Genomic DNA, 51,341 nt, shown 5'->3' with positions numbered 1-51,341 from the left:
GGTGCGGTGAGAGCCGCACGCCGGGTTCGGCGAGCGGCACGGAGAAACGGACCGGTGACAACACCGGCACCGCGCTCCGTGCCGACTCAACAGACCGGAATATGTCCCGGCACAGCGCGACGAAGCAGGAAGCCACGGAATCCGCACCGGAACCCGTGCCGCGTAGCGGCACAGCACCGGAGAGGAAGGCCAGAATCCCCGGGCTTCAGCCCGGGGAGCAAGTCAATTGCCGTGCTGGTGCAACCGCCTCCGCCGGACAGTTGGCGGCACGGACTTTCGCCGCTTGTGGCATGGGTGGGTGTGTGGGTTAGTCGACGGCTGGGGGAGTTCTGGATGTCGCTGTGCTGGCCGGGCTGTGCGGCCTTATGTCGGCTGCCGCTGTAGCGTGTCGGTGGCCGAGCCGGTGCGCTGCATCCGATGCCAGCGTAGTCTGCTGCCCAGCAGCGCCGTGACAACCGACTGGACCACCACCAGGTACATCAGTTGCCGATAGACAAAGATCTGCAGGGGCAGGGTCCACAGCGGCTCGAACTTCTCCTTGTCGAGGCGGAGCGCGTAGAGAGCACTGAGTACTTGCACGGCCGTGAAGCCGAGCCACACGGCCCCGGCCTGGGCGGCGCTCTGGAACAGCAGTCCGTACACAGCGAAGACGTCGACGAGCGGAGCGAGCAACGGCAGCAGTGTCTGGAAGAGCGCGAGATAGGTCAGTCCGCGGCGGCCGAACTTGCCCGCCGCCCCGGTCTCGACCAGCGACCTGCGGTGCTTCCACATGGCCTGCAGAGTGCCGTAGCACCAGCGGTAACGCTGCTTCCAGAGCTGGCGGACGGTGGACGGCGCCTCCGTCCAGGCGATCGCCGACTCCTCGTACACCACCCGCCAGCCCGCGCGGCACAGCGCCATCGTCAGATCGGTGTCCTCGGCGAGGGTGTCCTCGCTGACTCCGCCGACGCCCATCAGCGCCTGACGGCGGAAGGCGCCGATCGCTCCCGGCACGGTCGGCATGCATTCGAGTACGTCGAACATCCGGCGGTCGAGGTTGAAGCCGATGACGTACTCAAGGTGCTGCCAACGGCCCAGTATGCCCTGCCGGTTGCCGACCTTCGTGTTGCCGCTGACCGCGCCGACGCGCGGGTCGGCGAGCGGCTGGATCAGATTGCGGATCGCCTCCGGCTCGAAGACCGTGTCACCGTCGATCATCACCACGATGTCAAACTGCGCCCACGAAAGACCGGTGTTGAGGGCGGCCGCCTTACCCGCGTTCGGCTGGCGCACCACCATCACGCGCGGATCCTCCTCCCGGACCGACTCGGCGATTTCGAAGGTACGGTCGCTCGATCCGTCGTCGACCACGATGATCTGTATGTACGGATACGTGGAGGCCAGCAGCGAACGCAGGGTCGCCTCAATGCCTGCCTCCTCGTTGTACGCGGGCACGATCACCGTCACCGGTTCATTGACCGGCGGCAGCCGGTTGCCGCGGCGCCGTTTCCTGCGGCTGCGGCGCACGTGCAGGCGGGCGACCGTGAAGAGCAGCACGAGGCGCCCCAGGGAGATCAGGCCCGCCGCCACCAGCAGCCAGGTCATGGCGTCGGCGAAGCCCCGGGACAGGGCCTGCACCCACATGACGGCGGTCCCCTTCGCCTCGGTGGCCTCCGAGACGGGGTAGTTGACTCCATGCATCCGAAGTGCCGCCCCGACCGTTGTGAACCGCACGCCGCGCGGCGGGGACGCCAAGATTCTCTCCGTGGCATCAATGGCCGCCGGCGAGCCGGTGAACTGGCGGATCTCACCCCCCTTCGGGCTCCGGTCGGCGGCATCGGCGGCGACCAGGATGTAGCCGTCGTCGATCGCGCGCCGCCCGGCCGCCCACTGGTCGGCGCACAAAGACGCGGTGTCCCCGGTGTGCGGCAGCCGCACCAGACGGGTGCCGAGGCCGGCGGCGCCGGCAAGGGTGTTCTGAGTGAGGGCGAGTTCGAGGCGCGCGCGGGTCGCCGAGACCTGCGCGAGGTTGGCGTCGGTGTAGGTGTGCGAGCCGATCTGGTGGCCCTCGTCGTGGATCCTGCGCACGAGGTCCGGATGGGCGGCCACCTGGGTGCCGGAGAGGAAGAACGTCGCCTTGACGTGGTGCTTGTTCAGAACATCGAGCAGAGCGGGGGTCCATGCGGGATCAGGGCCGCCGTCGTAGGTCAGGGCGACCTTCTCGGCGGGGAGGTGCGCGCTGTGCAGCTTTCCATCGCCCTCGCTCATCACGGGGCCGCCCGTGCGTACCGTCGCGGGGGCGGTGGTGCATTGATGGGCGGGGGCGGTGGTGGGCGCTATTTCGTGCCGCCCGTAACCGCTGAACAGCAGCGCGGTGGCGGCGACCGCGAGAGTGAGCAGGAGCAGCAGCCAGTGGGCGCGGGGGTCGCGCCGCAGGGCATGCCGGTTGGTTCTGGCAGGCGGTGGGTTCTGCATGGAGCGGGTCGCCGCAGACGGCCGGGCCGAGCGGTTGGCGCGGGGGGAACGACTGCTGCCGGTGGAACGGAACGTTCCGGTGTTGCGTTGTGGGTGGCTCACCTGGGTCCCTTTGTCGATCCCTGGCCGCGGCCCGGGGGAGTACTGGAGTTCCCCCTGCCCGGCGCGTTCGCAGTAGGGGCGGCTGCGGTCGTGGGCGCCTTGGTGGTGGGTTCCTTGGTCTCGCCACCGGCCCTGGAGGCGCTCACCGATGGGCTCGGGGCCGCTGACTCCTCAGACGGCTTCCCAGACGTGGCGGACGGATCGGCGGTGGGTTCGGCGGTGGGTTCGGCGGTCGAGCCGGGCTGGTCCGTGGCCCTCGTCGAACCGTCCTGCTTCCGGTCCTGCTTCGGGTCCTGCTTCTGGTCCTGCTTCTGGTCGCGGCCCCAGGGCAGCGGGCCGCCAGAGGGCACCGAACTGAAGAATCCGGCGATTACAGCGGCCATGAAGACAACGCAGACCGCCGCGACAGCCAGACCCGCACGGCGGATCAGCCGGCTGCGGCGGCCCGATACATCGACGAAGACCGAGCCGTCGTCGTTTTGGTCCTCGTCGGCGCCGGAGGCGTATCCGTCGTCTCGGTCCATGTGCTCGTGCTCGGTGCCGGAGGCCCCATGGTCGGTCTCGTGGGTGCCGTGGCCCCCCTCGTGGGCGTCGTGGCCGCCCCGGTACGTGTCGTGACTGTCACCGTACGAGCCTTGCGGGTGGGCGTAAGCATCGCCGGGCACCCCATGACCGGAGGCCACCGACTCGTCCCACCCGTGCGCCGCCGCCGGATCCGCGTATCCGTCGTACGCCTGGGCCCCATCGCCGTACGGGTCGCGCATGACCTGCAGGCCGTGCGTGTCGCCACTGTCCTGGTACGCACCGTTCCCGGCGTACATGCCATTGGGGTCGCTCGCGCCAAACGTACGGTTGCTGTGTTGGGGGTCCCAGGACATGGACGCAAAGTGTAGAGACTCGGGGAATCTGCGGTGCAGCGGGGGACGCCGACCATGGACCGGATCTGGGTGCCGCGGCGGGTCAAGGGCGGGCGCGGACCCGTCCGGAGCGGGCGGTGGCGGACAAGGGCTACTCGTCCTGGAAAATCCGGCTCTACCTACGGCAGCGGGCAGGCACGCCTGGCGAGGGCCGAGACGATCCGATGACAGTCGCCGAAGGTGACTTCCGCTAATGCTTCCCCGTCTTCAGTTTCCGTCTCGTTCCCCCAAAGCGGTGTTGGCCTGGCTGCTGCGCCGCAGCAGTGACCAGATGTCCTCGGCGTGTCCTTCGGGTATCTCAGGCCGGCAGCCGCTTCACCACGGCGTCCCCGTCCCCGGCCGTCTGTGCGTAGAAGGCCCTCAGTTCCTGATGTGTCGCCGCGAAACGCCCCGCGTCTTGGCCTCGGCGCAGACGCCATCGTCACGCGGCAGCAGTGCCTCGCGGGCACACGCCCACAACGCGTCGAAGTCGGCTCTGGCCAAGAACCTGGCCACCCGGCGGGCCTGGCCTGCCGTCAGCACCAGGAGCGGCGGCTTGTGCGGGCCGGGAGGGAACACTGGCTGGCCGCTGAGGATGACCTGCGTCCGGGACCGGTCATCGTTCACCATGCGGCACTGCGCCGACGTAGATGCGCTCCTGATCCAGGTAGCGCTTGTCCAGCGCCTCCTCACGGTGTCGTCCGACCCGCCGGACGGCCTCCGAGTCGTCATCGAACAGTCTCTCCAACCAGGTTGCGCTGTTACGCAGTGCCGGGGACGGTACCGCTCGCAGACGAAAGGCAGGCACTCATGCCAGGAGGAGCGTGTGGGGGTTTGCAAAACGTCACGCGGCCCGGCGGACTGCGTCGCGGGAAGTGCTGCCCTCGATGGTGGTGCCGCGAGGTGGTGGCCCCGCGTCCGGGTACCGGTAGCCCGCAGCATGAGCCGCTGACTTCTCGCCCACCGCCCGCCGTCCTTCCGAAAGGTGTGTGGGGCGGCCGGAACCCCTGTGCAGTAGATAGATGGGGGTTCCGGCCGCCCCGTCCCTCTCCGCACCGCTGCCGGGGGGAGTCAGGAGCAGCGCGGAGAGGCGTCCGGAGAGCGTGGCTTCTTCCGGTGCCGGCATCCGGCCGAGCCCGAGCAGTGCCGGCACCACGCGGGCGCCCGGCAGTGCGCGAGTCCTCCCGCCCGCACCAGCCACAGCCGAGCGCTCCCGCGTCCTGCTGCTGGAGGCGGCCGACCTCGGCCTGCGCGGACCCGGCACTCGTCCAGCGCACCGCCGGTCCGAAACGTCACCCGGCGTTACCAGTCGGTCGCCGCCACGTGCCGTGACCTCCCAGATCCGGCCCGGTCGTGTTCCCCATGCGGGCAGGGCTCCCGGATCGGCGGCGCCGGCCCTGGCACCTTCTGGCGACCTTCAGCAGGCGCGCGCCGACGACGACCTGACGCTGGTCATCATGAGCTGTGCGCTACGACGTGAGCGTGTCGGGACGGCGCGGTACCTGCGATCGACCGGTGCGAGCGAGGACAGCCTTGGGCCAGGGACGGCAACCCCGCCGCGTACTCGTGTACGACGGGGAAGTGGGCGCAGCAGTGGCGCGGGCCCAGGGCGGTGACGAGGCCGCTTTCGCCCTCGCCGGGGCTGCTCGGCTACCTGCACGGCCTCGTGGGCGACGACGCGCAGGACGTGGCATCCGACGCCTGGCTGGAGATCGCCCGTGACCTCGGACGTTTCAAGGGGGACGGGGCAGGGTTCCGCGGTTGGACGGCGACGATCGCCCGGCACCGGGCGCTGGACCATCTGCGTCGCCGGCGCGTGCGGCCCCGGGCGGGAGGGACCGAACAGGACGTGCTGGACATGCGCGGCCCGCACCGCACTCATGAAGAGGCCCTGAAGTCCCTCTATACCGAGCGGGCCCTGGAGCTGGTACGCGGGCTGCCGCGGGACCGGGCTGAAGCGGTGCTCCTGCGGGTCGTCGTCGGCCTGGACGGTCCCGCCGCGGCACGGGTCCTCGGCAAGCGCCCAGGAGCAGTGCGCCCGGCCGTCCATCGAGGCCTAGAACGCCTCGCCCACCAGCTGGGTGCCGCCGGCCAGGCGTATGAGCGTGTGACAGTTGAGACTGCCCAGACGCTGGGGGAGTCGAGATGAACGACGACGCAGCTGGTGGGCTGGTGGACAGGCACCAGGACCCGGCACGCCGGACGAATCGAACATGCCGGACGGGAACGGAAGCGGACATGGGTGAACGGCTGAGCCGCGACGGAGATCCGGGCCGTCGACGTGCGCATCCTTGGAGCACCGCGTCCGGCCCGGGGGACGCGCATGACACCGCCGCGCTGGAAACGGCCCTGGCCGCCGTCCTACGCCAAGAGCATCTCGGCCCCGAAGCCGAGCAGCGGGCCCTGCCGGCCTTCCGGGCCGCCCACAGCACAGTCGGACACCGGGCACGCACCCGGCCGACGGGACGACTGGCGGATGCCCGCCAAACGGCGGGCCCGACGCCCAGCGCCTGAGCCAGGGTCCAGCAGTTTCGCGTGCCCACCTCCGTGAGTAGCCCGGTGATCATCTCCGCGGCCGTCGCACGTGTCTCACGCCGCGCGAAGCAACCCGCGATCGCATCCATCGCCGCCCCTGAACAACCGGCCCCAGGCGGCCGGGGCTATCGTGACCTCGGCGGCCACCGCTTCTTGAAACGTCGTCACAAACGTTCATGATCACGGTGGCCGTACCCATGCCCGGACCCAGCCCCCAAGCTGCTGAACAGCAAAGACACCGGAACTACAACTGCCTTGTCAGAGGCCTACTTCACTTGAAGCGGCGGGGACTGGAAACGGAGCATCAGCCACCGCGCCAGCCCCCGACCCTACTCAGGCCGCCGGGTGGGAGCTTTTGACCGATGGCATCACCGTGTTGCCGTCCACGAGGACGGGATTGCGGGAGCGTAGCGCGATGAAGTCGTCCAGGATCTTCTGATCTGCAGTGGGCGAAAGGTAATACATCATGTTGACGTACCAGATCCACCCCAACTCGGTGATGACGAACTCGTCGCCGTGCTCTTCGATCAGTCCCTCGGTGCACAGCCGGGAGAGCTTGGCGGTTGTCTCGGCGTCGATCCGGTCCCACGGGATCCGGTCCTTGCGGATCTCCCCGTGGAACGGCAACCGCAGGACGATTCCCCGCTCATAGGGTACGTGGTCGGCCCGGGTGACCTTGACCTTGATGTCGGAGGAGTCGAGCAGCCCTCGCACATACCCGGTGCGGCTCTCGTCGTTCATCACGGTCAGGTCCGAACTCTGGGAGATTCCGCTACTGCCGAACCCGATGAGGTCGTCGTCGTGGTAACCCATGTAGCACTCGTGGTACTTGTTCGAGTATCGCCGTGAGATCCAGTACTCATCAACCTGGGGGTCCTCCGGTCGGACGTAGCCGTGCCCGTTGTGGAGACGGAAACCTGCCGCCCGGAGGTATGAGTTGATGTAGATGCTCATACCCATCTTGTCGGCGTAGCTGAGTGCCCGCAGACCCGCCCGCTGGTAGTTGGTGTGCAGCGCGTTCTGCGTGGCGAGGTGGTTGATGGGGTAGAACTCGATAGTTTCGGTCCCCATCTCCACCGCCTGCTGGAGGTCTGCGGAGAGATCATCGAACGTTTGCCCATGCATCCCGTAGAGGATGTCGAAGCTGCGGTGGGGGAAGTAGCGGCCGAACAACTCCGCTGCGGCGTATGTCTGGTCGAGTTCCGCCGTGATGTTGAACAGTTCCCGGTAGCGGGGGTGGAAGGTCTGCAGTCCGAACCGGGCTTTGTTAGCACCTATCTCTCGGAATGCCTGGCACTTGTCCTCTGTGACGCTCTTGACCTCCATCTCGACAGTGAACTCCTCCAGCCTGGACAGGTCGAAGGATTCGTGAATCGCCGCGCCAATGCGCCGTATCTGATCGGTGCTCAGAACGGAGGGCGTTCCACCGCCGAACCAGATCGCCGTCGGCGGTACTGCGGTCACCGCGTCGAGGCGGGACTTGAGCCGGATCTCGGCGATCAGTGCCTGCGTGTACTTTTCAACCGCTTCCTCGCCTTCTGACCCGAGGCCACGGTTGAGCGTGCAAAATGTGCAGATCGTCTCGCAGAACGGGATGTGGAAGTACAGGGCGCGCATCCTGATCGGGGAAGGATGCACCTGGCCGAAGGACTCCCGGAAACCGGAGATCTCCAGGTCCTGGCCCTTGAGCGGGTGGAGCCAATTGTAGAGGGGCAGCTGCCGGTCGAACTTCATCAGGGTCTTGCCGGGGTTGAGTTTCATCAGACGAGGCCTTTCCTATCGGTGACTTCCTTGATTTCCTTTTCGTGCTCATCGCGGGTGCCGCAGAACACGACCTTGGTCTGGTGACGGCAGCCGCCGAGCGCCTCGACCAGCACATCGACGATCACCTCCGGGGTGCATCCGCGCGGTCAGTCCGCACGGCTCGAACCGCTTGGTCTGCATCCCACACACGGTGGCCCCAGAGCGCTGGACGGCGGCCCGAGGCTGCTCAGGATGAGGTTCTCGTCATTGATGGCGCGCGGATCCACGTCGTAGATGTCGGAGATCACGTGCTTCCCAATGATTTGAAGAATTTCATCCCTGTTCCCAGACGATCAGATCCGGGTGCTTTTCTCGGTCGTGATGATTCCCGACGCCAACGAGAAGGGGCAGGCCGGATATTCGTTTCTTGACAGGCGAGAGCGGTTCCGCCAAAGGCGGCCTTTCTCTGATCATTCCCGCCCCGGCTCACCTCCGGGCCTGAACTCCAGGGCGGCCACCTCGTGATCCTCGACGCTGTGGGTATGGGCAAGGCGGAAGCCCGCCTTGCGAGCCAACCGGTTCCAGTGCTCGAGCGTCCGCTCCCGGCCCCCCACGACCAGCAACATCCACAGATCGCTGAGCTGACCAGGATGCGGCTGCGGACCGGGGGGCAGGACGCGCTCGAGCAGCAGCAGCGTGTCCGATGGGGCCATGGACCTCCTGCAGGAACGCAGCAGGAGCAGGGCCTCCGGGTCATCGAAGTCGTGGAGGACGCTGGCCAGAACGTAGAGATCCCCGTCCTCCGGAACCCAGCGCCTGGCGTTTCCGCCCACTGCGCGACAACGCGAGGACAGACCCGGCTCGGTGCACAGAGGGGAATCGGCGACCACGTCCGGAAGGTCGTACAGCACGCCGGTCAGCCGTGGATGACGGCGGAGCAGTTGCGCCAGAAGCGCACCGGTGCCTCCGCCGACGTCCACGCACACCGCGGCCCTCCGGAAGGGCTCAATGTCCAACAGCGGCGCATACAGGCCGACGGCACGACGGCGCATGTGCTCATGAAACAACGAGCTCCTTTGTCGATCGCCGGACAGGCGCTCGAAGAACGATTCCCCGAAGATCTCGGGGAAGGCCGGCTGGCCGGTCCGAAGGCTGTGCATGAAGCCCGTCCATACCTGGAACAAGTCGTTGTCTGCGCATTCAGCGGCAAGGCTGTGCTCGTGATCGCTGCGCAAGTACTGACCGTCTGGGGTCAGGGCGAACCGGCCCGCCGGCATAGCCTCGACGAGGGAGAGGTTCGCCGCCGCGCGAAGCAGACGTGCAAGTGCGTCACGGTCGAGCCCCAGTGTGTCGGCCAACTCATCGACTTGCCTGGGCCCGTGGGCCAGAGCGTCGGGCACCCCAGTGGCGCAGAGCCCGTACAGAACCCTGGACGGAGCGACGTCGTGGAGTCTGCTGAGCCGGACAACGGCGTCCGGGACAACGTGGATGCTCATGCCGTTGATGCACCGGGACCGGCGAGTTGCCGCTGCGCAGCCTTCTGCGCAGCGGCCAGACGGCGGCGCCAGGACTTCGGAAGGTTCTCGCCGAACAGGTCCCGATAGCGCCTCAGGTAGCGGATGCGCCTTTCGGGCGAGTCCATCGGATTCGCCAGGAACAACAGGTCGGTGGCAACCATGTGACGTATCGCCACGAACGGCAGCGGACTGTCCAGAGGGCGGAAGCGTGGAGCGTGGATGCCGGGCATCGGGTGGTGAGGGAAGAATTCCCCCAACATCATGCCGACGTCGACGAACTCCGGCTTGAGCGCGTACTGGACATCGGCAACCTGGCGGGCCATCTCCTCGCAGGGAGCGCCGTACGGCACGACGGCAACCGCCAGGTAGGACGCTTCGGCGCCCAGAGCGGATGCCTCCCGCAGGAACGCACCGCGAACCCGCCGGATCGTCGTCTCAAGTCCACCGGATCCGCGTGACGCGTCATATGTACGGACCCGCACTGTTCCAAGACTCCACGCGGTCGGCATGAATGGGCACACCGGGCCGCTCCTGCCCAGGTGCGGATGGGTGTCGGTCAGGAATGTTCTCATCCATTCGAGAGTTCCCTGCACGGCTTCGTGCGCTGTGACGGAATTATCAGCTCCGGCCATCGTCGACCTCCGATCATTTCGCGTCTGGAGCAGGAGTTGCCTCATCCGGCCGGAACCAAGTTCCTCCGGGGGTGCCAGTGTTTTTGGTTCATCAATTTGACGCACACCAGAGGGGAGCAACTCCTGTGTTTGCCAGCGATTTCGGAGGCCACGCTGCCCGAAATCCCGAGAAAGACCCAGTCCCGAACATTCGTCTCTTGACGGGTAACTATTCCGCTGCTATCGCGGACTACAAGAGATCATCAGGCGCGGCGGCGACACCACCGGGTTCGTGGTGCTGCCGAAGAGGTGGCTGGTGGAGCGCACGCTGAACGTCGTGAATCTTCCAGCGGCGTCGCTGCGTCTGCGACTACGAGCGGTTACCCGAACACCACGAGGTCATGGTCAAGTGGGCGAGATCATCTCCATGAGAAGACGGCTCACCGCAACGCCAACCTCAGCACCACCTAAACGATCAGAATTTGCTCACAAGATCTCAGAAGTATCGGAAATCAGCGATAGGCGTCGATCACTCATCAACGTCAAGGCTTGGCATTGGTGCGTCAGGCATCATGCGGGGCGCCAGTCGCCACGCTCCCGGATCCTCCACAGCTGCTCCCGCCTGGCCCCTGGCGTCTCGCTCCCCGGAGCGGGATTCGAGTCGGTCCATGATGCGGCTGCGGAAATCGACGGACTTGTGGTCGTCGTACTTGAACTTCGCTGTGACGGCGGTGATGCGTAGTTCCAGCCCGCGCACCAGGGAGAAGGTGGGGCGCGGCGGCGATCTGCGCCAGCCGGCGGGCGGCCTCGTCGCCGTCCAGCCGCTGTCTGGGGTCCTTGGCCAGCAGTCCGAGGCTCGTCGGGCTGCACGCCTCTGCTCGCCACGAACCGGACACGGCGCTGCCTTGCCGGAGCCCTGATGAGGCAAGGCGGGTTGTCAAGTCACGAATCTTCGCGGCTGTGCCGGTGCAGCAGGGACAGGCATCGTGATTTTGAACGCAGCATGGCGATGCCGAGAGCAGGTGGCAAAGGAACTTTTTATCCACCTGAATTTCCAGCTTCTGGCCCAAGGGCCAGCTCCGGCGGCTGCTCGACTCGACAGGTCACGACGGACGGGCTATGCGGATGCCTCCTGGAATTGCGCACAAGTCCGTGGAGGAGGAAATTCCCTTGACACAGAATCCCGTGGCGCCCCCGTCATGGCACCGGAACCCGGTGCTGCGACTCCTGGCTGCCGTGACTCTGCTGAACGGCCTGGCATTCTTTGCGACGCTGCCGTTCCTCACGCTGTATCTCTCGGACATCTCCCGCCTCACCCCGGCGACGATCGGATCCGTGGTGGGCAGCGTCGCCCTGATCGAGGCCTTCGGCGGCACGGTCGGCGGTGTCCTCACCGACCGCTTCGGCGGCCTCCGGGTCATCCAGACGGGACTGCTCGTCAACTCCGTCGCCTACGCGGCGCTGGCGGTGGTACGCGAACTGGCCGTCATCGTCGTCGTGGTCGGCCTGCTGGGGGTCGGTCGGCTGCTGACCGAGCCCGCGATGAAGAAACTGATGTCCCTGGGCGCCACCGGCTCTGGGGCGATGGTCTTCCGTATCCGATACGTCACGCTGTGCATCGCAGCGACGGTCGGCCCCCTGGCCGGCGCCGTGCTCTACCGCCTCGCCCACTGGATGATCTTCGTAACCCCCGCGGTGATCTTCGCGGGCTGCCTCCTCCTCGTCACGACGAAAAGGCAGTCGCTGCGGGCCCTGGACGCGTCGGGCGACCCCGAGGACCAGCATGCGGGATGGCGGGCCGCGCTGTCGGACGTGCTGCTGCTGCGCGTGGTCGGAGCGGGGTTCGTCCTGTTCCTCGTGTTCTCCCAGTTCGAGTCGATCGTGCCGCTGTACATGAAGGCGGCGCAGGGCAGTTCGGCCGTCATGTACTTCTCCACTCTGCTGGCGTGCAACGCCGCGCTGGGCATCGCCATGCAGTGGCCCGTCGAATGGCTCTCCCGACGGATGTCACAGCCGCGGCTCGCGCTGCTGGGCTGCGCGGCATTCGCCGCTTCCATGCTGCTGTTCCGCGGTCTGGAGGCGAACGTCCTGCTGCTGTACGCGGGGGTGGTGTTCTGGACGATGGGGGAAGCGGTGCTCTACCCGATGCCCGACACCATCATCCACACCATCACGCCGGACTCCCGCAAGGGCGCCTATTTCGGCCTCGCCGAAACGCGTTATCTGGGCTTCTTCGCCGGCCCCGTTGCCGGCGGCGCGCTGCTCGGCGTATCCCCCTCGCTGTATTTCGGTCTCATGGCCGCCACCATCTTCGGCACCTGGATCCTGCTGCGCGAAAGGCGTCTGTACGCCGGCACGGCCCCGCATCCTTCTGACGCGGACGAGGGCCCGAAGCCGCGGACCGCGATGGCCGCGGAGCCGTCACCGATCCCGATCACCACAGAAAGGACATGATGTGAGCGCTATCGTGCTGCCTCTGCGCATTCCTGACACCGTGACTCCGCTCGGGGACTGGCTCTCCGAGGTGAAGGACAAAGTCACGCTGATCACCAGCGGCGATGCGGAACCCGGTTACCGCCGACGGCTGCCCCACGTGCGCGCGGCCTCGAGCTACTCCGCCGGACCCGAGGTCGAGGAGCTACTCGACGAGCTCTGCGGCGCTGGCGGGGTGCGCACCCTCGTGCACGTCACGGAGGACGACATCCTGCGCTGCGCCCGCGTCCGGGACCGTCACGACCTGCCGGGACTGCGGTACCGGCAGGCCCTGCCTTGGCGCGACAAGCTGATTATGAAGGAGGCCGTCACCGCGCACGGCGTGCCCGCGCCGGATTACCTCCGCCCGGCCTCGTTCGCCGACGCCGAGCGGTTCGCGCGGCGCGTCGGCTACCCCGTTGTGGTGAAGCCGCGGCTCGGCTACGCGTCGATGGGGGTGAGCCTCGTCGGAGACGCCGACCAACTGCGGCGGGCGGCCGCCGAGTGGGACCCGGACGACGTCCTGCTGGAGTCCTTCACCGCGGGCGACGTCCTGCACGTCGACGGGTTCATGCACAACGGCCGGGTACTCTACGTACAGGCGTCGCGGTATCTGAACAACTGCCTGTCGTTCCACGACGCACTGCCGCTCGGCAGCGTCCAGCTCGACCGGGACGGCGCTGAGCACGCGCGGCTCGCCCGGTTCGCCGAGAGGGTCGTCGGTGCCCTGCCGCAGGTCGACTTCAGCCCGTTCCACCTCGAGGTGTTCCGCAAGCCGGGCTCCGGGGACCTGCTGTTCTGCGAGATCGCTTGCCGGCTGGGCGGAGCGCACATCATGGAGGCGCTCACCTATGCCACGGGAGTGAATCCGGCCCGGCTGTGGATCCGTCACCAGATCGGGCTGCAAAACGGTCCGCAAACCCCCATGGCCGACACCGGGCGGCGTTACGGCTGGCTGCTCATTCCGCCCCGCCGCGGTCGGCTGGTGAGCGTTGCCGAACCTCCCGCCGTGGGGTTCATCAAGGACTTCATCGTGAAGACAGCCGCGCCGCGCGATTTCGACGGCGCGCACGGATCCACCGATTCGTACCTCGCGTTCGTGGTCGAGGGGGAGAACGAGCACGAGGGCGAAGCGAATCTGCGCAAGTGCATTGACATAGCAGCCGAATGTAGTGAATGGGAGAGTATGGATGTCTGAATTCCACTTCTCCGGACGGCATGTCGTCGCCGACTTGTACGACATCGACCTGGCGACGATCAACGACGCTTCCCTCATCATGCGGAGCCTGGAAGCCGGGATCCGGCGCTCGGGGGCCACCATATGCGGGTCCCAGACCAAGTACTTCGAACCGAGCGGATTCACCGCGCTCTATCTGCTGTCCGAGTCCCACGCGTCTGTTCACACCTATCCCCACGAGCGGTCACTGTTCTTCGACGCGTTCACCTGCGGAGAGAAATGCCGACCCGAATTGATCATCGATGAACTCGTCTCCGTTCTCGGCGAGTGCGAGCGGCACATCCAGATCCTGGACCGGGGCGAGGAGCCCAGCGCCGAAAGGCCCAGCTTCGACGTCATTCGGCTGGCCGGCTGACCAGCCGAAGGGAATCATCATGAAGTTCAACACGGCCAGGGGTTCATCAAATTCGACCGCCAACTCCCGGTCTACAACTGGCTGTACCCGCTCAAGGGCCAGGAGACCGACAAGGAGACGGTCACGGACGCGCACGCACGGCTGGACGTCGGCTCCATGCGCAGTCGGGCCCTGTACTTCCACCATCGCCGCGGCACGCGCTCGCGCGACGACGCCCGACGAGGCCGTCCGCATCGCACGCCGCGCCGCCGAGGGCGTCCGGGCCGTCGCCGCGCCAAGGCTGGTCACCACCGTGGCCGGTGACGTACGAGAGAGGGAGGCGTGATGCGGCTGACCGTGGAACTCCGGGCACCGCACGCCGGCCCCGGCCCGCTGCCGCGGCTGCGCGAGGCAGTGGTCCTCGTAGACGGCGTACTGAACGGGGCGCCGTTCAAGCAGGCGTGCCGCGAGGCGGGACTGCCCGTGATCGGCGTCTACACCTTCGACCGGCAGACGCTCGTGGGCATGTCTCCGCAGCACGCGGAGGAGGACGCGGTCAGCCTGTACGGCAACGACCCCGACCGCATCACCGCCCGGCTGAAGGAACTGACGAACACCGTCGCGGCCGTTGTGCCGGCCACCGAACCCGGCGTGTGCTGTGCGGCCGAAGTGGCCGCACAGTGGGGACTACCGGCCAATCCGGTACCCACCGCGAGCGCCTGCCGTGACAAGCGGTTGATGCGAGACCTGGCCCGCCGCACCGGAGTGCGGGTCCCTGCCTACGAGGTGGTCAAGGACGCGGCGGGCCTGCACGATGCGGCGCACCGCATCGGATTCCCCCTCATCGTCAAACCCGCCACCGGGGCGGCCTCCCACAACGTGTTCCTGGCCGACGACGACCGGAAGCTGGCCGGTGTCTTCGCCGGGGACCGGCGTGATCTGTTCGGCGGGGCGGTCGACGAGTGGCTGGTCGAGGAGTACGTCGGGGGCACGGAGTACGCGGTGAACACCTTCACCGTGGCCGGCCGGCACACCGTGGTGGACACCTGGCAGTACAGGCTGCCCAGCGCGGACAACTACGACAACCCCTACTGGGACTTCGTCCAGGTGGACCGTGCCACGCCGACCAGGGCCAAGGTGGAGCGCTTCGCGCTCGGTATCCTCGACGCCTTCGGCATCCGCATTGGACCGTGCCATGTGGAGATCAAGCTGGACAAGGCAGGACCGGCGCTGATCGAGATCGGGGCCCGGCTGCCCGGCGCGGGCATCCCGCTGCTCTGGCAGCGGCACAGCGACTGGCTCCCCTACCACGACACGCTCGCCTGCTATCTGGGGCGCCGGCCGGCACTGGCGGACCGGCCGCCGCGGTTCGACGCCACCGTCGGCATGTGCTTCATCCGCAACGACGGCCCTCCCGGCGTGCTCCGCACCCTCGAAGGACTCGACCAGGTCGCCGACCACCCGGGCGTGGAAGAGGTCATCGCCCCGTTCAGCCCCGGCGACTCCGTGCCCCGGACCCGCAACCTCGGCACCGAACTCGCCAAGGTCCGCGTGTCCGCTCCCACGGGCCGCGCCTTGCAGTCCCTGATCGCGTCCGTCCGGCGCACCGTACGGGCCGAGATCGTGCCGGATCCCACCGTCTGACATCCCGTACGTCCATCGCGTACGCCCATTGCCCACTTCCTCGTATTCGCACTTCTCGCAGGAGAGCCATGATGCCTCGACGCCTGTTCACCTCGGAGTCCGTGACCGAGGGCCACCCCGACAAGATCGCTGACCGGATCAGCGACGCCGTTCTGGACGCGCTGCTGCGGGCGGACCCCGCCTCCCGTGTGGCCGTCGAGACCCTGATCACTACCGGCCAGGTGCACGTCGCCGGTGAGGTGACGACGACCGCGTACGCCGACATCGCCGCTCTCGTGCGCGAGCAGATCCTCGAGATCGGCTACGACGCCTCCACCAAGGGCTTCGACGGAGCATCCTGCGGAGTATCCGTGTCCATCGGCGCCCAGTCCCCGGACATCGCGCGGGGCGTCGATACCGGCGGCGCCGGCGACCAGGGCCTGATGTTCGGCTACGCGACCGATGAGACCCCCGAGCTGATGCCGCTGCCTGTCCAGCTCGCCCACCGTATCGCCCGGCGCCTGACCGACGTCCGCAAGGACGGCACCCTTCCGTACCTGCGCCCGGACGGCAAGACACAGGTCACCGTCGGGTACCAGGGCGACAAGGCGGTCCACCTCGACACCGTCGTGGTCTCGGCGCAGCACGCACCCGGCGTCGACCTGGCGTCGCGGCTGGCGCCCGACGTGCGCGAGCACGTCGTCAAGCCCGAGCTGAAGGCACTGGCCGAGCAAGGGGTGAGTCTGGACAGCGACTCCTACCGGCTGCTGGTCAACCCCACCGGCCGGTTCGAGATCGGCGGCCCTATGGGTGATGCAGGCCTGACCGGCCGGAAGGTCATTGTCGACACGTACGGCGGCATCGCCCGCCACGGCGGCGGCGCCTTCTCCGGCAAGGACCCGTCCAAGGTGGACCGTTCGGCGGCGTACGCGATGCGGTGGGTCGCCAAGAACGTCGTGGCCGCCGGACTCGCCCGGCGCTGCGAGGTCCAGGTCGCCTACGCCATCGGCAAGGCCGAACCGGTCGGCCTGTTCGTCGAGACCTTCGGCACCGCGACGGTGGACGAGGGGAGGATTGGGCAGGCCATCGCGGACGTGTTCGACCTGCGCCCGGCCGCCGTCATTCGCGACCTCGACCTGCTCCGGCCCATCTACACGCAGACGGCGGCGTACGGCCACTTCGGCCGCGAACTTCCGGACTTCACCTGGGAACGCACCGACCGCGCCGAGGCGCTGCGCAGGGCGGTGGCTACGACATGACCACCGCAACCTCGCTGCGCTGGTCGACGGCGCCGTCGTCACCATCGACCAGCGCGCCCTGCCGCACGAAACCCGTCAGCTGCGGCTGACAGACGTCGACGCAGTGACCGCGGCCAAGCGCATCCCGGGATGGGCAGTTGAGCGGTCCGTGATGACGCGCTGCCGTGCCCATGGTGTGACCACCTGGGGCGCGTCCTCACTGGAGCAGATGGCTGTTGTCAGTGGCCGCTGCGATGTAGGGCTGCATGAGTTTGCCGTCGTTGGCCAGTGCCGCGGTGACCATGGCCATCTGCATTGGCTGGACGCCGTGACCAGCAGGCGCCTGACCGAGCTCCGTCCGGGCCTGCTCCGCGGTCGGGCGCCGACATCAGCGGGGAATCCGACGACGGGGAGGGCATCGCCACCATCCTGCAGGGCAGAGACGCCATCGCACCCGGGAAGGGCGCCGCGGCCTTCACGACGGATGACCTCAGGAATGTCGGTGCCTGGTACAAGGGCGGTTCCGGCTACTGGGCCACTGACCCCGACTCCCAGGCATACGGGGGAGGATCGTGACCAACCAGTCCATGTTGTCGGGCCTGCTCGGATAGGTCCCGGCTGCATCAGGGGTGTGCCGGGCGCCGGTTCCGGTGCCTGCACACCCCCACCAGGCAGTTCATCCAGAACGGAGTGAGAGTGATAGTCACAAACCAGAAGGCGGGCCTGTGGGTGCGGGGAATCCTCGCAGCCGGTCTGTACATCGTTGCGGCCGCCATGCTGGCGTTGAGCCTTCCGGCGGTGGGCGTCGAGACGACGCCGACGAGTGACCCCGATACGGCGGCGGGGGCCTTCTTCTGCCTGGTCCTGTCCGCGTTGTTCCTCGCCGCCACCGCGGCGGTCTCCTTCAGGTGGACGGCGGCCCGCGCCCTGTGCCTGCTCCACCTGATCCTCATGGTGATCGTTTGGACTCAGGTGCCGAGCCCGTTCTGACTTCCCTCTGGACACGTGATGGACGTGCGCATACGTCGTGGACGTGACGGTGGTCGCGTCGGTCGTCTCGGCCCTCGCGATCACCCGCGTGTCCTGGCCCCCCTCCGGACTTCTGGCCGGGGGCGGCGGGCCCCAGCGGCAACCCGACCAGCCGGGTCGAGTACGACGGCCACATGATCTGTTCCGAGCCGGGCGTCTGCGGCAGCGACGCGTTCGTCGACAACTACTACGAGGACCGCGTGGCCGACAAGTTGGTGCAACCGGGGGAGGGTGAGTTCTACGAGAACGGCTGACTATCGGATGGGCCGGATGAGGGCTGCGGCCGAGGTGGTCTCCCAGACGCTTGCAGACGGTAGGCGCAGGGCGGTGCCGGGTTCCGTGTACGTGACGACAAAGCCTGCCGTAGCGAGTCGGAATCCATGGAGCAACAGGAGGCCCCGATGCCACAGTCTTCCGTGCCGATGGCCGGGCGGTCCAAATCGGCTGCTCCATCGTGTGAACCGCCACCCCTACGCCCGACCAGGCAAAACGCGGTCCTCAAACCCGGAAAGACAACAGCTTCTAACGCCTCCTGCCCGCCGACATGGCAGAGGTTCCGCGTGCGCGGGGGAACCGGCCGCTCGTGAAGGCAGCCGCGGTGCGGGGCAGATTGCGAGCTCCGGACCGGGGCGTCACTTCAGTTCCATGAGGATGTCGGCGCGGGCGTAGTAGTCGGCCACCGGGAGACGGTTGCGGGTGATCCTCACGAACCCGGCTTCCTCGTACAAGTGGATGGCGGGAGCCAGCTTGCTGTTCGTGCCGAGGAACAGTCGAGCCGCACCAAGTGCCTGGGCACGGTCGATCACTGCGGCGATGAGCTGGCGGCCGATGCCGCGTCCCTGCGCGGCAGGGGCCACAGCCATCTTCGCCAGCTCGAACACGGCGTCCGGATAAGCCAAAAGCGCGACGCACCCGACAACGGCGCCGCTGCCCTGCTCGCGCGCCAGGAGCACATCACCGCCCGGGCCCACAATGCGGCCGAACGGATCTCCGAGAACCGCCCGGTCCTCTTCCTGCAGGGTGAACAAGCGGGAGATCCACTCCTCGTTCAACGCGCGGAACGCGTCGGCATCATTTTGTGAGGCGATCGAGGAGACCACGGTGGGAGCAGAGGTGTATGGCATGAGGCGGGTTTCCCTTCGCGTGTAGCTCCCCGCTAGCCTCCGGCCCCACTTACCCATATGTCCAATACAAGCAGTGGCCTCCATCAATAAGCTTGAACTATGGATCAGAGAATCGAGCTCCGCCACCTGCGGTACTTTCTGGCTGTGGCCGAGGAACTCCACTTCGGCCGTGCCGCCCAGCGGCTGAACATCGCTCAGCCCGCCCTGTCCCAGCAGATCAGGCAGCTCGAGAAGATCGTCGGCGTTGAGCTGTTCCGCCGGACCTCTCGAAGCGTCCGCCTCACAGACGCGGGAGCGACGTTCCAGTCACGGGCGAGGGACCTTCTGGGCCGTCTGGCGGCCGACCTCGACGAGGCCGGCCGTGTCGGGCGCGGCGAGGCCGGCCGTCTGGATGTCGCCTTCATCACCTCCGCCACCGCGATCGTCGGCGAACGGCTTCGTGAATTCTCCCGCTGCCGCCCAGACGTCCAGGTCAAACTGCACGACGGCTTCACCGTCGATGTCCTGGCGGCCCTGGAGCGGGGCACGGCCGACATCGGGATCGTGCGGGATGCCGAGAAGCGAGACGACATCGACCTTTCCCTGCTGACAACGGAACGGTTCGTCGCCGTCGTCCCCACAGACCACCCCGCCGCAAGGGCTGATCATGTGAAAGCAACGGCGCTGGCCGCTGACCCGCTGATCCTGTTCCCGCCTTCAGCGGGAGCCCAGGCGTTCGACGTGAACACACAGCCGTTGCGGGACGCCGGCATCGACGTCCAGGTCGCGCAAGAGTGCTCGAACTGGCACACCATCATCATGTTCGTTGCCGCTGGCCTTGGCGTCACCATCGCCCCCTACAGCATCACGACACTGCTCCCCGCAGGCGCCCAACGTCTTGAACTCGACGGACCTCCCACAATGAGCCGGATCTTCATGGCCACCCGCCGAGGAGACGACCGTCCCCTCGTACAAGCCTTCATCGCAGCGTCTGAGTCCGTGACAGGTCGTGGCCACGACCGGACGACGAGAGCACGTTGACCTGCCGAGCGTGCGCCTCCAAGTGCAAGGGCCGCTTGAAGGCGTACCGTGCGTAACCTCATCCGCCTCGCCGTGGGGGGCATGGGTGCGGGCTCTGCGCAGGGGCACCCAGGCGGTGAACGCGGCGTCCGTCTCCTCCAGCGAAGAGAACGCCCGCCCTGCCGCGACATGATCACGCAGGATCGCCGTCTGCCGTTCGGCCCGGCCGTTGCCGGTGGGTCGGTAGGGGGCCGGGATGTCGGTGTCGGTAGTGCCTGGCGAAGGCGACCGCCTCGGGGTGTAGAGGCACCGCGTTGCCCGGCGCGAGAGGATGGCGGACCACGGTCTTGGTCCGGTCGTAGATGATCGCGGCCGGGACGCCGCCGAAATGCTCGAGTGCCCGTCGGTGGCAGGCGGAGAGTGACCCGGGATCCTGGCTGGTGGTGAAGCTGCAGAACGGATCAGGGGAGTTCGGCAGCGCCATGTGGAAGGAATAGGCCTTCTCGATGCCGATGTGCGCGAGGATCTTGCCCTCGTCGCCTCAGTCAACTTGGGCCTGGGCCCCGGGGATGGCCTCGAAACGGCGGTGCAGCCGACGCAGTTCGTCCGTCCCGATGCCCAGTTCGGCCGTGATGCGGGGCCGGGCCTGTTGCGGATAGAGCTTGATGCGCTGGTAGTTGCCGGCGATGCCGTACTGCTCGACCAGACGCTCATGCACCACCGTGCCCTTGATCAGCAGTTCTGTCCGCAGCATCGCGTCGATCAGCGGCGCCATCTCGGTCACCGCCCGCGCCTGCGTTCCCTGGCGGCTGCTGCCCTGCGGCGGGCCCGGCGGAGCCTGCGAGGAGAGGTACTTGCGCACGGTCTGCCGGTGCAGACCCGTCTCCCGGGCGGTCTCCGAGACGCTCATCGCACCAACGCATGCAGAGCGCGAAAACGCCGCAAGCGTTTATTCGTGTTGCCTTCAATGATTCCTGCGATGCGAGTCTGGCCTGCCCCGAAGGACCTCAACGGCGGGGATCTGCCGAAGCCAGCCCGGGGCAGCGGGGCTGAAAACGGCCTCAAGGACGGTGAAGCCGTCCCGGCCGACCTGCTCAGCCCACGTGGTGCGGACGTTGTCACCCTTGGGGAAAGCGGTAGGAGTCGATCCGGGCCCCGTAGCGCTCGACCCAGTCGGCCGTGACCTGGCCTGCCAGCCACTGCGGAGCAGCCGCGGCCAGGGCCTCCAGTGCCGCACGCAGGCTCTCGCCGACGAACTCCATCCGGTTCAACACCCGCACCGATGCCAGAACGTGGGTGGAGTCCGTCCGCTGCCGGCCGCCTGCCCGCAGCAGCCCCAGACCGCAGATCCGCTCCAGGACCAGGTCCAGGACCCTCTCCTCCAGGCCGTGCTTGATCAGCCGGACGCGGAAATCACCAAGGACCGTGAAGTCGAACCCCGGATCATCCAGTTCCAGGCCCAGCAGGAACTTCCAGTCCATCCGGGCCCGCACCTGATCAGCGGCCTGCCGGTCGCTGAGCCCCTCCGCGTGCTGCAGCACCGAGACCAACGCCAGCGCCCCGGGCGAGACCGCCGGGCGCCCCCGCACGGGAAACGCCTCGGCGAAGGACGCGTCCCCGAACAGCGGGCCCAGTGCCTCACGGACACGGATCGCCAGTGTTCCCTTCAGGAACGAGGCACGCACCACCCGCGCCGTCAGCTCCCGCACCCCGACATCGCGCCGCGACTCCAGCGACACCCGACCCCTTTGACCGACGACAAACCGATCCTGACAGCACAGGCCATCCGCCATCACCAGTTTGCGGATTTCCCAACGGAGTCGTTTACGGCCGAGTAGTTGACGACAGCATCACGAAGCCGACCGGCTCGTCGCCACGATACACGGCGCGGTACCAAGGATTGGCCTCCGGCGTCTTCGCCGCCTCCTTGAGCGACTTGGACACGGGGGCGACGAACTGCTCTTGGCGTGGGAACTGCTCGCCGCCGACGTGCAGTTGGTCGCTGGCAACGGCGGCAAGGCCTCTTCAGGGGAGTTCACTACGCGCCCTCGACGGTCACCGTCACCTCGTAGAACCCGGCTGCTGCGGGTACTCTACGTCGTCCGGCCGATGCCGGTTGCCGCGCGCCCTCCTTGCCGCACAGCGGGACACCCCGCGGCACGGTAGGCCTAAGCACATGGTGCGGGCTGCGCGCAAGTCGGCCGGGCGGGATTCAACCGGGCGGCAGGTCCGGCGGTCCAAGGCTGCGAGAATGGCCGGGTCAGCCATTCGGCGTACAGCGGCGGGCGCGCGGCGCGCGGCTGCGCGTATGCCTACGACAAGTGGGAAGCCCTCAGCCCATGACCGCCCAGCGCAGCTCCGGCAAGCACACGTCCTCCGTCCACGAGCTGAAGGTCCGGCTGGAGGGGACGAAACCGCCGATGTGGCGACGCCTTGTGGTGCCCTCGGATGTTTCGCTGGGCTCGCTGCATGACGTGCTCCAAGTGGCGTTCGGCTGGCGGGACGCACACCTGCACGCCTTCGAGGACCGCTCGGGCGGGCGATACGCCCCACCGGACGACTTCGGCGTTGCTGCCTTCGACGAGGAGAAGGCCGCCCTCGCGGACGTCCTGCCGCGCACCGCCGATCGCATGGACTGTACCTACGACTTCGGCGACGACTGGTTGCACCGGATCACGGTGGAGGAGGTACGCCCCGCCGTGAAGGGCGAGGGGGAGTTCGCGCTGTGCACGGGCGGGCGGCGCGCCATGCCCGCCGCCGAGGACCTCGGCGGCGTGTGGGGCCTGGCCGAGCTGCTGCAGCGATACGAGGCAGGGGAGCGCCCGCGTGCCACGGTCGTCCGGCACGGCGGCGAGGAGTGGGTGGAGTACAACGGACCGCACGACGAGGTGCTGGCCCGCCTGTACGAGGAGGACTTCGACCCGTCCGCCTTCGGCCCCGCCGAGGTCACCCGGGCACTCGCTGAGGTCCGGCTGAGGCGGGCGGCGGGCACGCGAGGGGCGGGCCGCGGCGAACGGAGCGGGCGGCGGGTGACCGCGGGAATGTACCTGTGCGATTGCGGCGGCCTGCATCCGCTGCCTGGCGATGTCGGCGACAGTCCGGCTGAACAGCAGTCGCTGTCCGACCTCTTCGACGCCGCGGCCGTGCGGCTGCCGGCCGTGCGGCTGCCCGGTGAGTCGGAACTGGCTGGTGCGGTGCGCGAGGTGCCCGTCTTCATGGCAGCGATGCGACTGGGACACTGGTGCGGCAGAGGCCGGGAGCTGACCCAGAAGGGGTTGCTGCGGCCGAAGCTGGCCCGGCAGGCCGTGGAGGAGGCCGAGCTGTGGCGCATCGACCCCGCGGAATGGGGCGATCCGAAGGATCGGACCGCGCGGTTGGCAAGCATGCGCAGCGCGGGCGACATAGAGCTGGTGGACCTCCCCTGGGAATGGGCGCTGAACTGCGGCTTCGTCGACGTGGAGGGCAACCGCGCGTACGCCGGCGAGGAGCTGCCGGACGGCGACGCGGAGCTGCTGGCTGCCTGGCAGAGCGCGGTGGCAGGCGCGGCGGTCGAGATCTCCCTGACGTTTCCCGCGCTGGAGGGGCCACTGGGCAGGCTGACACCGCCACGGGCGCTGACCGACGAGGCACCGCCACTGGTGTTCCTGATGCTGCTCGCCGCATACGGGTTGCCGGACGGGGAGTGGCTGGACGTAGGCGACTACCTGAACGGCGGTCTGGAGGGGCTGCCCGAGGGGCCGGCCCGGCAGCTGGTGTCGGCACTCCTCGCCGAGCAGTACGACGGCACCGCCGCAATGCTGGAGCTGTTCGGCGCCGCAGAGTGGGAAGGCGACCGGAATTTCACAGACGGCGCCCTCGCTCTGCTTCTCGACGGCGGTGGGCGCGACCCGCTGCCGGTCGGCCGCTTCCGGCTCACCCCGCTGGGCCGCTCCGGCCTGCGTACGCTGCTGGCAGGAGCGGGCATCCCGGCGCCGGTGATCGGTTCGCTCGCCGGGGCGGACGCCCGCGAGCTGCTGGCCGCGCTCCCCTCGTATCCGGGTGAGGCGGACGCGGCGGTGCAGGTGGTGGACGCCTGCGACGGCACGGAGGCGACCGACGCGCTGCGCCGCCTTGAGGCCCCGCGGGTGCTGGCGTCCGTGCTGGAGGCGGACGAGGCCGGGCGGGCGAAGGCGGTGCTGCGCAAGGCGGCCGTCTCGCAGGTCATGGGTTGCTCGCACGCGGCGGCCTCGATACTGCGCCGGATTGGCGAACCCGCCGAGGGCCAGGCGGCGTGGGGCTTGGAGTGGATGCTCGTGGACGGCGCACTTCCCTTCGCACGCCGCGGTGAACAGGCGCTGCGCGAAAGGCTGTTGGCAGGCCCGGAGGCGGGGCCGCGCCCACTCGACCAGGTGGCCGAGCGGGCCGACGACCTGTGGCGGGCCGGCCACCCCCACGCCGGCGAGGTGCTCGGTGCGTTGGCCGACGCGATCAAGCCCGTCGACAAGGCATTGGCCAAGCGGCTGCGGAAGGCCGCGTTCAAGGTGGGGAGCGCCACGTGAGCCTGCTCGTCCGGGAGATCGGCGCCGCGACCTCGCCCCTCGCCGATCCCTCCGCCGTCGCCTGGGCGCGCGAGCACCTCGCCGCCGGCGCATGGGCAGCCGTGTTCGTGCCGGCTGAGCCGGGACAGCCGGCCAGGCTGGGCCAGCTGGTGTTCTACCGGCCTGCCTCCGAGGCCCGCCGCGTGCCCGCCCAGGCCGCGGCCCCGGAGGCCGTCGGGCGGGTCCGCCTGTCGCTGGTCCTGCCGCACGGCGGCGGGGTGCGCACCCGCACTGTCGAGGGGTGGGCGCTCTCCCCGGACGACGCCCTCGCTCTTCTGCTCGACCTGCCCGCCTCCGGTGTCCATCCCTCGCTCGCCGCGTGGGCGGCCGTCGCCCGCCGTGCCCTGGACCTGCTCGGCGAGGGGCGTCTGTATCCGGCGCTGACCTCCGACACCTACACCACCTGGCGCTTCGGGCCGCCCGGCGCGCGTGGCAAGCGGGACCTGGACGCGCTGGCCGCCGCGCTGCCCCCTTACGCCCACAACCTCCCCGCGCCCGTGGCGGACGACCGGATGGTGCGCATCGCCGAACCGGCCACCTTGGTACGGGAGTTCTGCGATGCTCTCGCCGACACCCTGCCGCGCACCCCGGCAACCGGCTGGGCCGTGCCCGGCAACCCGTACGCCGACCGGGCCACCGCCCTGCATCCGGGCCTGGTCGAGTGGGCGGTCGAGGCCGCCGCCGAGCGGGCCGCGCAGGTGAGTGTGGAACTGAGGGTGGAGCCCCCGGCCGGGCGGCGCCGCGCCTTCCGGGCCGTGCTGCAACTGCGCACCGCGGCCGACCCGTCCCTGGTTCTGGACGCCGCCGAGCTGTGGGCCGACCCGCACCGCGCACAGCGCCTGCTCGGCCCGCACGCCGAGGCCGAGGCGCTGCTCGCGCTGCGCCGCGCAGCCCGCGCCTGGCAGCCGCTGACCCGCCTGCTCGCCGAGGCCGCACCCAGCGCGCTCCGGCTCGACGACGAGGAGGCCATGGACCTGCTGGGGGACGCCACCGGCGCACTGCGCACGGCGGGCGTGCGCGTGCACTGGCCACGCGAGCTGGTCAAGGCCCTTGAGATGCGTGCGGCGATCGGGGCGGCCACCCCTCCCGGCGCGACCGTGGACACTTTGCTCGGCCGCGATGCCCTGCTCGACTTTTCCTGGCATGTGGCGCTCGGCGGCGAGAAGATCACCGAAGCCGAACTCGACCTGCTCGCCGAGGCCCGCCGTCCGCTGGTCAAGCTGCGCGACCAGTGGGTCGTCGCCGATCCGAAGCTGGTGGCCCGCCTCAAGCGGCGGCGCAGCCGTGAACTCGCCCCGGTGGACGCGCTTCAAGCGGCGCTGACCGGGGAGGTGGAGTGGGACGGCGAGCGCGTCGCGGTCGAGGCGGCCGGCACCTTCGGTGAGCTGGTGGCCCGGCTGCGCGACCCCGAGGGCCGTCCTCCCGTCCGGGCGCCGGAGGGCCTGACCGCCACCCTGCGCGGCTACCAGCAGCGGGGCCTTGCCTGGCTGGCGGACATGACCCGCCTCACGCTGGGCGGAGTCCTTGCCGACGACATGGGCCTCGGCAAGACGATCACCCTGCTCGCCCTCCACTTGCACCGGCAGGAACAGCCTGACACCGCCGGCCCCACCCTCGTGGTCTGCCCGGCTTCCCTCCTGGGCAACTGGCAGCGCGAGGCCGCCCGTTTCACCCCCGCCGTCCCCGTGCGCCGCTATCACGGCGGGGAGCGCACCCTCGATCACCTCGCCGGTAACGAACTCGTCCTGGTCACCTACGGCGTGCTGCGCCGCGACCGGGAGCGGCTCGCCGCCGTCGAGTGGTCGCTGGTTGCCGCCGACGAGGCCCAGCACGTCAAGAACCCGTACGCCACCACCGCCCGCGAACTGCGCGCCCTGCCCGCCCGCGCCCGCGTCGCGCTCACCGGCACCCCGGTCGAGAACAACCTCTCCGAGCTGTGGGCACTGCTCGACTGGACCACCCCCGGCCTGCTCGGCCCGCTCGCCGCCTTCCGTGACCGCTTCGCCAGAGCCATCGAGCGCGGCGCGCTGGGCATGGACGACGACGCGGAGACCGCCGAACAGGCCCGGCAGGCCGCCGAGCACCTCACCCGTCTCACCCGCCCGTTCCTGCTGCGCCGCCGCAAGTCCGACCCCGACATCGCCCCCGAGCTCCCGGCCAAGACCGCGATCGACCACCCCGTCGCCCTCACCCGCGAGCAGGCCGCCCTGTACGAGGCGCAGGTGCGCGAGGCGATGGCCCGGATCGAGAAGGCGGACGGCATCGCGCGCCGTGGCTTGGTCCTCAAACTCCTCACCGCGCTCAAACAGATCTGCAACCACCCCGCCCACTACTTGCGCGAGGCCGGCCCGCTGCCCGGCCGCTCCGGCAAGCTGGAACTCCTCGACGAACTGCTCGACACGGTGGTGGCCGAAGGCGACGGCGCCCTGGTCTTCACCCACTACACGCAGATGGGCAAGCTCCTGGAGCGGCACTTCGCCGACCGCGGCGTCCGCGCCCGCTACCTGCATGGCGCCACCGCCGTCCCTCGGCGCGAGGAAATGGTTGCCGCCTTCCAGCAGGGCGAGTTCCCCGTCTTCCTGCTGTCCCTGAAGGCCGCCGGCACCGGCCTCAACCTCACCCGCGCCACCCACGTGATCCACTACGACCGCTGGTGGAACCCCGCCGTCGAGGACCAGGCCACCGACCGCGCCTACCGCATCGGCCAGGACCGCCCCGTCCAGGTCCACCGGCTCACCACGCAGGGCACGGTCGAGGACAAGGTCGCCCGCCTGCTCGGTGCCAAGCGCGCCCTCGCGGACCAGGTCATCGCCTCCGGTGAGGCCGCCCTGACCGAACTCTCCGACACCGACCTCGCCGAACTCGTCGCACTCTCCAAGGAGTTCGAGGCATGACCCCCGCCCGCAAGGCACCCCGTACCGGCAGCCGCGCCTTCGCCGCCACCTGGTGGGGGCAGGCCTGGGTGGACGCCCTGGAGGCCTCCACCCTCGATTCCGGTCGCCTCTCCCGCGGCCGCACCTACGCCCGTAAGGGCATGGTCGGTCCGGTCACCGTCATCCCCGGTGCGCTGCGCGCCGAGGTCGAGGGCAGCGCCCCCCGGCCGTACGACGCCGCGGTGCACCTGCGCGTCCTGACCGACGCCCAGTGGGACACCCTCCTCGACGCCATCGCCGCCCAGGCCGGCCGCACCGCCGCCCTCCTCGACGGCGAGATGCCCGCCGATCTCGTCGACGACGCCCGCACCGCCGACGTCCCCCTGCTGCCCGAGCCGAGCGAACTCGACCCGGAGTGCTCCTGCCCCGACTGGGGCTACCCCTGCAAGCACGCCGCCGCCCTGTGCTACGCCACCGCCGTCCACCTCGATGACGACCCCTTCTGGCTCTTCACCCTCCGCGGCCGCACCAAGGACACCGTCCTGGGCGCGCTGCGCACCCGCCGCCAGATGCTCACCGGCACCGCGTCCACGACCGACGACGCACCTCGCGGCGAGGGCGTTCCCGCCCGCGATGCTTTCGCCGCCTGGAACGGCACCTTCACCCCGCCCACCCCCGAGACGGTCGGTAGCGCGCCCGGCGAAACCGATACCACCCTCACCCCGCTCACCACGGTGCCGCCACCCGGCACCCCCTTGACCCTCGACGATCTCGAAGCGCTGACCCGCGACACCGCCCAGCGCGCCCGCAGCCTCGCCGCCGGACACACCGCCTCGCTCACCTGCGCCCCCGTCGAGGACGCGGTACGCCTCGCCGCGACAGGCATCAGCGAGGACTGGTTCCACCAACTCGTACGCGCCACAGGCCTGGCCCCGCTCGACTTCGCCCGCTTGGTCCGCGCCCTGCACCACGGCGGACCCGCCGGCCTCGCCGTCGCCCGCGCGCCCCTCGCCCCCGACCCCGCCGCCATGGCCGCCGCCCGTTCCGCCCTCTCGGACCCCGACAGCGACGACGATATGGACGCCGCCGGCACGGTCCGGCTGCGCGTCTGGCGCAACCGCCTCACCGCCGACAACGAAGGCATCCAGATCCGCCTCGGTCCCGACAACCGCTGGCACCCCTACACCCGCGAAGGCCGAGGCACCGCCGCCGACTGGTGGCCCTGCGCCCCCGCCACGGCCGACCCCGTCGCCGCTCTCGTCGCAGCCCGCACCGCCGCCACGCGGAACTGACGGATCAAGCTGGCCGGGGCACCCGGCCCGCTCCGGTCGACGAGGAGACCGGGGTGTGGGCGGCCCCTGACCAGGGCGCGGGCGGGGCCGCCCAGTCCCTGCCGTCCTGTCACAGAGCAGGGGCATCTTTGACGTCAGAGCGCGGCGCCAGTCGGAGTCCTGTCCGGTGGGTCGTCCGAGTGAGCTCCGGCCCTCCGGCCTGACGCACGGTCGGCCCCATTTCCACGGAAAGCGCCACGGTCACGCCCTCCGAAGAAGCGACGGGCCTGCCTTTCCCGCGTGCGGGGATCAGCGTGCATCAGGCCGTGGCGGGGATGGACGCCGGTGCTCAGGCCACGGCGCTACGGACGGGGCCACCAACTCGGGCCCGCCAGGGGTCAGCAGCTCGTGCCGGGCGGCGGCGGGCAGGGGTGTGGCGCGGCGAGGGCGAGCGGCACGGGGAACTCCACCCGCCAAGGGTGACCCGGCACCGTACATTGATTGGCGAGGTGCAAGGCTCAAGCGCGCAACGTTGCGAATCGTCGAGGAAGCCTTGAAAAGCGGAGACGGCACGCTGCGGCTGATCGTCTTCATGGGAGCGGCCACCTGTGCGGCACTCACCCTCGGTGGCGGCGCCTGGCTCGCGGGTCTGCTGTAGCGGTGCTGAGGCGCGATCCAGATTTTTCGGAGTTCTCAGCGGTCTACGGATGTCGAGAACGTGTCACCGGCTCCGTCCCAGGGGCATCAGCGGCCACCACCGGCCGCACGCGGAAGAGGGAGAAACCAGCATGGCGATTCAGCGGATGGACAATGTCGGTATCGTCGTCGGGGACATGGATGCCGCCATCGCGTTCTTCGTGGAACTCGGTATGGAGCTGGAGGGCAGGGCGGAGGTCGAGGGCCTCTTCGCCGACCAGTGCACCGGACTCGACGGCGTTCGCTGTGACATCGCGATGCTCCGGACCCCGGACGGTCACAGCCGGCTCGAGCTGTCGAAGTACCGCAGCCCCGCGGTGATCAGCGCCGGGCCGCGCAACCGGCCGCACAACATTCTGGGCACGCACCGCGTCATGTTCGCCGTCGACGACCTCGAGGACACCGTTGCCCGCCTGCGCCCTCACGGCGCCGAACTCGTCGGCGAGATCGCCCGGTTCGAGGACAGCTATCTGCTCTGCTACCTCCGCGGCCCGGAGGGCATCATCGTCGGACTGGCCGAGCAACTGCGCTGAGAAGGCGGAACCGAACCATGGGGCCGAACGAGATCATCGAGGTTCTGAACCGCCCCATCAGCCAGGAGCTGCTGGCCCGTGACGTGACCCGCCTGGCCCACGTCGCCAAGGACGGAACCCCGCGCAGCGTCAGGAACGCGAGAGACCGGTAGCCGTCTGCCTTCTGCTGCCAGAGCGGATCCGGAACCTCGCCGGGGCGCGGCAGTGTGTCTCGGGCCTGCGCCAGCATCGGCTCGATCGGTGGTGTCAGCACATGGCCACCCTCTCGCACAGGCTCCTGAAACGACGGCACCAGTAGGTGAGACACATCTGAGTGTCTGGAGAACCGTAGTTCTTCGGATCTCTCGCGAACCCAGACACGGCCCGCAGTCTCCCACCGTTGCCCTGGGCGGGACAGCCCGTCGTCAGCCGAACGAGGGACTACGGCTGGGCAGGGAGCAGGGTGAGGCGGACGCTGCGGCCCTCCAGGTGGAAGCTGAACGGCGCCACGGTCTCCGGGCCACGTTCTCGACCAGCCATGTGTCGTCGCCGTCCTGGCCGCAGCGCACGTACAGCGTGCCGTCGACCTCCAGGAGGAGCAGGGCGCGCTCGCCGCCTGGCACATCCAACGCCGTCTCTCCGCACCCTGGCAAGAGCGGAACCAGAGCGCCGCCGAGCTCCTCCGCGGTGCTGTCCGCCTACTCCGCCCGCCGTGTGCGCCAGCAGGTCGACTTCGGCCGCGACCAAGTCGTACAGCGACACTCCGGCCAGGTCGGCGTACAAGGACAGTACCCGGCCGTGCTGGGTGCGGCGGCGCCAGAGAGATGTCAGGAAGAGGCGTGCAGCTCGGACCTCAGCACGCAGTGCTCCCAGTGCACTTGGCGGAAGACGGCTGTCACGCTCCAGGACCGTGGCTTCGCGCGATCCGACGCCACCGAGCCGGGGATGTCCGCGCTCAGCGAGACGCTCGACGCGCAGCGGCAACCGGTCGGCCACCCGGAAGCGCGGCGGGCCGTCCGGCCCAAGGGTTGTGCCGGGCAGAACCTCAGAACGAGGGCTCGTCGTGCCAGGAGTCGACCGGTGCCCCGGCGGGCGAGCGGGGGCTGGCTTGCTGGAGGACGGCCAGGGCGTCCTCGACGCGGCCGAGGCCGATCAGGTGGCCAGCGAGGTCGTGGCGGTTGGCCGGGGAGTGCTGTTCGAGGACGGCGATGGCCTCCTCGATCCGTCCAGCGGCGGCGAGCAACTCAGCGATGTGCGGCGCCGCGTATGAGGTGGAGCCCTCGGGGTGGGCCCGGGCCCGCTCGACCGCTTCATCAACGCGGCCGCAGGCGGCCATCAACGGCAGCCGCATCCAGAACAGATCCCACTCTTCCTCGCCGCCGCGGCGTGCGGCCAGAGCATCGAGGTGGGCCAGGCCGTCCTCGGGGCGGTTCTGGTCCACGCACAGAGTGCTCCAGGTATGGAGGATCCAGTCGTCGCCGCTTCGGGAGTCGGCCAGCGCGCGCATCACGTTGATCGCCTCGTCGCCCTGGCCGTGCCGGGCCAGGAGGTGCGCGAGCAGCACATCCGTGTTGGGCCGGTGGACAGCTGATGCGCCGGCCTGCTGGTACACCGCGATCGCGCCTTCCACGTCGCCGCGTTCCTCCAGCAGCTCCGCGAGCCTCTGCGCAGCGTGCCCGAGAGCATCTGCCGCCGCGTAGGCACGCAGTTCTGCGATCCTTTCGTGCCGGGCGAGCAGGTCGGCCAGTTGGTCACGGTTGTTGAGCGAGCTGCCGTTGCGGGTGCGCAGCAGGGCTATCGCCTCGTCGACGTGGCCCCGGCGCTCGCGGATCGTGGCGAGCAAGCCGATTGCCAGGTCGGGGTCCAGAGCGCGGCAGCACCACGGAGAGTCGCACCGGTGCTCGGCCGGGATTCGGGCAGCGAGCAGCACGTCGGCCTCCTCGTCGCGGCCAGCGCCCGCAGAGACATCGACCAAGGCCCTGGCGAGAGACCAGTCGTCAATGTGCGGCCGCAGCAAGGTGAACGCCTCGTCACTGCGTCCGTGGCGGGCGAGCAGCCGGGCGTAGAACTCCAGCGCCATCGGGTGCCCCACCTCCATCCGGACGCGGGTGAGCGCGATTGCTTCCTCGGCCCGGCCCCAGAGCTCCAGCAGCTCGGCGGTGGCCTTGATGGCCGTCCACCAGCCGGTCGCGAGGTACGGGTCGAGCAGCGCCAGCGCCTCGGCCTGCCGGTCCTGCTCGCCGAGCAGCCGCGCCCACTCCCGCGCGCAGAACCACTCTCCACGGCGGGCCCAGCACTCCACCACCTCGGCATGGCCGAGTTCGAGAAGCCGGGAGACCAGATGCGGAGGAATGCAGCCTGTCTGCGTCCGGGCCCGGTAGTCAAGATCAGTAGCGTCCACGGTGACGCACCCTAGCCTCTGCCTCCGACACCGCACCGGTAGTACTGCCAGACCGGAATATCGAGCCTTGAAATTACGCTCCCCGCCAGTCGGGGCGAACACATGGACGCAGGAGAAGCGGAAAGCGTTTGCGAACGGCCTGACGCACCCGCAGCTGCTGGCCGTCTCCGCCGCATCAAACCGGTCGAAAGGTGACCAGGGCCCGGACGAGTGACAGCCGCCGTCCAAGACCTACTGGTGCACCTACGCCCGGGCCTGGGTATCGGTGAAGTCCAGCTATGAGCTGTCGGTGACCGACACCGAGGAGGCCACGCTGACCGAGATGCTGGGTACCTGCCCTCACGAACGCACACCCCTCACAGCCGGAACGGCTCGTCAGTGAGGTGAAAGCCGGGCCCGGCGGCGCGATGACCGACGAGGTCGGCGTCATCACCGGTGACCTCGCCATTGCCGCCCGTCTCCTGCCGGACGGGCGCGCCAGCATCGCCATCCAGTACACCGACGCCGACGAGTGGTACACCCTCACAGGCAGCCCTGTATCACTGCCACCAGCCGACTTGGCCGCACCGCACGAGCAGACTTTGGCACAGGTCCGACGCGGCGGCGGCGCTGACGCCCCGCGCTGAACGGAACGGGCTGCGCGTTCTTCCGGGCGTGGCGCTGTTGAAGATGCCGCCACCGGCCTTTACACAGCGGCAAGTTGGAGGAATTCCGGTACGCCCTGGGTTTCCGGGATGCGGTCAGCGGATTCTGAATCGCGGAAGCAGTTGGGTCCCGGCCGTGAGCGCGTCAAGGCTCGCCGGCACGCGTGGACTGCCGCAGGACGATGCCTCCGGCCAGCACGACACCGGCCGGCACCATCAGCACCGCAGGCGTCGCCGCCCAGCCCGCTCCGGAGACCGTGACCGCGACCACGGGCGGACCGTCAGGGACGGGCAGGTCGCGAACCGTCCGGTTGGCGTGGTGATGGCCGTGACCGTAGACGGCACCCGCGTCATCCCACTGCGGGAGCGTGTATCGGTGAAATGACCGATAGACGGGAGGTGGGGGCGTGGTCATAGTCCTCGGGAGATCGTTCGCGGGTGGCCGTGGTGCGCCCAGTTATCGGAAGGACCTTCTGTGGACACGTATGCGGATCTGGTGTTTCTTGGCGGGCGGGTGGTCACGGTCGATGCGGAGTTCTCCGTCGCCTCGGCCCTGGCGGTGACCGGTGGGATCATCAGTGCCGTCGGTGGGCGAGACGACGTCGCGCCGCTCGTCGGACCCGGCACCCGCGTCGTCGACCTGCGGGGGGCGACCCTGCTTCCCGGTATCAACGATTCCCATCTGCACGGATGTGCCTTCGGCATGGCGACGCCGCCGCTCTCCCTCGACCTCGGCCATCCCGCCGTGTCCTCCCTCGCGGACGTGGCCGAGGCGGTACAGGAGGCCGTCGGGCGGGTTCCAGGCGGGCAGTGGATCACGGGGCACGGCTGGGACACCGGTTACCTCGACGAGTGCCTCTGTGATCCGTCGCGGCTGCCCTCGCGGCGCGACCTCGACGCCGTAAGCCCGGACCACCCCGTCGTCCTGTACTCCTTCTCCGGGCACGCCACCTGGGTCAACTCCAAGGCACTGAAGCTCATCGGGATCGACCGGCACGCCGTCGCGCCGCCCGGCGGGGCCATCGTCATGGACGAAGCCGGGGAGCCGACCGGGCTACTCCACGAGGGGGCCCAGGCCCTCGTCCAGAACGCGCTGCCGCCGCTCAGCCGGCAGGAGCGGACCGACGCGATCAGATCGACCCTCGCCACGCTCGCCCGGCTTGGGGTGACCAGCTACACCGAGCCCGGGCTCGGCCCCGGCGGCGCCGGCATCATGCGGGGCGCGCTCGGCTCGGAGACCCTCGACGTCTACCGCCGGCTGCTGGCCGACGGCGAACTGACCGCCCGCGTCGGCGTCCTGCTCCTACCCACCGGAATGGCGAGCACCGCCAAGGAGTTCGCCCGTACCCTCACCGCCCTCAGCGAGTCCGGCGACGCCGATCCGCGCCGCCTCGCGATCCACGGAGTCAAGATCTTCGCCGACGGCATCGTCCCCAACAAGACGGCCTGGATGAACGAGCCGTACGTCGGCGGCGGCTGCGGCTCCCTGTGCGTCGGCGGCAAGACCGACGCCGAGCGGATCGACGAGATCGATGCCATGATCCGGCATGCCCACACCGCCGGGCACCAGCTCGGCGTCCACGTCACCGGCGACCGGGCCATCGACACCGTCGCGGACGCCTTCGCCGCAGCCATGGCCGAACACCCGCAGCCCGACGCCCGCCACTACATCATCCACGGCGACTTCCTCACCGCCCACAGCATGAAGGTGCTGGCCGCGCACGGCTTCGGCGTCAACATGAACCCCACCATCAAGTGGACCGTCGCCGACATGGAGGAGGAGTTCGTCGGCGCCGAACGGGCCGCGTACGCATGGCCCTACCGCGATGCCATCGACGCCGGCGTGCGGGTCGCGAGCGGGTCCGACGCCCCCGTCACGTACCCGGACTGGCGCCAGGGGGTCGCCACCATGGTGCTGCGCGAGTCGAAGGCCGCCGGCCGGGTCAGCGGCCCCGAGCAGCGCATCGGCCTGGCCGAGGCGATCCGTACGTACACGATCGAAGCGGCCTGGCAGGACTTCGCCGACGACTGGAAGGGCTCTCTGGAGCCGGGCAAGGTCGCCGACCTCTGCGTGCTCGACGGGGATCTGCTCACCGCCGACCCTCACGACATCCCGCAGATGCCCGTCGTCCTCACCGTCGTGGACGGGCAGGTCGTGCACGACACCCTTCGCGATTGACGTATTCCGGGCACATGATCATCCTTGGAGGATGGCAGCGGAGCGGAGCACGGCGGACATCCTGGACGCAGCCGTCCACGTCCGTGAGGCCGCCAAGAGCGCCACGAGCGGCGCGACCGGCGTCGACACGGTCCTGGCGGCGCTGTCGGAGGTGATGGAGTACGACCACGCCTCCCTGGCCTGGTGGGATCCGCTGCGTCGCCGCCACACCACTCTTGCCGGGAGCTACCCGGACGACGCCACGGCCTACATCGAGACCCGCCTCCACCACGACCCGGTGTTCCCCGTGCTCCGCAGCCCGGCCCGAGGCGGTCTCTGGCTCAGGGACGTCCCCGGGCAGCTCCTGGCGGCATCCCCGGGCTTCCAGGAGGTGCTGTGTCCCCTCGGTATCGAGGACGGCGTGGCCCAGTGCCTGTTCGCCGCCGACGGCCGGTACGTGGGCATGCTGAACGTCAGCACCCGCCGGCCGCGGCGCACGCCCGATCCGGCGCGCGCCGTGCTCACCCTGCTCTCCGAGGCGCTCGCCGCGGCCGTCGACACCCGCGCAGGCCCGCCGCCCGAGGAGGTCGCCGCGGCCGACCCCGCCGCGGACGCGCGGCACCCGGACGCGCGGCGGCCTGGCGGACTCTCGCCACGGGAGCTCCAGGTGCTGGCCGAACTGACTGCTGGCCGCACCAACCGGGAGATCGCCGAGCGGCTGTACATCACGCCGCGCACCGTAGGAACCCATATCGAGCACATCCTCGCCAAGCTTGACCTCCCCAACCGCGCGGCCGCCGCCGCCCGAGCCGCCGCCTGGGGAATCGAACCCTCCTGCTGACGCGAGCCCGGCAGCGCAAAACGCTTGGACCGCGGGCGCGCCCCTGCGGACGCTCCGTTTCCTCACCTGCTGGGGCGACAACAGAGGGTTGAGGCAGGACCAGTGTGGTCCCACGCCTGCGGGCTGGCCCATCTCGTACTGCCGTACACGCTGCCCGCACCGTGCTCAACTCGCCAAATCAGATACTCAGTCACACGTATTCACGGGCCGTCGTACAGCGCTCTGGCGGTGGCCCGCTCCTGATTCCGCACCCCGAATCGAGGCCGACGATGACCACGCCCTGGCCGCCCCGGCGCGGCGCCCGCCGCCCGCTCGCCCCGCGCGTCGCCGCGCCCCGCGAGCCGGTCGACCACGCCTGCATCGGCCGCCGCGTCGTGCGCTGCCGCGCGAAGGGCATGGACGCCGGCGCCGTCGCTGCGGCCCTCGAGGACGCCCGGTTCGACACCCGGCAGGACTCGCGGCACGAGGACCTGGCCGACGACGTCCGCGGCCCGAGCGGAGCTCGCGGAGTGGGAGCGCATCGAGCAGCTGCTCGCCGCCGCGCCGGGCACCGTCTACGACCCGGACACCGAAGACGTCGTCCAGGCCGAGCTTGCCGCCGAATCCGCGCCCGCCGCCCGGGAAGCCGACCTGCGCGAAGCCGCCCGGATCGCGGCCCGCGCCGATGAGCTCCAGGCGCTGCGCGAGCTGGGCACGCTGGAGCAGATCGAGCCCCGCGCCGGCGACGAAGCCGTACGCGACGAACTCACCCGCCGCGCCGGGCCGCCCCGGGGCGGCGGTGAGCGTTCGACCCGCAGAAAGCAGCCCCAAAATGTGCTGGTCGTAGGGCTCAACGAATTTCCAGGACAGCGGAGCGCGTGCCATGGGACTGTCGGACGTCGCCCTCAACGAAATTGATTACCTGGACCTGGATTTCTGATCAGGAGACCTTTCGCGCGAAGGCCGCAGCGGGAACCCGGATGTCGGCGACCGCCGGCCTCTGTCGCGCGTCACGCGGCGTCCGTGAAGAACTCGGTGAGCTTCGTGTTCAGCGTCTCCGGCCGCGTGAACGGGATCATGTGGTGGGAGACGTCGGGAAGCGTGTCGACGATGGCGTGTGGCAGGGTTCTGCTCGCGCGCTTGGCGACGGTATCGATGCTGTGCACCCGGCTGCACTCGGCCAACACCACGAGTACCGGAACGTCCAGCGCATGCAGGACTGACGGTTTCGGCCGCCGCCCGGCGATGATCTTGCTGGTCGGGACTGCGGTGCTGAGCCTGTGCAGGGCGAGCCAGTCCGGGTCGAGGTCGGCGCCGGCTGTTTCCCAGTGCAGGTAGGCGTCGTTGCCTCGGGCTGGGCGCAGCATGCCGGGCAGGGCGTGCCACAAGCAGGCCGGGGCGAACCCGGCGAAGCACTGGGTGGGGTCGAGCAGAGCGAGGCGGCCGATGCTGCCGCGCGGCGCCTGCAGGGCGTGGGCCAGGGCCAGCCAGGCGCCGAAGGAGTGACCGCACAGGTCGGCGTGTTCGATTTTGAGTGTGGTGAGCACGTGGGCAAGCCAGTCCAGCAGGTCATGCCGGGTGCGCACCGGCTGGCCGGTGTTGCTGCTGCGGCCGGGGTCGCCGATCGTGTCCGGCGCGTAGACGCGCCGGGTTCGGGCGAGCGTGGCCGCGTTCGCGTACCAGGAGGCTGAGTTGGACCGGCCTCCGTGCAACAGCACCAACGGCGGCGCGTCGCGCGGTCCGCAGGCGTTGACCCGCGTCACACCGAACCGGGAGGGCACATCGATGGCCTCGACCGGCACGCCCCATCGCGCCATCAGCGTGTCGTAGGCCGCGTCGAAGGCGCCGAGGTCGCCGGGAGCGGACGCGGACGGTTGGGAGGCCGACTGGGATTGGGCTCGTGCGTGCATGATGGCCCCGTTCGCCGATAGTATCGATGAGTGAGTAACTCACTCATCGAGAGAATAGGGGGGCGGCGGATGCCACGCAACGCACCTGGCAGCAAGAAGACGGATCCCGTGGCCCCAGGCAGCCAGACGGCTACGCACACCCGGATGGGCCTGGTGCACCTGCTGCGGTCGGTCGCCGTCGACCTCGACCTACAGGCCGCTGCCTTCGCCACGGAGTACGCCCTGCACCCGACCGACCTGCGTGCCCTGATCGCCCTGCTCGACGCCGAGCGCGCCGACGAGTCGATGACCCCGGGACGCCTCGGCACACGGCTGCACCTGAACTCCCCGGCCACAACCGCCGTGATCGGCCGACTCGAAGCGCTCGGCTTCCTTACCCGCGAACGCGACCCGCACGACCGCCGTCGGGTATTGCTCATCGTCAGCCAGGAAGCCAAGACGCTCGGCTGGAGCTTCTTCGGACCCCTGATCGCACGAATCCTCGCTGCCCTGGACGGATTCGACGAAAACGACCTCGACGCCTACGAACGAGTCCTGCGCGCCATCGCGCAGACACTACCGACGGCCTGATACGCCAGTCTGGTTTCGTGATCTTGCGTCAGGGCCGACCGGGTACTGGTACGGCCACCGCGTGATCATCGGGGGTTGTGTGGACTCCTGAAGATCGTGCGGTGGCCCGCAGGCCATAGCGTAGACCCTGCCCGCTGGCGGGCGATGTTCGACCAGGTCATCGCCCGGATCGCGGGCAGGTTCAGGCGAGTTGAGCCCTGGGCCGCGGCCCGCGCCTACCTGCTCGGGCTGCTGTCGGGCGTCGAGCGGAAGAACTGCTGGCAGCCGGCCGAACAGGCGGGCCATACGCGGCCTGGGCCGATGCAACGTCTGCTGCGCTACGCCGCTGGGACGCCGATGCCGTCCGCGACGACATCGGCACCGGCAGCCATCGGCACCTGCTCATCCGACGCAACCGGTCCACCGGCGAACTCGCCTTCTACTGCTGGTCACCCGCCAAGGTGGCGTTGTCGGAACTGCTCCCTGTCGCTGGTGTTGTCGGCAACGGCTGAATTTGGGGCCAGTTCGAACGGTTTAATCGTGAGCAGGCGGCCACACTGGCGGCGCGCCGGGGGTGGTTGTGAGGCAGCGGCCGGGGAGCCGGCGGCAGGGACGTCAGAAGCATTCTTCTTTCCGGTCATGTGGCCGTTGTTGATCGAGGCTCACTCGTATCCCGGCCGTCAGAGACGACAGAGACCGCCTACGAGGTGAAGGGCGTCTCTCCCGGGCCTGCTCAGGGCCGGCGGCCGACAGCGGACCGACTCCACGCACGTGATCAGCGCGATCCCCACGCTCAACCGGCTCGAGCTGGTGGGTGAAACACTCCGGGCCGCGCTGGAAGCACTCGCCGCCGCGGTCCCTGACTGGCTCACGACCCACACCCGGCCGCACTGGGCGGAACGCTACGCACACCGGTCAGAGGAATACCGGTTGCCCAAGAACGATGCCGAACGGCTGGCCTATTGCGAAAGCGTCGGCGCGGACGGCGCCGACCTGCTGGCGGACCACGACGGACCTGATGCCCCGCCGTGGCTGGGTGAGCTCCCGGCTGTCCGGACCCTGCGACGGATCTGGGATGAGCACTACCGCCGGGGGGACTCCGGCCGGCCGCGATGGCGCACGTCCAAGCAGTTACCGTCAGCCGGGGAAACGGCAGGCCAGCCCCTACGACCCGGACGCCCGTTAGAGGGCTTCTCGAAACCGAGTGTGGGGCTGGGAATTCAGTACAGGTGTGCTGTTCAGGTGATTGGCTGCGCGCAGGCATGACAGCAGGGCCTCTCGGTAGCACAGAGGGTGTCTACGCCACTGCTCACCGGGAGGCCCTGTTGCCGCAGTTGTATCGGTCTGTCGTGGAAGAGTCCATTCCGGACACGCGGGTGTGTCACTGCTTCGCCCACACGTACGCAAACGCCGCAGACAATCCGTCCGGCGGGCACTGCTATCCGACCGACATGGCGGACGCGGAGTGGACCACGGTCCGCGGCATGATTCCGGTGTCGGCGTGGGGCGAGGGCCGGGGCGGCCGGCCCGAGGAGTACTGCCACCGCGACATACTCGACGCGATCCGGTACGTGGTGGACAACCCGTACCTCCCCCTCACGGAACTCGGCGTCGTAGATGCTTCCTGGATGCCATGACCTCCACCATCGGCCACGGTCTCCGCAGAAGGAGGGGAGGTACATCCGCGGCCGCAGTGTCCACGGTGCCGGTCGGTGCGGGCCCGCGGTGCGCCTTGCCGCCCTCGACGAGCGTGCCGCAGCCAGGACTGGGGATTCTCTGCCACCTGATCCTGTCGCCGCGGGCCGCACCGTCACAGCCGTGCCGACGGGCGGCCCGGTGGCGACGATTCCCGGGTTCGCGTCCGAGCAGGTGGCTGGGTCTGAGAGACTGGGATTCGTGTCCGACGTTCCACAGCCCCAGCCGTTCGCCTATCTGCAGGCGCCGAACGCCGCCCTCTACGGCCGGATACTGACCGTGTTCGCGCAGGCGCGGGAGCGGTTCATCGTCCATCTGCGGCCGGAGGACGTGGCCGCCGAGCTGCGCCAGGGCTTTGATGGTACGCCGACGGTGTCGGTCGAGGCCGTCGGCGGAGCGTTGGAGAAGCTGGTCGAGTGGGGCAACCTTCGGGCGGACGCCGACACCGGCCGGGTGACCTCGGTCGAGGACTTCCACCGGGCGCGCTACCTTTACCAGCTCACCCGCCACGGTCAGGCCGCGCTGCGCGCGATGGTCGTGTACGAGCAGGCGCTGGGCCGGCGCGGCCAGTTGCAGTCGGTCGCGCTGGCGGACATCGCCGAGCAGCTGGGCTCGCTGCTGCTGCTCGCGCAGGCGGAGGACCCCGATCCGGCCAAGACGCATCTGCTGCTGCTGCAGATCGCCGAACGGTTCGGCAGCCTGGCGGACAACGCCCAGGCGTTCATGGCATCGCTGCGCCGCACCATCGACTTCCAGGAGGGCGACGAGGAGGCGTTCGTCGCGTACAAGGACCGGCTGGTCGAGTACATCGAGCGCTTCATCGCCGACTTGGCGGGCCGCGGCGCGCAGATCGCGGACCTGCTTACCCGGCTGAACGCGGCCGGTGTGGAGCGGTTGCTGCTGGCGGCCGCCCGGCGGGAGGCCGGCGACGCCGTACCCGACGCGGACGAACCGGAGGCGGAGCAGGCGCGCGCGGAGGCGACGCACGCGGCGCTGAGGGCGTGGGAGAACCGCTGGCGGGGCCTGGCCGACTGGTTCCTCAGCCGGTCGACGCGGCAGCCCTCCCAGGCGAAGCTGCTGCGCAGCGCGGCGGTCAGCGCGATCACCGGCCTGATCAACACGGTGGCGGCGCTGAACGAGCGGCGCGGCGGCCGCTCGGACCGGTCGGCCGACTTCCGGGCACTGGCCCGCTTCTTCGCGCAGGCCCCGGACGACGCCGCCGCGCACCGCCTGTGGCGGGCGTCCTTCGCCCTCGCCCCGGCCCGGCACCTGACGGTCGACGCCGCCACCGAGGCGGCCTGGCGGGAGGCGGACCTCGCCGCCACCACTCCGTGGGCCGACGCTCCGCCGCTGGAGATCAGCCCGCGGCTGCGCGAGACCGGTTCGTACGAGCGGCGCGGCACGCCCAACCGGGTCGCGGACCGCACGGCGGCCCGGCAGGTGCTGGCCGAGCAGGTCGAGCGGGAGGCCGCCCAGACCGCCGCCGCCCGGGCCCGGCTGGCCACCGACGGCCCGGTGCCGCTGTCCCGACTGGCCGGCCCGGAGGGGCTCGACCCGCACGCGTTCCGCTTGTTCCTCGCGGTGCTCGGCGACGCGCTGTCGGCACGGGTGCCGGGCGAGAGCGAGTCCTCGGCGGTCACCGGGGACGGTACGATGGAGGTCCGGCTGAAACTGGTGGACCCGGACACGGTGGTGGAGATCCCGACCGCGGACGGTGTGCTCTTCGGGCCCGAGCACGTCGTCGAGATCATCGACCTCGCGCCCACGGGGGATGCGGCATGACCGACGCGGATGTCCAGGCCGAGCGGCGCCGGGCCGCCCGCGCGCTGCTCGCCTCACCGCTGATGACCAGCGGCAGCGAGGAGTTCCGGCTGGTCCGCAAGCACGCGGGCGAGCTGGCGGCCTGGTTCACCCAGGAGACCGGTTGGCGGCTGGTGGTCGACGCCGAGACGGCGCGGCTGTACAAGTCGCCGGTCCGGCTGGACGACGCCACCCGTCCCGCCCGCGCGCCGCGGACCAGGGTGCCCTTCACCCGCCGCCGCTATGTGCTGCTCTGCCTGGCACTGGCCGTGCTGGAGCGGGCCGACGCCCAGATCACCCTGGGCCGGCTGGCCGACGGTGTGCTGACGGCGGCCGGCGACCCGGTGTTGGCGGCGGCGGGGATCGAGTTCCGGATGGACCGCCGCGAGGAGCGCTCCGACCTGGTGGCCGCCGTGCGGCTGCTGCTGGACCGGGGTGTCCTGCACCGGGTGGCCGGCGACGAGGAGGCGTACCTGTCGGAGGCGTCCAACGACGTGCTCTATGACGTACGACGGCGGGTCCTGGCCGCACTGCTGGCCGCGACCCGTGGCCCGTCCACGGTCGAGGCCGCTGCCCCGCAGGAGCGCCTGATGCTGCTCACCTCCGAGGTCGCGCCCGACACCGAGGAGCTACGGCTGCGGGCGCTGCGCCACCGGCTCACCCGCAGACTGCTGGACGACCCAGTGGCGTACTACGCCGAGCTGCCGGAGGACGAGCGCACCTATCTGGTGTCCCAGCGACACGCGATCACCCGCCGGATCAGCGAACTCACCGGCCTCGTGGCGGAGATGCGCGCCGAGGGGATCGCCATGGTCGACCCCGAGGACGAGCTGACCGACCTGCGGATGCCCGAGCAGGGCACCGACGGCCATGCCACCCTGCTGGTCGCCGCCCACCTCGCCACCGCCGACGGCCCCCGCACCGAGCCGCAACTCCTCGAGCTGGTACGGCAACTGGCCGTGCAGCACCGCTCGTACTGGCGCAAGGGAGCTGCCGAGCCCGCCGCGGCGGCCGACCTGCTCGCCCAGGCTCTCGACCGGCTCGCCGCCCTCGACCTGGTGACCCGGGAGGGCGGCACCGTCACCGCCAAGCCGGCGCTGGTCCGCTACGCCCTGGCCGCCCCGACCATCCGAAAGGCCCGCTCCCGCGCATGACCGCTCCCCTGCCCGAGCCGACCCGCACCCGCTGGCAGCCGCTGCGCGCCGGGCTGGTCGACCTCTTCTACTACGACGCCGAGGAGTTCCGCTTCCACGACGGGCGGCTGCTGCTGCGCGGCAACAACGGCACCGGCAAGTCGAAGGTGCTCGCACTCACCCTGCCCTTCCTCCTGGACGGCGAACTCGCCGCGCACCGGGTCGAACCGGACGGCGACCGCGCCAAGCGGATGGAGTGGAACCTGCTACTCGGCGGCAAGCACCCGCACGACGAGCGCACCGGCTACACCTGGCTGGAGTTCGGGCGGATCGGGGAGGACGGCACGCCGCAGTACCGGACGATCGGCGGCGGTCTCAAAGCGGTCAAAGGCCGGGGCGTCGCCAAGCACTGGTTCTTCACCACCACCCTGCGCGTCGGCCCGGAGCTGGCGCTGATGTCCGCTACCCGCGTCCCCTTCACCCGGGAGCGGCTGCGCGAGGCGCTGCAGGGCTACGGGCTGGTCCACGACACGGCCGCCGAGTACCGCAGGGCGGTGGACGAGCAGCTGTTCGGCCTCGGCCCGGGCCGCTACGAGGCACTGGTCAACCTGCTGATCCAGCTACGCCAGCCGCAGCTGTCCAAGAAGCCGGACGAGAAGCTGCTGTCCAAAGCGCTCACCGAGGCCCTGCCGCCGCTCGATCCCGCCCTGATCGGCGAGGTCGCGGAGGCGTTCCGCGGCCTGGACGAGGAACGGCACGCCCTCCAGGCGCTCGCCGAGGCCTCCGGCGCCGCCGCCGACTTCCTGACCCACTACCGCCGTTACGCACAGATCTCAGCAAAGCGGCAGGCCGCCGTGGTGCGGGTCGCGCACAGCCGGTACGAGCACCTGGGCCGCGACCTCGGCGAGGCGGAGGCCGAAGACGCCGCCGCCGCCGAGCAGGTACAGCGGGCGGAGACGCGTCTGGCGGAGCTAGAGGACGCCCGAGAGACCCTGGGAGCCGCCCGGGAGGCGCTCACCCGCAGCCCCGAGATGGACGCCGCCCGCGAGCTGGAACAGGCCGGGAAGACCGCCGAGGCCCTGCGCGGCGTCGCCGACGACCGCACCGTCGCCTGCCGCACCGCGCGCCGCCAGGCCGACGACTGGCAGCGCCGCGCCGCCGCCGCCCACGCCCAGCACGAGGCCGACCGGGGCGCCCTCGCTTCGGCCGACGACGCCGCACACCGCGCCGCCGAAGCGGCCGGAATCGACCACGCGCCGGTGGCCGAGGCACTGAAACGCGACCAGGCACTGTTCCCGGACGCCCGCCGGACCGGTGAGCGGGCGGTCGCACGCCGCCGCCAGGCCGTCACCGGCCTGGTCGCGCTGCTCACCGAGGCCGAGCAGGCGGGCGGGCGGGCCCGTACGGCGCAGACCGAGGCCGCACGCCGCTCCGCCGACTTCGAGGCCGCACGCGAGCGGTCCGCCGAGGCGTCGCGGGCCGTCGCCGAGCAGGGTGCGGCCCTGACGACGGCCTGGCGCGCCTGGGCCGCCGCCACGTTCGAGCTGCGCCTGCCCGACCCCGACCAGGCCCTGGCGGCTCTGGAAGCCTGGACGGACACCCTGGCCGGCCCCGACCCGGCGGCCGAGGCCGCCGCCGCGGCGTACCGCACGGCCGTGGGCGCGCTCACCCGCCGCGAAGCCGAACTCGACGCTGAGGACGCCGGGGTACGGCGCGAACTCGCCGCCGTGGACGAGGAGGTCGCCCGCCTGGAAGCCGGCGGTCACGACGCCCCGCCCCTGGTGCACACCCGCGACCCGCGCGCCCGCGAGGACCGTCCGGGCGCGCCGCTGTGGCGGGCCGTCGATTTCGCCGACGCCGTACCGGCCGAGCACCGCGCCGGGATCGAGGCCGCGCTGGAGGCCGCCGGGCTACTGGATGCCTGGCTCACCCCGGACGGCACCCTGCTCGACGCCGACGACGCCGTGCTGCTGCCCGGTACCAAGGCGCCCGGCACCAGTCTCGCCACCGTGCTGCGTCCGGCCGTCGACCGTGCCGACCCGCTGGCCGCTGCCCTCGGCGACGAAGCGGTGTCGGCCGCCCTCGCCGCGGTCGCCCTCGGCGGGGACACCGGCCACCACACCTGGGTGGCCACCTGCGGCCGTTACCGGATCGGCGTCCTGGCCGGCCGCTGGACTAAGCCCGCCGCTCACTACATTGGCGAAGGCGCCCGGGAGGCCGCCCGCCGCTCCCGTCTCGCCGAGCTGGCTGCCCGGCGTGGCGAACTCGCCAGCCAGCTCGACGAGTTGGACGAGCAGCGACACGCCGTCCGGGCCAGGGCCGCTGCGCTGGCCGCCGAGCAGCAGGCCCAGCCCTCCGACCATGCACTGCGCGAGGCACACACCCGCGCCGGTCACGAGGCCGAGGCCGTACGCCGTCTGACGGACCGCCTGGCAGAGGCCGAGCGCGAGGCCGCCGCCCGTCAGGAGGATGCGGAGCGCGCCGACCGGGAGGTCCACGAGTACGCCCTGGACACCGGCCTGCCCACCACCCGCGAGGACCTCGAGCAGGTCCGCGACGCGGTGTCCGGCTACGTCGCCGCCCTCGCCGAGCTGCTTCCGGCCGCCGTCGCCCGGGCTCGCTCCGCCGGCCTCGCATCCGAGACCGCCGTCGAGGCCGAGACCGCCGCCGCTGCTCTCGCCGAGGCCGAGGAGGCCGAGACCGCCGCCCGTCGCACGGCCGACGCAGCGGTGGAGCGTCACCGGGTGCTGGCCGAGACGGTCGGAGCGAGCGTCGAGGAGCTGTACCGGCGACTGGCCGAGGCCGAAGCGGCCATCGCCGCCCGGGACGCCGAGGAGAAGACCGTCCGCCGCAGGCGGGACGAGGCCATGACCGCCCGCGCCCGCGCAGAGGGCCGCCGCGGTGAGATCAGCGCCCGGATCGAGGAGGCCGTCGCCGAACGCGACCGGGCCGTGACCGCCCTCCACTCCTTCGCCGCCACCGGCCTGCTCACCGCGGCCCTCCCCGAACTCGCCGTCCCGCCCCTGGACGAGCCCTGGGCCCCCACCCCGGCCGTGGCCCTGGCCCGCACGATCAACCAGGAACTCGACGGCACCGACGACTCCGAGCGCCGCTGGGAACTGATCCAGCAGCGGATCTCCGCCGAGCACAAGACGCTCACCGACGCCCTCGGCCGCCACGGCCACTCGGTCGGCATGACCCTGCACGACGGCATCATGATCGTCGACGTGGTCTTCCAGGGCCGCACCCACGACGTGCCCGCCCTCGCCGCCTCGCTGCGCGAGGAGGTCGCCCAGCGCACCCGCCTGCTGTCCGCCAAGGAACGTGAACTGCTGGAGAACCACCTGGTCGGTGAGGTCGCGGGAGCCCTCCAGGAACTGATCGCCGCCGCCGAGGAACAGGTGCAGGCGATGAACGAGGACCTCGCCGCCCGGCCCACCTCCACCGGCATGACCCTGCGCCTCGTCTGGCAGCCCGCCAAGGACGCGCCGCCCGGCCTGGAAGCCGTCCGCAGCCGCCTGCTGCGCCAGTCCTCCGACGCCTGGACCCCGGCCGACCGGGCGGCGGTCGGCGAGTTCCTCCAGGCCAGGATCGCGCAGGACCGCGAGAACAACCCCGGCGATTCCTGGGCCGACCAGCTCACCCGTGCCCTGGACTACCGCACCTGGCACGCCTTCACCATCCAGCGCCGCCAGGACGGCCAGTGGCGGCCCGCCACCGGTCCGGCCTCCGGCGGCGAGCGCGTGCTCGCCGCCTCCGTCCCGCTGTTCGCCGCGGCCTCCTCGCACTACTCCTCCGGCAGCCCGCACGCCCCGCGCTTGATCGCCCTGGACGAGGCGTTCGCCGGCGTCGACGACGACTCGCGGGCCAAGTGCCTCGGTCTGCTCGCCTCGTTCGACCTGGACGTGATGATGACCAGCGAACGCGAGTGGGCCTGCTACCCGACCGTGCCCGGCATCGCCATCGCCCAGCTGAGCCGCCGCGAGGGCATCGACGCCGTCCTGGTCACCCCCTGGCGCTGGGACGGCACCGCACGCACCCGCGAGGCCCGGACCGCCCCGTACGTCCCCGCCCAGGCCCTGGCCGCCGGAAAGAGGCAGCCGTCCCTCCTCCACGGTGAGTAGCCGATGACGGACCTGCCGCGGCTGCACCGCCTGCTGGGCGGCCCCGAGACCGCCTGGCTGCTGGAACGCGCCCGCAACCGGCTCGCCACCGGCCGGCCCCTGGACAGCCCCGCCACCCTCAAGGCCGCCACTTCCGAGCAGCGCCGCGCGGTCGAGCTGCTGCTCGGCCGCCGGCTGCGCTCGGGCAGCTCCCTGACCGTGCCACTGGCCGAGGTCGACCGCGTGCTGCGCGCATCAATGGCCTGCCCGGACGGCCTCGCAGCGGCGGTGGTCGCCCTGACGGGCCCAGTGACCGACCGGCGGGCCGAGGAAGCCGCCCTCGCGGCCGCCTGGCAGCGGGCGCTGGTCGAACTCGACCACCCCGGCGTCGCCGACCGGGCCGGCCTCGCGCCCTGGCGGGCCAAGGTGGAGTCCACCGGCCTGCTCAAACGCCTCTCCGGAGGCGACCCCGTAGCCGCACGGGAGCTCGCCGCCGACGCGGTACGGGTACTCTCCGCGCTCCCCGCCGACGGCCTCACCCTCCCCGTCCTCGCCGCCCGCACCCTGGGCGACGCCCACGCCCTGGACGACGGCCGCCCGCTGGCCGCACTCGTCCTCTCCGCCGTCCGCGCGCTTGCCGCGCTGCCCGAGACGGCCACGGGCGCCGACGGCCGCCGAGCCGCCTGGGCTGCGGCCGGCGTGGCACTGGACGACCTCTCCTCCCGCGTCCTCGTACACGGCCTGCCCGGTTCCCCCCGCACAACGACCGGCCACATCCTCGCCGCCGCCCGCGACGGCGGCGAACCCTGCGTCCTGACGCTCCGCCAGGTCGTTGGACGACCGCCCGGACTCGGACTGAACGGTCACACCGTCCACGTCTGCGAGAACCCCGCTGTCCTCGCCGCCGCAGCCGACGAACTGGGCTCCGACTGCCCACCGCTGGTCTGCGTGGAAGGCAACCCGTCCGCCGCCGCCCGCACCCTGCTCACCCACATCGCCGACCAGGGCCACCCGATCGCCTACCACGGCGACTTCGACTGGGGCGGCATCCGCATCGCCACCGGCATCCTGCGCCTGCCGACCGCCGTGCCCTGGCGCTACGACACCCCCTCCTACCTCGCCGCCGTCGAACGCGGCCTCGGCACCCCGCTCACCACCGGCACCCCGACGCCCACCCCCTGGGACCCCACTCTCGCCGAGGCCCTTACCCAGCACGCAGTACGCGTCGAGGAGGAACACCTCCTCGACCAACTGCTCGCCGACCTTGGCACGCACTGATGCGTGCCATACGTGTCCATTACTGACTTCAGCTCGTCAGAGTGAACTCAGTCGAAGTCCCTGATGCGCCGCCTCACAGCGCAGCAGCTCCCTCTGGTCGATGAACCAGGTCGCTGTGGCACGCACCGTGACGAAAACGGGCGCCGGCTTGTACTACTTCCGAAACTCAATCACCATCGGGCGGGAAGCCCAGCGTCGAGCCGCAGTGTTGGTCGATGACGCGCAAGGCCTTGAGGCGTGGGCTTCGAGCCAGTCGGTGGCTGCGGCCGCCGCGTCGATCTGGTCGTTCTTGGGCCGCCCGCCACGGGAGAGCTCACGGACCGGCTGGTCGCTGCGGCAGGGATATCGACGACGCTCTCGCCGCGGGCGATGAGCCACTGAGCGAGATACCGGCCCAGTCCGTTGGCGTTCTCCACAGCCCACTTGGCACTGCAGTTACCGCTTGGCCCAGGTCAACAGCCGCCGGTAGTGGCTCAACGACGGTGGTGATGTGGGTGGACTTGTGGGGACCAACGCCGAGCAGTACTCCTCATGGTCGGACGACAGGACAGCCACGGTCGACACCCGGCTTCCGGAACCAGACGACCGGGACATGCCTCTGTTGAGTCAGGCCGCGGACGGACACCCGACCCGCGAGATATCCCGGGAGAGCCAACCCCGAAGAGCGGTAGACGGCTCACGAGTCACCCGGACCGGCGTCCCACGGCACGCTACGAGCGGCCAACCCGACCGCGTCCCGGCTACCCCCGTACAAGTCGGCGGTTCACCCCCTTGGTCACCCCTGTGGTGGATGCCACCTACCCGGTGCCGCTGGTGTGCTCTCAGCGCACGGACGGTAGATGAGGAGTGACGAGATGGTGCCCGAGCACGCGACCCTGACCCAGTTCCTTCGAGGAGCGTCGACGTCACCCCAGTTCGAGTGGTGAGCTCAACTCGCTCATCCTCGACGTGGCGCTGGCGTGCAAAGCGATCTCCCGGCGCATCGCGTCCGGGGCGCTCACGGACCTGATCGGCAACGCGGGCGCCGTCAACGTGCAGGGCGAGCAGCAGCAGAAGCTCGACGTGGTGGCCAACGGCACAGCAGGCCGGCGGTCTGGCCAGCACCGGCCGAGAGCGCGTCCTGCAGGTGAAGCCCACCGATCTCCACCAGCGCATCGGCTTCATCTTCGGCAGCCGCGAGGAAGCGGCTACGCGATCCGCGTGCCGGTGCCGACCGGCTCGGCCACCGACCTCACCTTCGGCTCGTCGCAGGGCGCGCAGCACGGGAGGGAGGGGCCGCTCCACGCTGAGCCTGGACCAAGATTGTCCGGCTCCAGATGGTCCGGGGCCGGGCGTCGGTGGACGCCCCAGCCCTGGCCGAGTACTGGGCCGCACGACGGCGCTGGAACAAACCCCCGCTGAGTCCGGCGGTGGTGAAGCTGCAGAATGGATCACAGGAGTGCGGCGGTGTGATGTGGAGGGGGGTGGGCCTTTTCGATGCCGGCGTGTGCGAGGGTCTTGTCCTTGTCGCGCCGGTCGATTTGGGCCTGGGTTCTGGGGGTGGTCTCGAAACGGTGGTGCAGCCGACGCGGTTCGTCTGTCCCGATGCGCGGCTCGGCCGCGGTGCGGGGTCGGGCTTGTTGCGGATGGGGCTTGACGCGCTGGTGATTGGCGGTGATGCCGGTACTGCTCGAGCAGGCGTTCATGGGCCGCCGTGTCCTTGATCAGCGGTTCTGTCCGCGGCATCGCGTCGATCAGCGGCGCTTCCTCGGTCACCACCCCGTGCCTGTGTTCCCTGGCGGCTGCTGACCCGCGGGCGGGCCTGGCGGGGCCTGCGAGGAGAGGTGCTTGCCGCATGGTCTGCCGGTGCACACCCGTCTCCCGGGCAGTCTCCGAGACGCTCATCGCACCAACGCATGCAGAGCGCGAAAACGCCGCAAGCAGTTTATTCGTGCCGCCTTCAATGATTCCTGCGATGCGAGTCTGGCCTGCTCCGAGTGCGCCCTTCCTGTGGAGTCTCAGTGCCGCGCCTACGACGTGACGTGCATGACCAGCGCGGTTTTCGGCGCCTTGCCGACCGGGGTCAGCCGCGCCAGCAGGGGGGACCCTGTCTTCACGGCAGCGCATGCCCGACGACCGGAGCGGTCGGTCACGTCCCGCTCGCAACCAGCCACCGACAGCTTCTAACAGCCCGGCGGGTTCTGGGGGCCCGCGCAGCCCGTGCTCAGCGATTGCGCCGTGGCCTTCGTTGTCTGAGGCGTTGCCGCGGCACTCGTCACGCCCACCGTTCCGGCGAGCAGCGCGGCAACGCAGAACGCGCCGAGGAGGTGTCGGATGCGTTTCCGGGCTGTTGTCACCATGATGATCTCCCTTGGCTTGGGGTGATGGATTACTCCTGATTTGTCGGTTTAGTCCTACAGGTTGGTACTACAGCCGGACCACTGTCAACGGCCTGGGGGTGGGGAGTGCAGTGGGGCGGGTGAGGCAGTGGGGCGGTCTTTGCGGGGCCGTCCCGCGATCGTGTGCCCCTGCCGTATGGAGTGGCGGTACTCCGGACGGGCCACCTACGTGATCGGTGAGGACTGGGCTCCTCCCACGCGTCGGTTCCATAGACGGAGACGAGGAAGATCCACAAGGGAAACACCTCGTCCCTGCCTGCCTACGACCCGGGGAGCCCTGGAGAACCCGGCCCCGGCGTCGGGCCGCAATCATGTCCGCCCGGCAGCCGGAAAGCCGTCGGCCCGCCGCGGCCGGCAGCCGGAAACCGCCGGCCCGCCGTGGCCGACTCGACTGCGCCGGTCCACGTGGGAAGGGGGAGGCTAGAGTTTGATCACTGATACCGAGGCCGAGCCCTCATTGGCCGCGTAGGCGCGGTGTCCGTCGGGGGAGACTGCTACCCATACCGGGTACCCGCCGACGTGGATGGGGTTGCCGACGGTGCGGTTGGTGGTGGTGTCGATCATCGACACCGAGTCCGGGCCGGAGTTGGCTGTGTAGGCGCGGTGTCCGTCGGGGGAGACCGCTACTC

General features: G+C 70.1%; 38 protein-coding genes and 6 pseudogenes. 26 read left to right on the top strand and 18 right to left on the bottom strand.

The features are described 5' to 3' along the window. Positions 1-363 precede the first annotated feature (363 nt). Together ACFY4A_RS36760 and ACFY4A_RS36755 are read right to left on the bottom strand one after the other, a co-directional pair. Complete coding sequence (locus tag ACFY4A_RS36760) at positions 364-2,556, bottom strand: bifunctional polysaccharide deacetylase/glycosyltransferase family 2 protein (RefSeq protein ID WP_390833661.1); 2,193 nt, start codon at positions 2,554-2,556, stop codon at positions 364-366. Continuing rightward, positions 2,553-3,434 carry a hypothetical protein gene (locus tag ACFY4A_RS36755; RefSeq protein ID WP_390833660.1) on the bottom strand — a complete coding sequence of 294 codons (882 nt, stop codon included), beginning with the start codon at positions 3,432-3,434 and terminating at the stop codon, positions 2,553-2,555. Before ACFY4A_RS36755 ends, ACFY4A_RS36760 begins: the two co-directional genes overlap by 4 nt. 1,551 nt (positions 3,435-4,985) lie before the next feature. Between ACFY4A_RS36755 and ACFY4A_RS36750 the strand changes: the two are divergent. Beyond that, positions 4,986-5,601: pseudogene (locus tag ACFY4A_RS36750) on the top strand (RNA polymerase sigma factor). 719 nt (positions 5,602-6,320) lie between these two features. On the opposite strand, the gene ACFY4A_RS36745 reads toward ACFY4A_RS36750, so the two are convergent. The 4 genes from ACFY4A_RS36745 to ACFY4A_RS36730 form a co-directional block, all read right to left on the bottom strand. Then, entirely contained in the window at positions 6,321-7,748 is a 1,428-nt protein-coding gene (locus ACFY4A_RS36745) for a radical SAM protein (protein ID WP_390833659.1), read from the bottom strand. After that, positions 7,748-7,876, bottom strand: coding sequence for a hypothetical protein (locus ACFY4A_RS36740; protein ID WP_390833658.1), 129 nt, complete (start codon positions 7,874-7,876; stop codon positions 7,748-7,750). The genes ACFY4A_RS36745 and ACFY4A_RS36740 overlap by 1 nt, the downstream gene beginning before the upstream one ends. A 324-nt stretch (positions 7,877-8,200) precedes the next feature. Then, a complete protein-coding gene (locus ACFY4A_RS36735; RefSeq protein WP_390833657.1) occupies positions 8,201-9,088 on the bottom strand; it encodes a methyltransferase in 888 nt (295 codons plus the stop codon). 134 nt (positions 9,089-9,222) lie between these two features. Beyond that, positions 9,223-9,819, bottom strand: coding sequence for a DUF6875 domain-containing protein (locus ACFY4A_RS36730; protein ID WP_390833656.1), 597 nt, complete (start codon positions 9,817-9,819; stop codon positions 9,223-9,225). Positions 9,820-11,028: 1,209 nt separating this feature from the next. Between ACFY4A_RS36730 and ACFY4A_RS36725 the strand changes: the two genes are divergently transcribed. The 5 genes from ACFY4A_RS36725 to metK all read left to right on the top strand — a co-directional run bounded on the left by ACFY4A_RS36725 (position 11,029) and on the right by metK (position 16,783). Beyond that, complete coding sequence (locus ACFY4A_RS36725) at positions 11,029-12,312, top strand: MFS transporter (protein ID WP_390833655.1); 1,284 nt, start codon at positions 11,029-11,031, stop codon at positions 12,310-12,312. A 1-nt stretch (position 12,313) separates the two neighbouring features. Next, the gene (locus ACFY4A_RS36720; RefSeq protein WP_390833654.1) at positions 12,314-13,528 is read left to right on the top strand and encodes an acetyl-CoA carboxylase biotin carboxylase subunit family protein; all 1,215 of its coding nucleotides are present in this window, start codon (positions 12,314-12,316) and stop codon (positions 13,526-13,528) included. Next, complete coding sequence (gene speD / locus ACFY4A_RS36715) at positions 13,521-13,922, top strand: adenosylmethionine decarboxylase (RefSeq protein ID WP_390833653.1); 402 nt, start codon at positions 13,521-13,523, stop codon at positions 13,920-13,922. The genes ACFY4A_RS36720 and speD overlap by 8 nt, the downstream gene beginning before the upstream one ends. A gap of 324 nt (positions 13,923-14,246) precedes the next feature. Then, positions 14,247-15,545 carry an ATP-grasp domain-containing protein gene (locus ACFY4A_RS36710; RefSeq protein WP_390833652.1) on the top strand — a complete coding sequence of 433 codons (1,299 nt, stop codon included), beginning with the start codon at positions 14,247-14,249 and terminating at the stop codon, positions 15,543-15,545. Between the two features lie 71 nt (positions 15,546-15,616). Continuing rightward, complete coding sequence (gene metK, locus ACFY4A_RS36705; RefSeq protein WP_390833662.1) at positions 15,617-16,783, top strand: methionine adenosyltransferase; 1,167 nt, start codon at positions 15,617-15,619, stop codon at positions 16,781-16,783. Here metK and ACFY4A_RS36700 read toward each other — a convergent pair. Continuing rightward, a complete protein-coding gene (locus ACFY4A_RS36700; protein WP_390833651.1) occupies positions 16,773-16,955 on the bottom strand; it encodes a hypothetical protein in 183 nt (60 codons plus the stop codon). The genes metK and ACFY4A_RS36700 overlap by 11 nt on opposite strands. Positions 16,956-17,015: 60 nt before the next feature. Beyond that, a pseudogene (locus tag ACFY4A_RS36695) lies at positions 17,016-17,111 on the bottom strand (hypothetical protein); the annotation flags it as partial. A gap of 347 nt (positions 17,112-17,458) precedes the next feature. Here ACFY4A_RS36695 and ACFY4A_RS36690 point away from each other — a divergent pair. Then, positions 17,459-17,752 (top strand): hypothetical protein, encoded by a 294-nt coding sequence (locus ACFY4A_RS36690; protein WP_390833650.1) that lies wholly within the window; start codon positions 17,459-17,461, stop codon positions 17,750-17,752. Between the two features lie 671 nt (positions 17,753-18,423). Here ACFY4A_RS36690 and ACFY4A_RS36685 read toward each other — a convergent pair. Continuing rightward, entirely contained in the window at positions 18,424-18,891 is a 468-nt protein-coding gene (locus ACFY4A_RS36685) for a GNAT family N-acetyltransferase (protein ID WP_390833649.1), read from the bottom strand. A 168-nt stretch (positions 18,892-19,059) separates the two neighbouring features. Between ACFY4A_RS36685 and ACFY4A_RS36680 the strand changes: the two genes are divergently transcribed. Further along, positions 19,060-19,935 carry a LysR family transcriptional regulator gene (locus tag ACFY4A_RS36680; protein ID WP_390833648.1) on the top strand — a complete coding sequence of 292 codons (876 nt, stop codon included), beginning with the start codon at positions 19,060-19,062 and terminating at the stop codon, positions 19,933-19,935. Between the two features lie 66 nt (positions 19,936-20,001). Here the strand turns inward: ACFY4A_RS36680 and ACFY4A_RS36675 are convergent. Then, positions 20,002-20,886: pseudogene (locus ACFY4A_RS36675) on the bottom strand (IS21 family transposase); the annotation flags it as partial. A 146-nt stretch (positions 20,887-21,032) separates the two neighbouring features. After that, the gene (locus tag ACFY4A_RS36670) at positions 21,033-21,653 is read right to left on the bottom strand and encodes a transposase (RefSeq protein ID WP_390833647.1); all 621 of its coding nucleotides are present in this window, start codon (positions 21,651-21,653) and stop codon (positions 21,033-21,035) included. A gap of 600 nt (positions 21,654-22,253) precedes the next feature. Here ACFY4A_RS36670 and ACFY4A_RS36665 point away from each other — a divergent pair. The 5 genes from ACFY4A_RS36665 (at position 22,254) to ACFY4A_RS36645 (ending at position 30,016) form a co-directional block, all read left to right on the top strand. Continuing rightward, positions 22,254-24,452, top strand: coding sequence for a plasmid pRiA4b ORF-3 family protein (locus ACFY4A_RS36665; RefSeq protein WP_390833646.1), 2,199 nt, complete (start codon positions 22,254-22,256; stop codon positions 24,450-24,452). Next, positions 24,449-27,385 carry a DEAD/DEAH box helicase gene (locus ACFY4A_RS36660; RefSeq protein ID WP_390833645.1) on the top strand — a complete coding sequence of 979 codons (2,937 nt, stop codon included), beginning with the start codon at positions 24,449-24,451 and terminating at the stop codon, positions 27,383-27,385. The genes ACFY4A_RS36665 and ACFY4A_RS36660 overlap by 4 nt, the downstream gene beginning before the upstream one ends. Next, a complete protein-coding gene (locus ACFY4A_RS36655; protein ID WP_390833644.1) occupies positions 27,382-28,656 on the top strand; it encodes an SWIM zinc finger family protein in 1,275 nt (424 codons plus the stop codon). The genes ACFY4A_RS36660 and ACFY4A_RS36655 overlap by 4 nt, the downstream gene beginning before the upstream one ends. A 767-nt stretch (positions 28,657-29,423) precedes the next feature. Continuing rightward, a complete protein-coding gene (locus ACFY4A_RS36650; RefSeq protein WP_390833643.1) occupies positions 29,424-29,864 on the top strand; it encodes a VOC family protein in 441 nt (146 codons plus the stop codon). A 17-nt stretch (positions 29,865-29,881) separates the two neighbouring features. Then, the gene (locus ACFY4A_RS36645; RefSeq protein WP_390833642.1) at positions 29,882-30,016 is read left to right on the top strand and encodes a hypothetical protein; all 135 of its coding nucleotides are present in this window, start codon (positions 29,882-29,884) and stop codon (positions 30,014-30,016) included. Between the two features lie 252 nt (positions 30,017-30,268). Here ACFY4A_RS36645 and ACFY4A_RS36640 read toward each other — a convergent pair whose 3' ends face one another. Then, entirely contained in the window at positions 30,269-30,472 is a 204-nt protein-coding gene (locus ACFY4A_RS36640; protein WP_390833641.1) for a hypothetical protein, read from the bottom strand. Between the two features lie 416 nt (positions 30,473-30,888). Continuing rightward, the gene (locus ACFY4A_RS36635; RefSeq protein ID WP_390833640.1) at positions 30,889-32,244 is read right to left on the bottom strand and encodes a tetratricopeptide repeat protein; all 1,356 of its coding nucleotides are present in this window, start codon (positions 32,242-32,244) and stop codon (positions 30,889-30,891) included. A gap of 91 nt (positions 32,245-32,335) precedes the next feature. Between ACFY4A_RS36635 and ACFY4A_RS36630 the strand changes: the two are divergent. Both ACFY4A_RS36630 and ACFY4A_RS36625 read left to right on the top strand, forming a co-directional pair. Next, a pseudogene (locus ACFY4A_RS36630) lies at positions 32,336-32,626 on the top strand (hypothetical protein); the annotation flags it as partial. A gap of 25 nt (positions 32,627-32,651) precedes the next feature. Further along, positions 32,652-32,870, top strand: coding sequence for a hypothetical protein (locus ACFY4A_RS36625; RefSeq protein ID WP_390833639.1), 219 nt, complete (start codon positions 32,652-32,654; stop codon positions 32,868-32,870). Positions 32,871-33,033: 163 nt separating this feature from the next. Here ACFY4A_RS36625 and ACFY4A_RS36620 read toward each other — a convergent pair whose 3' ends face one another. Continuing rightward, positions 33,034-33,159, bottom strand: coding sequence for a hypothetical protein (locus ACFY4A_RS36620; protein ID WP_390833638.1), 126 nt, complete (start codon positions 33,157-33,159; stop codon positions 33,034-33,036). A 204-nt stretch (positions 33,160-33,363) separates the two neighbouring features. On the opposite strand from ACFY4A_RS36620, the gene ACFY4A_RS36615 reads away from it, so the two are divergent. Both ACFY4A_RS36615 and ACFY4A_RS36610 read left to right on the top strand, forming a co-directional pair. Beyond that, entirely contained in the window at positions 33,364-35,067 is a 1,704-nt protein-coding gene (locus ACFY4A_RS36615) for an amidohydrolase (RefSeq protein ID WP_390833637.1), read from the top strand. A gap of 31 nt (positions 35,068-35,098) precedes the next feature. After that, entirely contained in the window at positions 35,099-35,887 is a 789-nt protein-coding gene (locus ACFY4A_RS36610; RefSeq protein WP_390833636.1) for a response regulator transcription factor, read from the top strand. A 200-nt stretch (positions 35,888-36,087) separates the two neighbouring features. On the opposite strand, the gene ACFY4A_RS36605 is transcribed toward ACFY4A_RS36610, so the two are convergent. Together ACFY4A_RS36605 and ACFY4A_RS36600 are read right to left on the bottom strand one after the other, a co-directional pair. Then, on the bottom strand, positions 36,088-36,408 hold the full coding sequence (locus tag ACFY4A_RS36605) for a hypothetical protein (RefSeq protein ID WP_390833635.1): 321 nt from the start codon (positions 36,406-36,408) through the stop codon (positions 36,088-36,090). A gap of 468 nt (positions 36,409-36,876) precedes the next feature. Beyond that, on the bottom strand, positions 36,877-37,776 hold the full coding sequence (locus ACFY4A_RS36600) for an alpha/beta fold hydrolase (protein WP_390833634.1): 900 nt from the start codon (positions 37,774-37,776) through the stop codon (positions 36,877-36,879). Positions 37,777-37,884: 108 nt separating this feature from the next. On the opposite strand from ACFY4A_RS36600, the gene ACFY4A_RS36595 reads away from it, so the two are divergent. From ACFY4A_RS36595 to ACFY4A_RS36555, 9 genes and pseudogenes are all read left to right on the top strand, one after another. After that, positions 37,885-38,346, top strand: a complete 462-nt coding sequence (locus ACFY4A_RS36595; RefSeq protein WP_390833633.1) for a MarR family winged helix-turn-helix transcriptional regulator — start codon at positions 37,885-37,887, stop codon at positions 38,344-38,346. 750 nt (positions 38,347-39,096) lie between these two features. After that, positions 39,097-39,591: a hypothetical protein gene (locus ACFY4A_RS36590; protein WP_390833632.1), complete on the top strand. Its 495-nt coding sequence runs from the start codon at positions 39,097-39,099 to the stop codon at positions 39,589-39,591. A 185-nt stretch (positions 39,592-39,776) separates the two neighbouring features. Continuing rightward, positions 39,777-39,962, top strand: coding sequence for a hypothetical protein (locus tag ACFY4A_RS36585; RefSeq protein WP_390833631.1), 186 nt, complete (start codon positions 39,777-39,779; stop codon positions 39,960-39,962). Positions 39,963-40,221: 259 nt separating this feature from the next. Further along, positions 40,222-41,802, top strand: a complete 1,581-nt coding sequence (locus ACFY4A_RS36580; RefSeq protein WP_390833630.1) for a TIGR02677 family protein — start codon at positions 40,222-40,224, stop codon at positions 41,800-41,802. After that, a complete protein-coding gene (locus ACFY4A_RS36575; protein WP_390833629.1) occupies positions 41,799-42,974 on the top strand; it encodes a TIGR02678 family protein in 1,176 nt (391 codons plus the stop codon). The genes ACFY4A_RS36580 and ACFY4A_RS36575 overlap by 4 nt, the downstream gene beginning before the upstream one ends. Further along, positions 42,971-47,077, top strand: a complete 4,107-nt coding sequence (locus tag ACFY4A_RS36570; protein ID WP_390833628.1) for a TIGR02680 family protein — start codon at positions 42,971-42,973, stop codon at positions 47,075-47,077. The genes ACFY4A_RS36575 and ACFY4A_RS36570 overlap by 4 nt, the downstream gene beginning before the upstream one ends. A gap of 3 nt (positions 47,078-47,080) precedes the next feature. After that, a complete protein-coding gene (locus tag ACFY4A_RS36565) occupies positions 47,081-48,334 on the top strand; it encodes a TIGR02679 family protein (protein WP_390833627.1) in 1,254 nt (417 codons plus the stop codon). A gap of 903 nt (positions 48,335-49,237) precedes the next feature. Next, a pseudogene (locus ACFY4A_RS36560) lies at positions 49,238-49,399 on the top strand (hypothetical protein); the annotation flags it as partial. Between the two features lie 25 nt (positions 49,400-49,424). Beyond that, a pseudogene (locus tag ACFY4A_RS36555) lies at positions 49,425-49,517 on the top strand (hypothetical protein); the annotation flags it as partial. Between the two features lie 247 nt (positions 49,518-49,764). Here ACFY4A_RS36555 and ACFY4A_RS36550 read toward each other — a convergent pair. Next, positions 49,765-50,019, bottom strand: coding sequence for a hypothetical protein (locus ACFY4A_RS36550; protein WP_390833626.1), 255 nt, complete (start codon positions 50,017-50,019; stop codon positions 49,765-49,767). 1,113 nt (positions 50,020-51,132) lie between these two features. Next, positions 51,133-51,341, bottom strand: a 209-nt coding sequence (locus tag ACFY4A_RS36545; protein ID WP_390833625.1) for a YncE family protein, incomplete at its 5' end; no start/stop codon positions are given.

It is taken from the genome of Streptomyces sp. NPDC001292 (assembly GCF_042896465.1).
Classification (GTDB): domain Bacteria; phylum Actinomycetota; class Actinomycetes; order Streptomycetales; family Streptomycetaceae; genus Streptomyces.
This window is presented reverse-complemented; position numbering and strand designations above follow the sequence as displayed.

Bases quoted from the DNA above. Each gene is read 5' to 3' on its own strand.
- ACFY4A_RS36755 (WP_390833660.1), bottom strand. From the start codon at position 3,434: ATGTCCTGGGACCCCCAACACAGCAACCGTACGTTTGGCGCGAGCGAC.
- ACFY4A_RS36745 (WP_390833659.1), bottom strand. From the start codon at position 7,748: ATGAAACTCAACCCCGGCAAGACCCTGATGAAGTTCGACCGGCAGCTG.
- ACFY4A_RS36730 (WP_390833656.1), bottom strand. From the start codon at position 9,819: ATGAGAACATTCCTGACCGACACCCATCCGCACCTGGGCAGGAGCGGC.
- speD (WP_390833653.1), top strand. From the start codon at position 13,521: ATGTCTGAATTCCACTTCTCCGGACGGCATGTCGTCGCCGACTTGTAC.
- ACFY4A_RS36710 (WP_390833652.1), top strand. From the start codon at position 14,247: ATGCGGCTGACCGTGGAACTCCGGGCACCGCACGCCGGCCCCGGCCCG.
- metK (WP_390833662.1), top strand. From the start codon at position 15,617: ATGCCTCGACGCCTGTTCACCTCGGAGTCCGTGACCGAGGGCCACCCC.
- ACFY4A_RS36700 (WP_390833651.1), bottom strand. From the start codon at position 16,955: ATGGGCACGGCAGCGCGTCATCACGGACCGCTCAACTGCCCATCCCGG.
- ACFY4A_RS36665 (WP_390833646.1), top strand. From the start codon at position 22,254: ATGACCGCCCAGCGCAGCTCCGGCAAGCACACGTCCTCCGTCCACGAG.
- ACFY4A_RS36655 (WP_390833644.1), top strand. From the start codon at position 27,382: ATGACCCCCGCCCGCAAGGCACCCCGTACCGGCAGCCGCGCCTTCGCC.
- ACFY4A_RS36650 (WP_390833643.1), top strand. From the start codon at position 29,424: ATGGCGATTCAGCGGATGGACAATGTCGGTATCGTCGTCGGGGACATG.
- ACFY4A_RS36645 (WP_390833642.1), top strand. From the start codon at position 29,882: ATGGGGCCGAACGAGATCATCGAGGTTCTGAACCGCCCCATCAGCCAG.
- ACFY4A_RS36625 (WP_390833639.1), top strand. From the start codon at position 32,652: ATGACCGACGAGGTCGGCGTCATCACCGGTGACCTCGCCATTGCCGCC.
- ACFY4A_RS36610 (WP_390833636.1), top strand. From the start codon at position 35,099: ATGGCAGCGGAGCGGAGCACGGCGGACATCCTGGACGCAGCCGTCCAC.
- ACFY4A_RS36605 (WP_390833635.1), bottom strand. From the start codon at position 36,408: ATGCGCTCCCACTCCGCGAGCTCCGCTCGGGCCGCGGACGTCGTCGGC.
- ACFY4A_RS36600 (WP_390833634.1), bottom strand. From the start codon at position 37,776: ATGCACGCACGAGCCCAATCCCAGTCGGCCTCCCAACCGTCCGCGTCC.
- ACFY4A_RS36585 (WP_390833631.1), top strand. From the start codon at position 39,777: ATGGCGGACGCGGAGTGGACCACGGTCCGCGGCATGATTCCGGTGTCG.
- ACFY4A_RS36575 (WP_390833629.1), top strand. From the start codon at position 41,799: ATGACCGACGCGGATGTCCAGGCCGAGCGGCGCCGGGCCGCCCGCGCG.
- ACFY4A_RS36570 (WP_390833628.1), top strand. From the start codon at position 42,971: ATGACCGCTCCCCTGCCCGAGCCGACCCGCACCCGCTGGCAGCCGCTG.
- ACFY4A_RS36565 (WP_390833627.1), top strand. From the start codon at position 47,081: ATGACGGACCTGCCGCGGCTGCACCGCCTGCTGGGCGGCCCCGAGACC.
- ACFY4A_RS36550 (WP_390833626.1), bottom strand. From the start codon at position 50,019: ATGAACGCCTGCTCGAGCAGTACCGGCATCACCGCCAATCACCAGCGC.